Below are 47,657 nucleotides of genomic sequence, written 5' to 3'. Positions count from 1 at the left end.
CTTTGCGAAACTTGGTGGACGTAATCCCCATCCCACCCCGGTTTTGCAAACGGAACTCATGCGTGGCGACTCGTTTCCCGTAGCCGTTGCGCGTCACCACCAGGACATCCCGCGAGTCATTAGGCGTGATAATGTCCATCCCCACCAGTTGATCGCCCTCGCGCAACTCCATTGCCCGCACGCCCCGCGTCGCACGTCCCAAGGGTCGGAGCTGTTGATGGTCCACCGCAAACCGGATAGCCATCCCCCGTTGCGACCCAATCAGGATACTGTCCGTGGCTTTCGCCAGGCGCACCCACCCCAGGTGGTCTCCTTCCTCCAAACTAATGGCAATTAACCCGTTGGCGCGAATGTTACTAAAGGCCGATAACACCGTTTTCTTGATATAGCCCCTGCGCGTGAGCATGACAATATATTCATCCTCGCCGAAGGTGCTTACCGGCAGGATAGAAGTGATTTTTTCTTCCAAGGGAATCGGCAACAGTTGCACCAACGGAACGCCACGGGCTGTGCGCGAACCCAACGGAATTTGATACGCCCGCAAGTCGTACACAATCCCCCGGTCGCTGAAAAAGAGAATGTGGTCGTGCGCATGGGCCGAGCAGAACAACGCCACCGCATCATCCGGTTTCATCGTAGCGCCGGCTTTGCCCCGCGTTGCCCGGCTCTGGCGACTGAAATTATCTACCGCCATGCGCTTGATATACCCCTGTTGCGTGACCAGAATGATGCAGGGTTCGTTGGCAATCAAATCAATGTCTTCTAATTCACCAGACGAACTGGGAATGATTTCCGTCCGGCGGGGCGTCGCGTAGGTGGCTTTGAGTTCTTGCAACTCCTGAATCATGATTTCTAACCGCCGTTCTCGCCGCGCCAGAATGTCTTGTAAATCAGCAATTTTCGCGGTCAATTCCTCATGTTCCTGGTGAATTTTTTCACTTTCGAGTGCGGTCAACCGGCGGATTTGCATCTCCAAAATGGCGTTGGCCTGATTGGCGGTCAATTCGTAAACCGTCATCAATTGTTGCCGCGCCACGTCCGTATTTTCCGCTTCCCGGATGAGACTAATAATGTTATCAATGTTGCCCAAGGCCACGAGTAACCCCTGCACAATTTCATTCCGTTCTTGGGCCTTGCGCAGGTAATAACGGGTGCGGCGCTGGATGGTTTCTTCTCGAAAGGCCAAAAAGACCTGCAAGCATTGTTTCAGGCTCAACAATTGCGGCTCCCGGTCGACTAGCGCCAGGATGTTAGCCCCGAAATTCACCTGCAAGGGCGTCTGTTTGTAGAGATTGTTGAGCACCACTTGGGGCAGGGCTTCCCGCTTGAGTTCAATCACCACCCGCATCCCGTCCCGGTCGCTCTCGTCCCGGATATCACTGATGCCTTCGATCACCTTTTCGTTAACCAGTTCGGCCACCCGTTCGATAAACGCCGCCTTGTTCACCTGGAACGGCAACTGGGTGATGATGATAGCGTCTTTTTCCGCTCGCCCTGGCGCACTGACCGTCTCCACACGTGCCACCCCCCGCAAGGTCATGGACCCCCGCCCGGTTTGATACATCTCTTGGATGCCGTCGGTGCCCAAAATTTGCCCGCCGGTGGGGAAATCCGGGCCAGGAATGTAGCGCTGCAAATCCAGGTCGCTCAAGTCGGGATTTTGAATCAGCGCCACCAGACCGTCCACCAATTCACCCAGGTTGTGGGGGGGGATATTGGTCGCCATCCCTACGGCAATTCCCGCCGCCCCGTTGAGCAACAGTTGGGGCAACCGCGCCGGTAACACCGTGGGTTCCTGCTCTGAACCGTCGAAATTGGGGACAAAATCCACCGTGTCGGCTTCGATGTCGGCTAGCAGCACATCCCGTGTCAAGGCCCGCAACCGGCATTCAGTGTAGCGCATCGCCGCCGGGGGGTCGTCGTCCACGGAACCAAAATTGCCATGCCCGTCAATCAAGGGCTCCCGCATGGAAAAGTCTTGGGCCATGCGCACCAGGGCGTCGTAAACCGCCTGATCCCCGTGGGGATGGTATTTCCCGAGCACTTCCCCCACCACGCGCGCGCACTTTTTGTAGGGGGCGTTGGGCTGCAACCCCAAATCGTGCATCGCATACAAAATTCGCCGGTGAACGGGTTTGAGACCATCGCGCGCATCCGGCAACGCCCGCCCCACAATCACACTCATGGCGTACTCCAAATAGGAGCGGGACATTTCGTTGCTTAAATCCGTCTGAATAGTGCGCGCTTGGGCGGTTGTCATAGGCAGTTACGGGTACGCACAACGGTCAATTGCCTTACTTATTCTAGCTGAAATGGACCCCCTATGAAGGCGGTGACGGCGATGATTGTCCGACGCAAAAACCTTGTTTTAGAAGCCACTTTAACTAATGGAATAACGGCGCAACAATTGACTTTTTTCAGGGGGCTTTTCCCAGGACGCGATGGTGCCATTTTTAACCGTGATAGAATCGGTAGCAGTCTAATCCATCCCCGTCTCTTATGGCCAATCTCGCCCTTGTGTCCACTGGCTTACTCACTGGGCTGTTGGCAGTGGGACTGATTTTTTTTGTACGGGCGGCAGTCAAAGACCGGACGCAGACCCAAGTGATGGCCCCAGCGGAGATAACCAGTGCCATGCATCAATTGGGGTTATATTTGCAACGGCGCGGTTATTGGCCAGTGACAGGTGCAACTGGTAACGATACTCAGGTTTGGCAAGGACAGGTGCGTCCAAGTGTGTTTCTCGCGCTGCTGTTGTCACTGCTGGTGGGCCTGAGCGGTCTCTGTCTGGGGCTGGTGCTGGTCAGCTTGAAGCCCGAGTGGGGTCTAAAACCGCTGGGTCTGCTACTGCTGGCGCCGGTGGCTGGGGTGTTTTACTGGCGGGGAGCCAATCGCGTCGAAACGGTGACCGTGCGTTGCCAGGACAACCGTTTGGTCATTACCGCCCAGCGACCGGAACTGGAACGCCTGCGGCGCTACCTGTCCACACCTGCACCTGACCCGTCGCCGTCACCTGCAGCACCGACCCCGGTGGACAGGCCACCCACCGCTCATCAGTAAACAGCGGTTCCGATGCGATCACCACGCCGGGGTAATCGGGGTGACCGGTCAGGTAATACAGGCTGGGGGCAGGACTCCCGTGGGCAAGGCGCGACGCCAACAACTGCTCCCCATCGCTCAGGATAAAGTTAAAGGTCACGTCCACTTGGGGGGCTAGGTCGAGCAAGCTCTGGAAACTGTCGTACAAGGCCCGGCGCAAGTCCCCTGTTTGTTTGTAGTGGTGCAGTATCCAGGCAAACAGATGCTCGGAATCGGTCAGCCCCTGGATGGCGAGATAATCTTCGTCGGTCAATTGCTGACGCAAGGGTCGGTACAGGATTTGGCGGAAGTTGACAACGCGACCGTTATGCACCGCGCTGAGTACCCCCTGCACAAACGGCTGGCAATTGCTGTAGTCCACCGCCAAGCCCGGCGTCGCACTGCGCACATACCCCAGCACACACCCACTGATGACGTACTCGCACAGGTGGGGCAGGTTCAGGTCATTCCAGATGGGCAGGATGTTTTTGTAGGTAAAAGGCTGGGGCCGCAACCGCTGGTCATACCATCCCAACCCAAACCCGTCCCCGTTGAGCAAACCCGCCGTCATTTCCTTGGGCGCGTAGCCTTGAACCAACAGCGAGTGGGGCGGCGATAACACTAAACGGTGTAACGGAATGGGTTCTCCCAGATAGGCAATCAAACGGCACATGGTTCGGTGCAATGGACTCCCCCAAATTCCCCCCCGACGCCTGGCAACCGGACTTTTACCTTAACAAAATTTTAACCAAGCGGCTAGACGGAACTATCGGGAAATTGCTGGCTGTAGAACTGGGCATAGCGGCCTCCTTGACGGAGCAGTTCCTCATGCGTGCCCGTCTCGATGATCTGTCCCTGCTCCAGCACCACGATCCGGTCGGCGCGTCGTGCGGTGGACAACCGGTGGGCAATGATGAGCACCGTTCGGTTTTGCATCAACCGCTCCAGCGCCTCCTGCACCAGCGCTTCCGATTCTGCATCCAGGGCGGATGTCGCCTCATCCAGAATCAAAATTTTGGGGTCGAGCAACACCGCCCGGGCAATCGCAATCCGTTGCCGCTGGCCCCCCGAGAGATTCACACCCCGCTCCCCCACCCACGTGTGATAGCCCTGGGGCAGGCGGGTGATGAATTCATGGGCATTGGCCACCCGTGCCGCCCATTCCACCTGCGCCAACTCCCAGTCCGTCCGTCCCAGGGCAATGTTTTGGGCCACCGTCCCGGAAAACAACAGCGTGTCCTGGGGAACGATGCCGATTTGCCGCCGCAAGCTCGCCAGCGTCACCGTGCGAATGTCCACCCCGTCAATCAAAATCCGGCCCGCCTGGGGGTCAAAAAACCGGGGCAATAGATGCACCAGCGTGCTTTTGCCGGCGCCTGACGGTCCCACCAGCGCCACCGTCTCCCCCGGCCAAATCCGCAGCTCCACTTCCCGCAACACCGGTCGCTCCGGCGTGTAACCAAATGTTACTCGCTGATACTCCACCTTGCCGGTGATGGGCGGTAGGGGTCGCGCCGTTGGGGATTCCTGCACCTGGGGCTGCAAGCGCAACAACTCCCACACCCGTTCCACCGACGCTTGCCCTTGCTTGTATTCGTTGTAGTTGCTCGTGGTAATCGTAATCGGGTCAAACAGCAGGGCCACCGCCGCCGCAAAGGCCACAAATTCCCCCGCCGTTAACCACTGTTGCTGGATTTGCCAGCTCCCCAACCAGAACAGGAACCAGACGCTCATCGCCTCGAGAAACCCCACCACCGGAAATTGCACCGCCTTGAGCCGTTCAGCGCCCAACCGTGCCCGCCGATTCCGTTCCGCCGCTTGCACAAACCGCTGCAACTCGTAGTCTTCAGCAGCAAACGCCTGCACCACCCGCATCCCGGCAAACACCTCCGTCAACAGCGCCGCAATATCCGCCACTTTGGCCTGACTGCGCTGGGACAGCCACAACAACCGTCGCCCAAACCAGCCAATCAGCAGGGTCATCAAGGGCGCTACGACCACCGTCGCCAGGGTCAACAGCCAGTTCAGCCAGAGCATATAGGCCAGCACCGCCAGCAATTGCAACACCGACGGGAGAAATTGATGGAATAATTTATGCACCATTTCCCCCACCCGGTCCACGTCCTCCGTCAACCGGTAGCTCAAATCCCCCGTGCGGGCCTGCTCAAAAAATGTGATGTCCAGCGTTTGTAAATGCCGGTACACCTGACAGCGCAAATCCATCGTTACCCGCAGGGCCACATCCGCCATCAACGCATCCTGGCCGTACTGGCATAACCCCCGCACCAGAAAAAACACCATCACCAGCCCGCCCATACGGGTAATTGCAGGCACATCGCCGCTTCCCACCATCGGCGCCAACATCCCCGCCAAATGCGCCAGCGCCGGCATGGACAAGACAAATCCTGCTGTACACACCAGCGCCTGCACCAATCGCCATCGGTAGGGGTACAGGTAGGGGAAAATGCGCCGCAGGGAAGTCGCCACCATAGGATTTACCCTACCATCAAACATAAAAAAGCACCGCACCTTCCCAGGCCGGCACTTCCCAAAACCATTCATCCCTTATTGCGATACGCCCGGATAATCCCGTCGGTCAGGTAAGCCCCTGCGTCATTTGGCTTGACTATCTTTACGCTAAACGTTGCACTCAACTGCAAGGTCAAGCCATTTCTCGATAAAAATTTCTAATGATTTTGTAGTGCGCAAAAGTTCGGAAAAATCGTGGCCGCAAGGAATTGACAACTGTAAATTCACTAGATTTTTGCGGGCTTTTTCCCCTAGACCAACACCTGTTGCCACTCCAGACGTTCTAGGGTTTGCGAGCGTTCCCATGCCCGCGCAAAACTGCTCAAGGTTGGTTCAATCGTCAACGGTTCGCCAATGACCCCCTGCACCGCCTCTTGGGTTTTCAAGCCATTGCCTGTGATATAAACAACCGTCAGGGCATCGGGGTGAATATAACCAGCTTGGGCCAACTTTTGCAACACCGCCACCGTCGTTCCCCCTGCTGTTTCCGTGAAAATGCCTTCCGTTTCCGCCAGTAACTGGATACCGGCGACGATTTCCGCATCGCTGGCCGCCGCAATTTGTCCGCCGGTTTTGCGAGCCACCTCTAGCGCGTACACTCCATCCGCCGGATTCCCAATGGCAATCGACTTGGCAATCGTATGGGGTTTCACCGGCGCGATGAAATCCCGACCGGCGGCAAAGGCCTCGGCAATCGGGGCGCACCCCTGGGCCTGAGCACCATGGCACTGCACCGGCTTGTCTTCCACCAATCCCACTTGCACCAGTTCCCGGAACCCCTTGTAGATTTTGGTGTACAGGGACCCGCTCGCCAGGGGCACGACGATGCAATCCGGCAGTTGCCACCCCAATTGTTCGGCCACCTCAAACCCCAGCGTCTTCGAGCCTTCCGAGTAATAGGGGCGGAGATTGATATTCACAAAGCCCCAGCCCTGGCTGTTGGCCACTTCGGAGCAAAGCCGATTCACCTGGTCGTAATTTCCCTTGACCGCCATCACCGTCGGGCGATAGATGAGCGTTCCTAGGATTTTCCCCGCCTCCAGGTCCGCTGGGATGAACACACAGCAGTCCAAGCCCGCATGGGCCGCAATCGCCGCCGTGGCATTCGCCAAATTGCCCGTGCTGGCGCAGCCCACCGTTGTAAAGCCCAATTCCTTGGCGCGCGTCAAGGCCACTGACACCACCCGGTCTTTGAAGCTCAAGGTGGGCATGTTCACTGCGTCGTTTTTGATCCACAGGTTGCGCAGCCCCAACCGCCGCCCCAACCGCTGCGCCCGGATCAACGGCGTCATCCCCGTCCCTAAATCAATCGGCTCTTCGCTCTCGACGGGCAAAAACGCCCGGTAGCGCCACATCGAGTGCGGCCCCTGGGCAATGGTCTTACGGGTCACCTGCGCCCGGATGGCCTCCAGGTCATACTGCACCTCCAGCGGCCCAAAGCACAACTCGCACACGTGCATCGCCGCCAAGGGATACTGCGCCCCACACTCTTTGCACTGCAAGTGGGAAAATGTCGCCGCCGGAGTCGAAGTCGCCACCATACGCACCAGGGGAGTTAGGACATGGTGCCTATCGTAACAAAGCCCCCGACCCCTGTCAAATCATATCCGACTAAAAAAGTCTGGATTGAAATCCAGGGAGTGGCCCGCGGACGTTAAAGAATTGTTACAGTTGGTTCAGATTGCTTATATTATTGGGGAAGGGAAACGTAGGGGTCGGCTATGCGAGTTGCGATTGCAGGTGCGGGGTTGGCGGGATTGGCGTGCGGCAAGTATTTGGTGGATGCCGGGCACCAGCCAGTGATTTACGAAAGCCGGGACGTGCTAGGAGGACTCGTAGCCGCCTGGCGGGATGAAGAGGGAGACTGGTACGAGACAGGGTTACATGCGTTTTTTGGCGCCTACCCCAACATGCTGCAATTGCTGGCGGAATTGGGCATCAGCGACCGGTTGCAGTGGAAAGAACACACTTTGATTTTCAACCAGCCGGAAAAGCCAGGGGTCTTATCCCGGTTTGATGTGCCGGATATTCCTGCGCCGTTCCACGTCATTTTGGCCATCTTGCGCAACAATGACATGCTCACCTGGGAGCAAAAAATTCGCTTTGCCCTGGGACTGACGCCGGCGATGATTCGGGGACAAAAGTATGTGGAAGCGATGGATAAATATACGTTGCTTGAGTGGTTGCGGCGGCAGGGCATTGATGAGCGGGTCAACAGCGATATTTTTGTGGCGGCGTCCAAGGCGCTGACGTTTCTCAATCCTGATGAGGTGTCGGCGACCATTCCCCTAACGGCTTTAAACCGCTTTTTGCAGGAGCGCTACGGGTCGAAGATTGCCTTTTTGGACGGGTCGCCGACGGAGCGGTTGTGCCAGCCGATTGTGGACTACATCACGGCGCGGGGCGGGGAAGTCCATCTGCTGTCGCCGTTGAAAGAGTTCTTGCTCCATCCCGATGGCACGGTGGCGGGGCTGGTGATTCGCGGACTCAACGGCCGGAGCGATTACGTGGTGAAAGCGGATGCCTACGTGTCGGCGATGTCGGTGGATGCCCTGAAGGCGCTGTTGCCGCCAGCGTGGAAGTCCATCCCCTTTTTCCAGAAGTTAGAGGGTCTGGAAGGGGTGCCGGTGATTAACATTCATCTTTGGTTTGACCGGAAAATTTGTCAGGTAGACCATCTCCTGTTTTCCCGTTCGCCGGTGCTGAGCGTCTATGCCGATATGAGCAATACCTGCCGGGCCTACAGCGACCCCCATCGCTCCATGCTGGAGTTGGTGTTGGCGCCGGCGCAGGCGTGGATTGACCGTTCGGACGAAGAAATCTTGGATGTGACGATGGCGGAATTGCGCAAGCTGTTCCCGCAGCAGTTGACGGGGGACAACCCCGCGCGACTCCGTAAATATAAGATTGTCAAAACGCCCCGTTCGGTGTATAAGGCGATTCCAGGTCGGCAACAGTATCGCCCCAGTCAGGTGACGCCGATTGCCAATTTCTTTTTAGCGGGTAGTTACACCATGCAGCGGTATTTGGGGAGTATGGAAGGGGCAGTGTTGTCGGGGAAATTGGCGGCGCAGGCGGTTGCAGCTTACTTGTCCCAGACAGCGCCAACGACTCCCGTGGCAGTGGCGTGAGAACGATGACGGCGACGGCGTCTCCCCCCTTGGAACTCCAACCCAAAGCGGTGGCGCGAGCCTACGCCGAGTGTGAGCGGCTGACGGCGACCTACGCCAAGACCTTCTATCTGGGGACGTTGTTGATGGCACCCGCCAAACGCCGGGCCGTGTGGGCGGTGTATGCCTGGTGTCGGCGCACGGATGAACTGGTGGATGGCCCCCAGGGCAGCACGACGTCGCTCAGCACCTTGCAGGCATGGGAGCAACAACTCGAGCGCACCTTCGCCGGTCAACCCCAGGATATTTATGACTTGGCCCTGTATGCGGCGACGCGGGAGTTTCCCTTGGACATTCAGCCGTTTCGGGATATGATTGCGGGGCAACGGATGGATTTGTGCCAGCGCCGTTACGCCACGTTTGCCGAGCTAGAGACCTATTGCTACCGTGTGGCGGGGACGGTGGGATTGATGTCGCTGGCGATCATGGGCACGCCCCACCGGGACGAGTCGGTGCGCCAGGCCGCAATTGCCCTGGGAATTGCCAACCAGTTGACCAATATCCTGCGGGATGTGGGGGAAGATTTGCAGCGGGGTCGGATTTATTTGCCGCTGGAAGATTTGACGGCTTTTAGCTACACGGTGAAGGAACTCAAAAACGGGGTGATCAACGGGGCGTGGCGGCGGTTGATGCAGTTTCAGATTGAACGCGCGCGGGCTTATTTTCGGCAAGCAGAACCGGGGGTAAATCAACTCTGCGCGGATGCCCGTTGGCCAGTGTGGACGGCGCTGCTCAATTACCGGCGGATTTTGGACCAAATCGAGCGCAACGATTACGATGTATTTAACCGGCGGGCTTATGTCTCTTTGCCGGGGAAATTGTCAGCGTTACCGGGGGCGTTATGGCGTTCGTTTTGGGGGGGATGGTCATGACCTCTATCGTTTTTCAGGTGCCGGCAGACATTACGTTTGAACAGGCGATTGCCCAGACGCAAACGCTTATCGAAGCCCGTACGAAAGGGGAGATCGATGCTCAACAATTTGCCCAGGGAGTGCAGGCGCTGGTGCAGAGCGAAAACGGCGCGCGGGGCTTTTTCGTGACCTATTTAACGCTGGATGAACCCTGGGCAGACCAACCGGATGAACCGCTGGTGCAAGCACTCGCCACGTCACCGGCGATTGTCAGCGAACTATTGGTCAAAAACCTGGTGATGTCCACCGCGATGGGAATCACGCACCGGCGCAACGGCGACCTGGAGATGGCAAAGGGGTCCGACCGGGTGCAACGGCGAACCCAACAGTTGCTTGAGCGGTTGAAGCTACCGGAAGTACCTCCCAAAGCCCGGGAAATGGCGCGAAATGCAGCAGGGGAAACAGGAACTTACAGTGATTTTCTCCAGCGCTGGGGTTACGACGCCGAACAGCGCCAGGCCATTCAGCAGGTATTGCAGCCTTGGGTGAATTAATTTCCTAATTTCCATTTCCCCAGCGAGTGGGGACCCTTCCGGGTGACAAAAGAGCAACTAATGAAATCTTTAGAGTTTCCAATTTATAGATTTCCCCAGCGAGTGGGGACTCCGTATGGAGAATCTAACCATCGGTATCGAGTACACGTTTCCAATTTATAGATTTCCCCAGCGAGTGGGGACTTTCGCCCTCAAAGGGGGGTGTCCAGAAAGGTTCCAGTCGTTTCCAATTTATAGATTTCCCCAGCGAGTGGGGACAGTCTTTATTAAAACCCAGATGAGACGGGACTTGCAAGACCCATTTGCGAACGATTCGAGATTTGTACTGCTTTTGTACTTTGCAACACCCCTAAAAATCGCCTGAAACCCCGATGGGGAGCCACATCGAACGATTCGACGAAAATACGGCCTTTTTCGGCTCTGGCGGAATCGTTCGCATACACATTTCTTTACATTGCCCGCTCTGGCCCCAGTACAATGAAAAAAAGTTGCATCGCCGAATCCGCGACTCAAGACATGACAGGATGTCTATGACTGCGAGTGAGCTGGTCCGCCACCGGTTCAGCGTTGACCAGTACCACCGCATGATTTTTCAGCCCGATGTCCGGCTCGAATTGATTCGCGGCGACATTGTGGTCAGGTCTCCCATCAGTTACCGTCACGCGGCAGCCGTAGAACGCATCGCCTATTTGTTGATCAGTTCCCTTGGCCGCCAAGCCTAGTGCCGCACCCAAAACCCCATCACTTTGAGCGATTCTGAACCCCAGCCTGATATTGCCGTCGTCCGCTGGCGGGATGATTTCTATGGGACTGGTCATCCCACGCTGCCAGACATTTACTGGTTGGTTGAAGTTGCCGATAGCGGTATTGCCTACGACCAGCAGGTAAAAGTGCCCCTGTACCTGGACGCAGGTATCCCAGAAGTTTGGCTGGTTCATCTGGAAGCTCAACGTGTGGAAGTCTATCGCCAGGGGACTGAACCAATCATTGTCTATTGCGGGCAATTTTTGTCGTCTTTAACCTTTCCTGACCTCGTGTTCTCTGCAGATGACCTGCTTAATCCCCCAGTGCATTGATTCCTTGGAAAAAGTCCACCGCTTCCTTCACCACGGCAATAAACCGGTCAATTTCTGCAGGGGTGTTGTAGAAATACAAGCTAGCGCGGGCGCTGGCTGAGATATTCAGGTAACGATGCAGGGGTTGCGTGCAATGGTGACCCGCACGAATGGCAATTCCTGCTTCGTCTAACAGGGTGGACAGGTCGTGGGGATGCACATCCGCCAGGGTAAACGCCACTAGACCAGCCCGGTGCGGCGGTGGGGGACCAAACAGGCGAATCCCCGGAATTCCCTGCAATTGTTGCCATAGATAACTCACTAGCTCCTGTTCGTAGGCGTGGATATTTTCTAGCCCTAAATGCTGCAGATAGTCCACCGCCGCCCCTAACGCGATGGCTTCGGCAATCGCTGGCGTCCCAGCTTCAAATTTGTGGGGTAAATCGGCATAGGTGCTGTATTCGTAAAACACCTCGCTGATCATCTCCCCACCCCCCAAAAACGGTGGCATTTGCCGCAACAGGTCCGCCTTGCCGTAGAGAAAACCAGCGCCTGTTGGCCCGCACATTTTGTGCCCTGATGCCACCAGCCAGTCACAATCCAGCGCCTGCACATCCACCGGCATGTGGGGCACCGCCTGACAGGCATCTAGCAGCACCTTGGCTCCCCAATGATGCGCCAGCCGGATGATGTCCGCCACCGGATTCACGCACCCCAGCATGTTGGAAACATAGGCGCAGGCGACCAGCTTGGTGCGGTCCGATAGCAACGATTGGTAATGCTCCAGGTCAAAGGTCTCCTGCGGCGTTAGCCTCACAAAGCGCAAGGTCGCTCCCGTCCGCTGGGCTACCCATTGCCAGGGCACCAGGTTGCTGTGGTGTTCCATCACCGTCAGGACAATTTCATCCCCCGCTTGCAACTGGCTCATCCCCCAGCTATAGGCCACTAGGTTAATCGCCTCGGTCGCATTGCGAGTAAATACGATGGTCTCTGGGGCCGGCGCGTGGATCAAACGGGCGCATTTGGCGCGGGCTTCTTCGTAGGCTTGGGTGGCCCGGTTGCTCAAGGTATGCACGCCCCGGTGGACATTAGCGTTGTCGCACTCGTAGTAATGCTGCAAGCATTCCAGGACCTGGCGGGGCTTTTGGGACGTGGCCGCGTTGTCGAAGTAAATCAAAGGATGGCCGTTTACTTCTTGATGCAGGATGGGGAAATCGGCCCGCGTTGCTTGCCCTAACAAACGTCGGGTGGTCGTGGTCATAGGCGCTCCTCGGTACCAATCAATTGACGCATCAAAGCTTGACACTGTTGGCGCAGGGTAGGGAAGGGAATTTCTTGCAATAACTCCTGGGCAAAGCCATCCACTAGCAATAATCGCGCCGCTTGCCGATCCAGCCCCCGGCTTTGTAAATAAAACAAGGCGTCGGGGTCGAGATCGCTCACTGTGGCGCCGTGGGTGCATTTGACGTTATCCGCTTGGATTTCCAACTGGGGCCGCGTATCCACCCGCGCTTTGGGTGAGAGCAACAAATTCAAATTCAATTGCCCGGCATCCGTTAACTGGGCAGCAGCCGCAACCCGGATGTTCCCGTGAAACACCGCCTGTCCTTGGTGCGCCACCACACACTTGTGCAATTGCCGGCTGGTGCCCTGGGGATGGTCGTGGACAATGCGGCTGTGCATATCGCTGTGCTGGCGTCCGCCCACCAAACTCAAACCCCGCAGGACCGTCGTCGCCCCTGGCCCTTCCTGGTAAATGGACGGTTCACACCGGCTCCAAAACGCTCCGGCGCTGACGACGCGCAAGGTGTAGTGACTGTCGCGCGCTTGGTGTACCGCCATGCGCAACAGGTGAGCCGATTCCCAGGACTCCCGCTGGATCAGGTAATGGGTCAACTGGCTCCCTGGCCCCAGAAAAATCTCGCTCACCCCGTTGGTCCAAGTCGCACCAGCGCTGGCGTAATCCTCCACCCACGTCAACCGCGCGCCGGCTTCCACCATCAACACCCAACGCGGGCAAACCAACACCGGCGTCGTTTCCGCCCGACTGTAATGCAGCCCATGCACCGGTTCCGTGACCTCGCCTTTGGCTCGCACCACCAGCACTTGGGATACCGCCGCCTGATTCAACGCTGTCAACCCGTCCGCTGGCAAGCCCGCCCCCAGGCGTTCCCGTTCCGCCGCTGTCAAATCCTTCCACTCACCGAGCGTCACCCCCGCTGGCAACATGGTGTGGTCCACCACCTGGCCATTGATGCGCCACACCCGCGCCGGCAACTCCGGCAGCAACTCCAGCGTGACCGCTTCTCGGCCCACCGCCATCGCCAAGCGCCAGTCTTTATCCAATACTGGTTGCAGGTCAGTGGCCCGCCAGGCTTCCCGGTCTACGCTAGGCCAGTCAGGAGCTTGCACCTGCGCCAGTACCTGGTCCCGCCACGCCAGAAAATCAGACGCTCCCTTGTCGTCCCGCCCCGCCAGCAGCGCCAGGCCCCGACCGGTTTCAGTCCCCATCTCCAGCCTCGCGCAACCAGTCATACCCCCGCGCTTCCAACTCCTGCGCCAACTCCGGCCCACCAGTGCACACGATCCGTCCCCCCTCCATCACATGCACGTAGTGGGGGGTAATGTAGTTCAACAGGCGTTGATAGTGGGTAATCAAAATCACACTGTTGTGGGGATGAATCAACTGGTTAATGCCATTGGCGACAATCCGCAGTGCGTCAATATCCAGCCCGGAATCCGTCTCGTCCAAAATGGCCAAGTCCGGTTCTAACAGAGCCATTTGCAAAATCTCATTGCGTTTTTTCTCACCGCCGGAGAACCCCTCATTCACACTGCGCGATAGAAAAGCGCTATCCATCTGCACCACTTTCAGCTTTTCTTGGATGAAATCGTCAAAATCCAGGGGGTCCAACTCCGGCAGCCCCCGCGCTTGGCGACGCCGGTTGCAAGCTAGACGTAAAAATTCGGCGTTGGTCACGCCCGGAATTTCGATGGGGTATTGGAATCCCAAAAACAAGCCCAAATGCGCCCGTTCCTCCGGTGCTAGCTCCAGTAAATTTTGCCCGCGATACCAGACCTCTCCCCCCGTCACCGTGTAATCCGGATGACCCGCCAACACCTTGGCCAGGGTACTTTTTCCTGACCCATTTGGCCCCATAATTGCGTGAACTTCCCCCGGCTTAACCGTCAAATTCACCCCTTTGAGAATGGGCGTCCCTTCAATTTCGGCGGTTAAATCGCGAATCGTTAATAGCGCCTGCGTAGCAATTTCAGGTGTGGCAACCGTCATTTTTTCTCATCCAAACAATGGCACGAATTTCCCTAAGAGAATCGCGCATCCCTTCTCTTTTAAGCTAACACCTGCCAAGGTGGGGTGCAAGCCAACCATTAAGCACGGGGACGCATCACCACCCGGCTCATGCGCTCCGGCACCAGATAGGTTTGGGCCACCTGTTGCAGGACACTCGCCTGGAGACTGGCCACCGTACCCGGATACCCTAGCCCTAGGCTGATATCCCCCAGCACCGTCTGGTAATACCCGTACAGACCCGCCCGTTCGGCTGGCGTTTCATTGGCAAAAATGAACCGGCTTGTCACCCGCCGCCGCAACAGCGCCAATTCCTCGGGACAAATCAGTTCCGTCGCCAAGCGGGCGAGATGTTCCCGAATCACCTCAGTGACGGCGGGTATATGCTGCACCGGCGCCTGCACCCCAATCCAGAACAAGCCCTGATGCACAAAGCTCATATTCTGCACTGTAATCCCGGTCACCCAGCCCCGCTCATAGCGCAACTCCCACACCAGGCGCGATGTCCGCCCCTGACCCAACACCATCGCCAGCGCATCCAAGGCACACACCGTTTGGAAATCCCGCAACCCCGGCACCGGCCACGACAACACCAGCCGCGCCTGCTCCACGTCATCGACCATTTCCTCGTCATGCACCAGCGGGCAAACGGGCGTGGGAAACACGCACTGGGGCGCCGGGTCGTGGGTGCGCCAGGGGGTCAAACAGGGCACCACCACTTCTAGTAAGTTCTCAACCGCCAAATCCCCCACCACCACCGCCGTGAGCCGTTCCGGGCTGTACCACTGCTGATGAAACCGGCGCATGGCTTCTGGGGTTAATTGGGCCACCACCTCCGCTGGACCCAGCACGGGCCGAGCATAGGGCAAACCGGCAAACCCCAAGGACAACACTCGCTGCATCAACCGCCGTTGGGGCATATCCTGGGCGCGGCGAATTTCCTCCAGCACCACCTGGCGTTCCCGGTCGAATTCCTCGGCAGCCAACCCAGGGCGCAAGACCAAATCCACTAGCAGGGGCGCAACGTCGGGAAAATCTTGGGGTGCCGTTGTCACAAAAAAGTGGGTGTACTCTTGACTCGTAGCGGCGTTGGTCATCCCTCCGACCCGCTCCACCCGCTGCTCAAAGTGCCCTAGGGGAATCCGGTCATTGCCCTTAAACACCATGTGTTCCAAAAAGTGGGCCATGCCATTCTGGTCGTCGGTCTCGTGCTGCGACCCGCAACCAACCCATAGGGAAAAATTCACCGTTGCTCCTGGTAAGCGCTGGGCAATGACTGTGACACCGTTGGGCAAAACCTGAATCGTGGGGGGCTGGGTTAAGGCAAGGGACTCGTCGGACTGCAGCAGGAAACCAGCGGGCGCAAACATGCCAACCCTCACGTATTACCTTAACCATGATAACCTGTGGCTGGGGTGCAGGACAGGTTATTGACTTGTAGACAAGTTTTGGTGCAACCATTGTTCCAATCGCTGGCCAAACGCGGTGAGGGAAAATTCCTGTTCCGCCTGTTGCCGACACCGTCGCCGGTCAATGTGCCGCACCTGTTCTACCGCCATCGCCAAACCAGCGACATCCCCCGGCGTCACCAGCCAACCCGTTTCCCCGTGGCGCACGAGTTCCGCTGGCCCGCCACTGGCGTAGGCAATCACCGGCACGCCGCAGGCCAGGGCTTCCATCACCACATTGCCAAAGGCTTCCACCCAGTGGGGCGTGACCAGCAACGCCAGGCAGGTGCGCAACTGGGCTTGCATCTCGGTCGTTGGGAGAAACCCCTGGTAGTAATCCAGCGCTTCGGGAAACTGCTGACATACCTGGTGCCAGTAGCTCCTATCCGCGATAGCGCCCATGATCCGCAGGGGATAGCCCGTTTGCCGCGCCACCGTTAAGGCATCGGTCAACCCCTTTTCCGGCGCAATTCGTCCGACCCAGGCCAGCACCGGTTCCGGCTGTTCGCAAAAGGTGTAGGCGTTCAGGTCCAGGCCGTTGCCCACAACCGTCACCTGCTGCGCAATCGCTTCCCCAAACGTGGCCGCCTGGGCACGGGTGTGCATGGCGATACAGTGGGGGTGAGTTGCCAGCAATTCCGCCAGTATCGTGTCAATGGCCGCCAGCAGCGACCCCATGCTCACCAAATGCACCACTGGCCGGTCAAAAAACGGCGTCAGGTACAGGGGCAACCAGTCGTAGGCCAGGTTGATGGCAATGTCGCAGGGGTGGCGACGGGCTTCCCACCACATCCGCCCCAGCACATTTCCCGCTGGCATGGTGATGGCCGCCTCCCGCTGCTGGTTTTGGGCAAAGGGTTGGCACACCCCCGGCACTTCCACCAAGGGCACGCCCGGCAATACCGAACCGGCAGGCGCAATGACTTGAATCGCATGTCCCCGCTGCTGCAAAGCCGTTGCCAGATTGCGCAGCGTTAATTCGACGCCGCCGCCTAGACCCGAACCTAACGGCCCCACCGGCGTGGACACACAGAGAATGCGCATAGCTAGCGCAAAGGGACAATCGCGCGATGTTACTGCCAGAATTAATGTAGAGTAAGTGCAGTTTCGCAATGACTGGATGCCCACACCCGACTCGGAATTGATGACGCCCGAAACTGAACCGGTGCCCGTTGAACCGGCGAGTTCCTGGCTGGACCGCTGGCCGCTCTTGGTGGTGGGAACTGCGCTGGTGTCGGGATTGGTCGGGTTTGGGGCGGTGGTGCTGATGTTGCGTATCCCCAGTTTCCCCAAGTGCAACCGGTTGTTTTTACCGACCGCTTCGGTTGCGAGTCGTTTGTACTGCGCTCAGGAAGCCGCTAGGAGTAAGGATGTCGCCGGGCTAGAACGGGCTATTGCCTTGCTGGCGGATTTGCCGCCCAACCACCCCCAGCGAGCTGAAATTGACCGGTTTCTCAATACCTGGGCGATGGATTTGCTGGCGCTGGCGAACGAACAAGCCCAAGCCGGCAACCTGGAAGCCGCCCTAGAAATCACTCAAAAAATTCCCCCCGGCACTGCAGCGGCCCAACTGGCCCAAGAAGAATTACGCAAATGGCAAATGGGCTGGACGGAAGTGACCCGCATCTACGAAGAAGCGGAAGCGGCTCTGCGCAAGGGGGATTGGCGCACGGCGATGGCGCAGGCCAGCCTATTGCCCACCATCAACGAATCCTACGCCCAGACGGAGCGCTACCAGGCCCTGATTGGCAAAATTCTCCGCACCCGTCAAGAAGCCACCTTGCTGGAGCAGGCGGAACAGTTGGCTCAACGGGGACAGGTGGCCTCGCTGCTGGAAGCAATGGGCAAGACGAAGCAGATTCCCAAAGACAGTTATTTGTATGAACAGGCGCAGGCGAAATACCAACGCTGGGCGCGGGATATTTTGGACGTAGTGGCGGTGCGGCACCTGCGGGCGCGGGATTTGGCCGGTGCTTTAGCCGCAGCCCGGAGCGTCCCCGCCGATGCCAATCTCCAGGAAGAAGTCGCCGATTTTATCGTGCTGGCGGAAGCCGAAGCCCAAACCTGGAGCGATACCGTCGCCGGTTATCAAGCGGCAATTGCCAAAGCCAAAACCCTGGACGCCAGCCGCCCCTTGTACAACCAGGCGCAAATTCAGATTGAAACCTGGCAGCAGACGATTGTGGCGTTGAACCTGCTGAACCAGGCCCGCCAGATCGCTCAAGCTCGCACAGTGGCCGCCTGGAATCAGGCCATTGCGCTAGCTAGACAAATCCCCAGCAATAATCCCCTGTGGAACCGGGCGCAGGCAGACATCGCCGCCTGGACAAATCAAATCCAAATTGTGGAAGACAGTCCCATCCTGGCGCGGGCGGAAGGTTGGGCAGCCGCAGGAACCATTGCCGGTTTGAGCAGCGCCATTGCCGAAGCCCAGCAGATTCGTCCCCAGCGAGCTTTGTACGCGCGGGCGCAGGAACGGGTGCGGGAGTGGCGGGTGCGCCTGGAAACCCTGCAAGACCAGCCCTTGCTCGATGCAGCGCGACAAGCGGCAGACCGGGGCGATTGGCAGACAGCCATCAACGAAGCACGACGGATTACGGCGGGCCGTGCGCTGTACAGCCAGGCCCAGGCGCAAATCAAACAATGGCAGGGGCGCCTACAACTTCAGGATGCGGAAAAACAAGCGGCCCTCAATACACCGCAAGGCTGGCTGCGGGCGATTCAATTGGCGTTGCCGTTGCGCAATCAAGCGGACATTCGCCCCCAAGTGGAGCAATTGCTCAACCAGGCCAGCAGCAAGTTACTCGAGCAGGCGCGGCAGCAGGAGAGTCAAAACCCCGCCGAAGCCTTGAATTTAGCCCGCCAAATTCCCCCAGGCACCACCGCCCACGCCGCCGCTCAGGAATTGATCCGGAAATTGGCACCCCCAGCGCCCCAACCCAGTCCCAGCCCGACGCCTTAACTTTGGCTGTGTTCACCACGATTGTCTGTGCGCTATCGGGCGTGTTGTGGCAAGACCAACCCTTGCGGGAAACGGTCTTGCAGGAGTTGTTGCTCCGGGAAAATATCGCCCCTCGGCGTCGCCATCCCTGGTATCAGGGGGGGTCTGACCGAGACTTTCTCCGCCAGCTTTGGGACAGCTATGGGCGTTCTGTCAGCGACAGTTACTTAACCCAGTTGGTGCAACGATTTCACCAGCAGTACACCCAAGCCTTGACGCGCTTATCGGCCTTGCCCTGGCATCCCGACGCCCTGGCGTTTCTCCAGCAAGCCCAAGAACGGGGCTATCGCCTAGGATGCCAAACCGAATGCGCCGACATAGGCATCTTGGGGGACGCTGCTGGCTGGTTTCACTTTTATGTGGCCGACTATCGGGACCTGGCTGACCCAGAACACACCCTGGTCGTCGAGAGCACCCGCAACGGCCTTCTCCAGGCCAGAGCCAGCGGCGCCTGGGTTTTAGGCGTGGCTCGCCAAATGCCCTACCACTGGGTGCAACGGTATAGTCACTGGGCCATTGATACCCTGGCTGACTGGGACTGGGCTAGGATACCTCCTGCACCAAGGGCGCCGGCAGTTTCCCCAGCACCCGCGGCAACCGATGCCGAAACCCGCACAGAACCTCCCAGGTGATGGTGTTCAAGGTTCTGGCCCAATCCTCAGCCGTAATCCACTGGTCGCCATCGGCACCGATGAGCGTCACCACCTGGCCCACCTGGGCGTGCGGCACCTCCGTCACATCCAGCATCAGTTGGTCCATGGTAATCATCCCCACCTGGCGCACCCGTCGCCCAGCAATCAAGGCGGTCAATTGCTGGGACAAGGCGCGGGGCACTCCGTCGGCATAGCCAATCGCCACCGTCGCCAGGCGCATCGGTCGGTCGGCAATAAACCGTTGCCCATAGCTCACGCCGGTCCCCGGCGCAATGTCCTTGATTTGGGTAATCCGCGCCCGCACCTGCAACACCGGCTGCAATGGCAAGATGCCCGCCAAATGGGGCGCCGGCGCATAGCCGTACAGAGCTAACCCCACCCGCACCATATCATAATGCAGTTGTCTGTCGAGCAACATCCCGGCGGAATTGGCCAGATGCAATTTCGGCAAGGGCAATCCCCAGCGCCGCACCTGTTGAATCACGTGCTCAAAACGTTGCTGTTGCGTGTAAACAAACTGGGGGTCGGGGTCGTCCGCCGTTGCCAGGTGGGAGTAGAGACTGGCCAGCCGCAACCCCGGCGTTTGGTAAACTAGGCGCACCCAATCCGCCGCCTGTGACCAGGGAATCCCCAGACGCGACATGCCCGTATCCACATCCAGATGCACTGGCAGGGTTTGACCAAGGGACTGGGCCGCTTGGGCAAACAAAAACACCTGTTCCCCCATCGCCAAGGTAGGTTCCACCCGCCAGTACAGCAGGGCAGCCACTTCAGCAGCAGTGTTGACCCCGCTCAGCAACAAAATCGGCGCCTCAATCCCCGCCCGGCGGAGTTGGATGGCTTCTCCCAGGGTAGCCACGCCTAACCAGGTGGCTCCATGCGCCAGCACCACTTCCGCGACGGTGACCGCCCCATGACCATAGGCATCAGCTTTGATAACGGCAAGCAATTCCGTTTGGGCACCCAAGTACCGGCGAATGGCTTGTGTGTTCGCAGCCAGGGCTTGCGCGTCAATCTCGACCCAGGCACGGGCTTGCGGGTCAGGGTCACACGGCCCGGACACCCTTTCCATAGGAATGACATTCCTCACACCCCTCAGCGTCACCCTATCAGATTTGCCGGTTGCTGACAAGGCTGGTACAGGGTGGTGCGTTGCCAGTAGGGACGGCCAATGCGGGTGATGGCAGCTTGCAATTCCGCCACTGTCTTGGCGGTGCCGCCTTTGGCCCCCGCCATCGTAGTAATGTGTTCCTCCATCAACGTCCCACCGATGTCATCGCACCCCCACTGCAACGCCTGCACCGCCCCATCGAGACCCAACTTCACCCAACTGGGCTGATGGTGTTGCACCCACCGCCCGAGAAATAATCGCGCCACTGCCGTGAGTTTCAAGGTTGCCTGTAAATCCGGTTGGTCGCGTCCCACCCGCCGTCGCAGCGGAGCCGGCGCCTGCGCCCCCACAAACGGCAATAAGATAAATTCCGTGAATCCTCCGGTCTCTTGCTGCAGCGCCCGCAAGCGCTCCAGATGGGCCACCTGCTGAGCTGGCGTTTCGATATGCCCGCAGAGCATGGTACTGGTGGTGGGAATTCCCATACGGTGTGCTTCCCGTACGATCCCCAGCCAGGTCTCGGTGTCAATTTTTTCGGGGCAAATGACCCGCCGCACCTCATCCACCAGGATTTCCGCCGCCGTCCCTGGCATCGAATCCAGACCGGCATCCTGGAGCGCCCGCAGGACATAGGCAATACTCACCCCGTCCTGGCGACTGATGAATTGAATTTCCTGGGGGGAAAAGGCGTGGAGATGCACCTGGGGCGCCGTGGTTTTGATGAGCGCTACGAGATGTTGGTAATAGCCCAGGGTGGTTCCGTGCCGGCGCGCTTGGGGATTTAACCCGCCCTGCATGCAGATTTCGGTCGCCCCCTGTTGCACCGCCGCTTGCACTTTGGCGATGATTTGCTCTGGGGTGAGCCAGTAGCTTCCCGGTTGGCCCGCATCCCGGCGAAAGGCGCAGAACCCGCAGTGTTGTTCGCAAATATTGGTGAAGTTGATGTTGCGGTTGACCACGTAGCTCACGGGGTCTCCCACCAACGTCCGGCGCAAGTGATCCGCGGCTTGCTGTAACGCCTGCACCGGATAATCCGCAGTCAAGAGTGCATAGGCGTCGGCAGGGCTGATTGCTTCCCCCTGGCTGGCCCGTGCCAAAATCCGGCTGATCATAACGGTTGTCGCCAAATGCGCACCGAGTTATCCCGGCTCCCCGACACGAGCAATTGGCCGTCTGGGGTAAACGCCAGGCTCGTGATGGGTTTGCTATGACCCTTAAGCGTATCCCGCTGCTGGCGCAACACCATATCCCAGGTGGTAATCAAACCATCGCGGTTGCCGCTGACCAGGATATTGCCTCGAGGCGAAAACGTTAGGGCGGTCACGGCGCTTTTTTGCTCTGGGAAGCAAAAGACCTGTTCACCCCGATTGAAATCCCACAGGTGCAACAGCCGGTTTTCGTTGCCGGTGGCCAACCACTGATTATCCGCGCTCAGGGCGACGGCGTTAAACCCGTTATCCCCAAAGCGAAACGGCTCGCTCAGGGTGCGCAGGCAACGGCCACTCACCGGTTCCCAGATCACCACCGCATTATCCCAACCGCCGCTGACCAGGAAAAACCCATCGGCTGTAAATTGCAACGTGCGAACATGGCTGCTGTGGCCGGTTAAGGTCGCCAGACATTTACCGCTGCTCAGTTCCCACACCCGGATGGTTTTGTCCTCGCTGCCGCTGGCAACAAGCCGCCCATCGGGACTGACGGCTACCGCGCAAATCGGGCTGCTGTGCTTGGCAAAGAGTCCCCCTAGCGTTTGGACGATTTTCCCCTTATTCACCTCCCACACCCGCAGCGTCCGGTCTTCACCTCCCCCGACCAAGTAGCGGGCATCGGGGGTAAATTGCACCGCCAGCAGGGGGGCTGTGTAGGTATAGGACCATAGGGGCGTGGGTGTGACGGTCCCTTGGTTCCAGCCGCTCAACTGCCACACCCGCAGGATACCGTCCTTACCAGCGGCAGCCATCACGATACCGAGTCCCACGCTCTGCACCGCGCTGACCGAAGTCACCCAGTTGCTGTAGGGGCCAAGAGTGCAGACACATTCCCAGGTGGGCGCTGTCGGGATTTCCGCCGGGCGGGTCCCCTTGTCTGGACGCTGGGGCAAGGGCAAGGTGATTTTCTTAGGAGCCGGCGCCGAATTGGGCGGGGGCGTCGCCCCTTTAGGAGCCACCAAGGTGGGTGTGGTGGAACGGGGGGCAAGTAATTCTAAGTCCCGTCGCACTTCCGTCGCCGATTGGTAACGCTTGCGGGTCGCTCGCTCTAGCAGCCGGTTGAGAATCCGCGCTAGTCCTTCACTCACGGGCTGGGCCACATAATTTTGCCACACCCAGCCATCGTGGGCCATGTCGTAAAGCTCTAGGGGTGAGCGCCCGGTCATCAAGTGCACACAGGTCACCCCCAAGCTGTACAGGTCGCTGACAAATTCCGCCTTGCCCACCATTTGCTCCGGGGCGGTAAATCCAGCGCTGCTGATGATTGTGCGCAGGCTGGTCATGGAGCTGGTGGGAGCAAACTTCGCCGCGCCAAAATCTACCAGGTAGAGCTTGCCGGTGGCCGAGCTGCGGATCAGGTTTTCCGGTTTGATATCGCGGTGAATCACCTGGCGGTCGTGGATGAACTCCAGCACCGGAATTACATCTTGCAGGAGTTGCAATGCCTTCGCTTCGCTGAAGGGGCCGTAGATTTGCAATTCCTGGGCCAAGTTCAGCCCGTCAATATATTCCTGGACGATGTACTGGCGCTGGTCTTGTTCAAAGTAAGCGTAGAGCTTGGGGATTTGCTCGTGATGCCCGAGTTCATCCAAACGCACCGCCTCGCGCTGGAACAACTCCGAAGCCTTGGCGTAGGCTTGGGCGTCCATCGCCATCGGCAAAAACTGCTTGATGACACAGCGAGGCTTCGAGGGTTTGTCTTCGTCTATCGCCAGGAAGGTGCGCCCAAATCCCCCCTGGCCCAGGGGTCGCAGCGCGCGGTAACGACCTTGCAGTAGCAGTGAACTCCCACAAGCTTCACAAACAAGGGCATCCGGCGGGTTGTGGCTAGGGCGAGGACAGTCGGGGTTCAAACAGTAACTCATGGAGACGGGGATGCCCAACCGCTATTGCGTTTATTTTACTCAAGCAGGCGGTGTTCGGGATGTCAGTGACGTTCTTCTTTGCAATTGGCGGTTTACGCTATACTCATCGGGGTTAGCGTTGAGGGGAAACGCCATTGTGACCAACCGGGTACCTGCGCCAATGGAAACGTTTAATTTTGACCGCCGGCTATGGCGACGCTTTATCAAAATTGCCCAGCCCTATTTCTATCCCCTCGAGCCACGACTCAGTTTCTGGGCGTTTGCTGGCTTGCTGGGGGTGCTGCTGGTAACGGTAGTGTGCGTGGCATTTTTTGTGGTCGTAGGAGCGACGTTGGCCGGACAAGCCCTCGCGCCAGAAATGGTGAATAAATATGCCGGGGGTCTGGTTAAACAGGTGCAAAAACTGGTGGCCTCGCCGGCGTTGGCTTGGGCGATCGGGGGATTGGTCTTCAGCGGGGTGTGTTTTGGGTTGGCGCACCGGGCGGTATTGCCCCGCTGGCGACAGTGGTTGTTGCTGGGGTTACTGCTGTTTTTGTCCTTTGCCGTCAACGGGGCCAATGTGTCCCTGAGTTACATCTTTCGCTTTATTGATACGGCCTTGGGGGCGAAAGACCAACCGACATTTTGGTTGAATTTGACGCTCTACGGGGTGTTGATTATTGCAGCCATTCCTATTCTGGTGGGGTATCGGTACATCCGGTTGAAGTTGGGACTCTTCTGGCGGGAATGGCTGACGCACCATTTTCTCCAGGAATACTTGAGCCACCGGTCTTATTACGAGTTGGATTCCAATTCCTCCCACACCGAAATTGACAACCCTGACCAGCGCATTTCCGAAGATATTCGTTCCTTTACCTCGGTCACGTTGTCATTTTTGTTAGACATATTGGATACGGTGTTAACGCTGCTGTCGTTTACGGCCATTCTCTATAGCATTTCCAAACCCTTGACCTGGGGGTTGATTGTCTATGCCACCGTGGGGACGGTCATTGCGGTGCTGGCCGGGCGGCGGTTAATTAAAATTAACTACGACCAATTGCGGTACGAGGCGGACTTTCGCTATGGGCTGGTGCATGTGCGGGACAATGCCGAATCCATTGCCTTTTACCGGGGCGAACCCCAGGAGTTGCAACAGGTCACCCGCCGTTTTGCCCAAGTGGTGCGCAACTTTGATCTGTTAATTCTCTGGCAGGCGCTGATTGATTTGTTCCAGTACGGCTATAACTATTTCACGCGGCTGGTGCCCTATATCATCGTCGCTCCGTTGTACTTTGCCGGCAAGACGGACTTGGGGACGATCACCCAGGCCTATGTAGCCTTTATGCAGGTGCTGGGGGCGTTGTCCCTAGTGACCAACCAGATTCAACAGATTTCCAGTTTTGCCGCCGGTGTCAATCGTTTGGGTGCGTTTGAAGAAGTGTTAACCCAGCATCAAATGCATTGGGGGAAACCCAGTCCCAACGGTCGCATTCAAACTGAAGAAGCTAACCAATTGCGCATTCACAAAATGACGCTGTTGACTCCCAATTCAGAACAGGAGCTGGTGCGGGATTTGACAGTGCATCTAGCGCCCGATGAGCGGTTGCTGATTGTGGGGGCCAGCGGCGTGGGCAAAAGCTCGATTCTGCGGGCGGTGGCGGGTCTGTGGACCAATGGCAGCGGCGTGATTGTGCGTCCGGCAATTGACGAGATGTTGTTTTTGCCCCAGCGGCCCTACATGGTGTTGGGCACGTTGCGCGAGCAATTGCTCTACCCCAAAAACGACGAGCGCCTCACCGATGCCCAATTGCAGCGGGTCCTGGAGCAGGTGAATTTGGGGTACTTGACGGCGCGGTTTAACTGGGATGAGATTTTGGATTGGCCGACGGTTTTATCCCTGGGTGAGCAGCAGCGACTGGCGTTTGCCCGCTTGTTGCTCTATCGCCCGCGCTATGCGATTTTGGATGAAGCCACCAGCGCGCTGGATGTGGCAAACGAACGGCATTTGTATCAGCAATTGCAGGCGACCCAGGTGGTGTATTTGAGCGTGGGCCATCGCCCAACCCTGGTGGATTATCACCAGAAGGTGCTGGAACTCCTGGGCGAAGGCCGCTGGCAGATGTGGAGCGCTGACGACTATCGGGCAAAATTGATGCAGAGGGTGGGCTAAACGATGGACGTCATCCCAGCGATTGACCTGTGGCAAGGGCAGTGTGTGCGGTTGACCCAGGGGGATTTTGCCCGCTCGGAGGTGTTTAGCACCAACCCCGTGCAAATGGCCCAGGCGTGGGTGCGACACGGGGCGACGCGCTTGCATGTGGTGGACTTGGCGGGCGCGAAGACGGGGACACCCCAGCATCTCGACGTGATTCGTGACATCGTACGGGCGGTGGACATTCCAGTGCAGGTGGGGGGTGGGATTCGCCAGACGGAAACCATTGCCCAACTGCTGGCGCTGGGGGTGGACCGGGTGATTGTGGGGACGGTGGCGGTGCAGCAGCCGGAGCAGGTCGAGCGCTGGTGTGCCCAGTTCCCAGGGCGGATTTGGGTGAGTCTCGACGCGCGCCAGGGCCAGGTGGCAGTCGCCGGGTGGCAGGAGACAACAGCAACGGATGTGCAAACGCTGGCGCAGGCGTTGGCGCAACGGGGGGTGGCCGGCTTCATTTACACCGACATTGAGCGGGATGGCACGCTAGCCGGGCCGGATATAGACGGGTTGCGGGCGCTGTTGAGTGCTGTCAGTGTGCCGGTGTTGGCGTCGGGGGGCGTGGGTTCGATGACGGATTTACTGTCGCTGCTGGCTTTGGAACCGCTGGGGTTGGCTGGGGTCATTATCGGCAAGGCCCTGTACACGGGGGACGTGGACTTGAAACAGGCGTTGCGGGCGGTGGGGCCGGGTCGCTGGCAGGATGTTCCCTTTGACGAGGGACCCATCTATGCCTGAAGTCGGGCCGCCCCTGTTGCAGCAACTGTTGAACCGGGAACCCCTGACGGCAGCACAGGCGGAAGCCCTGATGCAGGCTTGGTTACAGGAAGACATGCCACCGGCCTTGGCGGCGGGGATTCTCGTGGCGTTGCAGGCCAAAGGGGTCACGGCAACGGAACTGGCGGCCATGGCCCAGGTGGTGCAACGGCAGGCGGTTGTCCCTGTCACCCAAGACTGGCCACCTTGCTTAGACACCTGCGGGACGGGGGGCGACGGGGCCGGCACCTTCAACATCTCGACAGCGGTGGCGTTTGTCGCAGCCGCAGCGGGGGTGCCGGTGGCCAAGCATGGGAACCGGTCAGCTTCCAGTCGCGTGGGGTCCGCTGATGTCCTGGAAGCGCTGGGGCTACCCTTGAACTGGCCAATCGAACAGGCAGTGGCGGCGCTGCGGGACGTGGGGATTACGTTTCTGTTTGCGCCTGGTTGCCATCCGGCCATGAAAGCCGTCGCGCCCCTGCGTCAGGCGCTCAAAATTCGCACGGTCTTTAACTTGATTGGCCCGCTAGTGAATCCCTTGCGCCCGCAGTACCAGGTGTTGGGCGTGTATCAACCGGAACTGTTGCCTGTAATGGCGCAAGCGCTGCACCAGTTGGGACGGCGACGGGCAGTGGTGCTCCATAGTCGGGAAGGGCTAGACGAAGCGGGTTTGGGCGCGCCCACCGATTACTACCACTGGACCGACGATGCACCCCTGCAAACCGATGTGCTCGACCCCCAGGCGTATGGATTAACCCCGGCGCCAGTGACCGCTTTAGCGGGGGGCCATGTCCAGGAAAACGCCGAGATTTTGCGGCAGGTTTTGCAAGGCAAGGGCACGCCAGCGCAACGAGATGTGGTGGTGCTCAACAGCGCTTTAGCCTTGTGGGTCGCTCAGCGAGTGGAAAATATAACCGCCGGTATCACGCTCGCCCGCGATGTACTCCAAAGCGGCGCACCGTGGGAGAAACTGCAAGCACTGGTACGCTTTGGGGCTGCACGCTAAACCGGCAGGAGAAAGGATTTTTCTTAAATAATCGTTGCTAATAAGCCAAGCCCATGCTGCGGGTGGTTTCAGCGCCAAGATAAACGCGAATGCTCAAAAAGTCGGTGGGGCAGGCGGTTTCGCAACGTTTGCAGCCCACGCAATCTTCGGTACGGGGCGCTGACGCAATTTGTCCAGCTTTGCACCCATCCCAGGGCACCATTTCCAACACGTCACAGGGGCACGCCCGCACACACTGGGTGCAACCGATGCAGGTGTCGTAGATTTTGACGGTATGGGACATAAGCGCGTTGCTCCGCAATCAGGTGTGTCGCACCCCAGTTTACCGTAGCCGGTGGGACCAGCTGGATATTCCGTCAGGAATCTTCAAGGAATTTAACGTACAATGGGGGGTGGCGAGTCAGGCACTAGCATGGTCCATCGGCGGCAAGTGTTGGTTGGGGGCTTGGCGTTACTGGGCTTGGGAGTCAAACCGGCTTGGGCGGATGTGCAGCGCATAGAACTCACGGCGGGGTTTACCGTTCCCCCGTTGCCCTATCCCTACGATGCGCTGGAACCTGTCATTGACGAACGCACCATGCGGTTTCACCACGACAAGCACCATACCGCCTACGTGAACGCCCTAAACGCTGCGATTGCCAAGCACCCGGAACTCATCGGCCAGAGCGTCGAACAACTGCTCCAAAACCTGGACGGGATTCCTGCGGACATTCGGACGGCCGTGCGCAATCACGGGGGCGGTCATTACAACCACAGCTTGTTCTGGGAAAGCATGCGGGCGCCCCGGCCCAACAATCAACCCACCAGTACCCTGGCGACGGTTTTGCAACAAAAATTTGGCGATTTTGCCAACTTTCAAGAGGCGTTTGAGCGAGCAGGATTGGGTGTGTTTGGCAGTGGTTGGGTGTGGCTGGTGGGACAACCTGACGGGCAAATAGGCATCATGACCACGCCCAATCAAGACAGCCCGATTAGCGTGGGTGCGACGCCGCTGCTAGGCAATGATGTCTGGGAACACGCCTACTACCTGAAGTACCAAAACCGGCGGGGCGACTATCTCAAAGCCTGGTGGCAGGTGGTGAACTGGCCGGTGGTAGAACGACGCTATGCCGCCTGGGTGCAAACAGTTTAACGCTGTTGAGCTTGCCGCGCCTGGTCAACGGTTTCTTTGGTGAAGCTAATGTGGGGTTGGCTGGCTGAATAGACCACCTGAATCCTATCGCCCACCTGGTACTTGTCGTACGCTGAACGGAAAAGGTCAGACCCGTTGCGCCGTACTCGGCCCGTTGGGTTTTGATAACTGGCGGCGGCGTTGGCTTTTGTAAACAACAATCACTGCCTCTGTTTCTACGCCATCAGACAGCACTTGCCTAGATATGTATAGCCAAGCCGACAAAGGTTGACATATGTAGCTATGTCATCCCTTCGGTCACAGGGCGTAGCCCCACCTTTGGTTTTGCTCTCAATAGCTACCAAGGCCTCCCTGCATAGAATCGCTACGATACTTGCTCGACCAACGCTTCCTAACTTAGTCCTACTGTACAAGGCTGTCAAGACGATTGGAACCAAAACCCCAAAACTTGACATAAGCTTAGCGATAGAGTCGGGAGGCAGTGTTGGATACAGGTGGCGGAAGATACAGGGTTCGATTGGTAACTGATTCGAATCCGATTGAGCAGGGATGGTCCTAGTTGAGGCAGTGGGTCCGTCAAACGTGGAGTGTAACCAAACACAAACTACGTTTTCTCATATAGCTAAGTTGCTTTAGTTTGTCAGAGAGAGGAGAGAAAACCCAAAGGCCAGGCCGTGCGCTGGGACTCAAGCGCTGACAACCATAGATGGCTTGGCTATAGTTGCCAATGATGGCCCCAATGATGAGAAGCGGAGCCAGAAAGAACAAGATGACAAGAAATTCCATAACCTTTCTCCGGTCTATCCCTGATCCCAGGAAAAAACCACATGGGGCCAAGCCTTTTATGTTTGTCACTTTGCGGATTGCTGGGTACCGCCCTGTCCTTGGTTTTTCATCTCCGTTATTGACCTTACCGTGGTCACCCCGCCTAAAGCTTAAAATCTTACTATGGAAATCAAAATCTGCGGGCTTACACAGATTTCCCAGGCCGTTGCCATTGCCCAGATGGGGGTAACTGCGATTGGCGTTATTTGCGTCCCCAGGTCGCCCCGCTATGTCCCGCCTGAGCAACAACGGGCCATCAATCAAGCGCTGGCTAATTATCCCGTGTGGCGCGTTGGCGTGTTTGCAAATGCGCCAGTTCCTCAGGTCATTGACGCGGTAGAAAGGGCCGGCTTTGATACGGTGCAGCTGCACGGCGATGAATCACCGGCGGATTGTCAATCTCTGCGGCAAGCCATGCCTCACCTGCGATTGATCAAGGCCATCCGCGTGCGCCATGCGGACAGTTTGACGCAAGCGACACGCTATCAACCTTGGGTGAACCGCCTGCTGCTGGATGCCTACCATCCTGAGCAACTTGGAGGCACGGGTCACACCTGGGATTGGAAATACCTGCGCTCGGAGGTTCTCCCGGCCATTCCCTGGTGGCTAGCGGGGGGCATAACGCCAGAAAATTGTGAGCAGGCGCTGGCACAAACCCAACCCTACGGCATTGACGTATCCAGCGGTGTGGAAATGCAACCCGGTTGGAAGGACGTGGAGCGAGTGCAACTGCTGGTGCAGCGGGTGCGTTCCCAGACGCTACGCTCGTCCACCTAGGGCTTGTACGAAATGTTCAGGAGTAGCCAATCTGGCCTGCAGGGTTGCCACTCCCTTGGACATCTCGCGCCATCAGGCACATTTAACCAAAACCCTGGAAAGTTCATTTGGGAACTGGGGGCGATACATCTGATTTTCTAACCGAAACCAGTGAAAGATTCGCTCTGGTTATTCCTTGACCCCGCACCGGTTTATCATGTAAATCGTAGGACCCACTGCTCGAGGCAATTTCTGCAATCAACTCCGGCGCTCCTTCGATGGAATCATCGTCACTAATACGGGATTGACCACCTTCCTGGTACCTCAAGAAAACATCTAGGGTAGTGCAAGTAATGATGCATTGTGGCGTTGGTCTAAGTTAACTTCATAAAGTGAGATTCGTACTCACAAGGTACATCGAAAAGTTTGATTCCTTCGCTGACTACTACCGATAGCCCAGGGGCTATTCTCAATAAGGCTCAATCAGTAGAACAAACATCTGACTTTGGTCCATTCTATCCACTACAAGAACAGGACTACCACATCCGGTTGGATTTCATTTTTAGCATCCAAACGAACCCTGCCGTCTTGCCCATCATGACATCTGGTGTGGCTAGACAGTAGGTTTTTACCCAGAAAATGAGATCGTCGTAGGGCTGAGCGTGGTGTTGAGTCTTGACCAGCGACGCCGCATAAACGACTCCCTCAATCAGTTCCGCCTTTTTGATGTGGGAGCACTGGGCATACTGACGCTCAAATGATTGCCGCTTTCTAAGGTCACGATGGCGGGTACCTTGGAAAAAAAATACAGCTAAGCCCCTTTAGTTTGTCAGGTCGATGGTAGGAAAACCCAAGGCAGAGTTATACCCTGCCGTCCTAAAGGCATGACAAGCAGAAATGGCTTAGCCATAGAACTGAACCAAAGAACAACACATGGTTCATCCAGTCATCAAAGGTCCAGTTCTGAAACCAGCGCATGACGCCTAGACGCTAAAGGATTTGCCGCATCCACAGGTCTGGGTGGCGTTGGGGTTGGTGAACTGAAACCCGCCACCAATCAACGCATCACTATAGTCCAACGCCATGCCGTAGATGTAGAGCAGGCTGCGCCGGTCACACACAATTGTCAACCCATCCTGCTCAAACACCTCGTCGTCGGGGCGAATGTTTTCGGGACGTTCAAAGTCCATCATGTAGGACATCCCAGAGCAACCGCCTTGGCGCACACCGACTCGCAGGCACAGGTCTTCTCCCTTTTGCGCTCGCAGCTGTTGCAGGTGTTGCATGGCCGCCGGTGTAATTAAAATGCCCCGCCGCGTTTCCGACATAGACCCTCCCTCCTGTTAGCCGCCAAACACACTTGGAAACGCCAATTTCAACGCCGCCGTGACCAGCAAATTCGCCAATCCCACTGGCAGCAAAAACTTCCACCCCAAATCCAACAACTGATCAATCCGCACCCGCGGCACCGTCCAGCGCAACAGGATGGCCAAAAACAGCATGAAGTAGGCCTTGATCAGGACCATCGTAATCCCAATCATCCCTGCGATGACCTGCACCAAGGGATTTTCCAGGCTCAAGTTGAGCCAGGCGGCCAAGGCTTCAATCGAAATAGGTGACTCCCAGCCACCTAGATATAGCACCGCCACCAGCAGGCACGACAGCACCAGATTCAGGTACGAAGCCGCATAAAACAGCATGAAATTAACCGCCGAGTATTCCGTCTGATAACCAGCTACCAGTTCCTCTTCTGCCTCCGGCAGGTCGAAGGGCAATCGTTCGCATTCTGCCAGCGCTGCAATCCAGAAAATCACAAACCCCACCGGTTGCCGCCACACGTTCCAGCCCAAGATCCCATAACCCGTCTGCTGCTCGACGATGTCCACAGTACTCAGGCTGTTAGACATCATCGCCACCGCCAGCACTGCCAGCGCCAGGGGCACCTCATAGCTAATAGACTGGGCCGCCGCCCGCAAGCCCCCCAGCAGCGAATACTTGTTGTTCGAGCCGTACCCCGCCATCAACAGGCCAATGGGAGCAATGCTGGAAATGGCAATCCACAGGAAAATACCAACCCCCAAATCGGTGATTACCAGGTTCTGACCAAAGGGCACGATGATGTAGGCCAGCAGCACCGACATTACTACCACGACCGGCCCCAACGTGAACAACCAAGGGTCCGCCTTCCCCGGTCGCACATTTTCTTTGACCAGCAACTTCACTACGTCCGCCAGCGGGATCAACATCCCCAGCGGCCCGGCGTACTCTGGACCAATCCGCTGCTGCACCGCCGCCGAGATTTTCCGCTCCAACCACGTGGCCACCAGCGCCCAGAGCGTGGCAAAAGTCAGCACTGAAATCATAGGCAGGGGCATCCATAGCGCCTTGGCAACTCCCGGCGTCAGACCCACCCCTTCCCAAAACTGCACAAACGACTGCTGCAAATCAATTCCTGTCGCCATTAGCGGTCTACCTCACCCATGATGATGTCCACGCTCCCTAGGATGGCCATGATGTCCGCTACTTTCATCCCCCGCACCAACTGGGGCAACACCTGCAGGTTGACAAATCCTGGTGGCCGAATCTTCCAGCGCCAGGGAAATGGGCTGTCGTCGCCGATGATATAGACACCTAGCTCCCCTTTGGGCGCTTCCACCCGCACGTAGTGTTCCCCCTTGGGAATCTTGAACGTGGGCGACGGCTTTTTACTCACAAATTGGTAGTCAAACCCATTCCACTCCGATTTTGGCCCCTCCGCCATCCGTTTGGCCTCGAGGTTTTCGTAGGGACCGCCCGGCAGCCCCTTCAGCGCCTGCAGGATAATCTTGGCCGATTCCCGCATTTCCCCGATGCGCACCATGTAGCGGGCAAAGCAATCCCCATCCGTGGCCCACTGCACTTCCCAATCAAAATCGTCGTAGCACTCGTAGTGGTCCACCTTCCGCAGGTCCCACTTCACGCCGGACGCCCGCAGCATGGGACCTGACATCCCCCAGTTGATGGCATCTTCCCGCGAGAGCACCCCCACGCCCTGCACCCGCTTGCGAAAGATGGGGTTATCCGTGATCAATCGCTCGTACTCGTCCACCTTGGGCAGGAAATACCGGCAGAAGTCTTCACACTTGTCCACCCAGCCGTAGGGGAGATCCGCAGCGACGCCCCCGACCCGGAAATAGTTGTGCATCATGCGCATGCCGGTGGCCGCCTCAAACAGGTCGTAGATCATCTCCCGCTCGCGGAAGATGTAGAAAAATGGCGTCTGCGCCCCAATGTCAGCCAAAAACGGCCCTAGCCACAGCAGGTGGGAAGCGATCCGGCTCAGTTCCAGCATGATGACCCGGATATAGCTAGCCCGCTTCGGTACCGGAATATCCGCCAGCTTTTCCGGCGCGTTCACCGTAATCGCCTCGGTAAACATCGTCGCCAGGTAGTCCCAGCGGGTGACATAGGGCAAGTACTGCACAATCGTCCGGTTTTCGGCAATTTTCTCCATCGAGCGGTGCAGGTACCCCAACACCGGCTCGCAGTCAATCACATTCTCCCCGTCCAAGGTGACCATCAACCGCAAAACCCCATGCATGGAAGGGTGATGCGGCCCGAAATTGACCACCATCGGTTCAGTACGGGTTTCAATCATGGACATGGGCAGGACCTCCCAGCGACTCAATTCCCAGTATAGATAGGTTGTGGGCCAATTCCCAGGATTCTGTCCCTGGGTCGTAGAGTGTAGCTGAGCCATCTAGCAGGGCAAAGCTGCGTCCCTGGTTTTCCTGTCCTCTCCCTGGCAAGCTCAACCAGCTTGGCTACATCAGCCAAATTCCTGCTCGGTGATGCGCCAGCGAACGGAGGTGACACCCGGCTCCAAACTTAAACGACTCACGAGCTGTTCCAGGAACCCATCGTTGCGCTCCTGGGTCACCAGTTCCGCTTCGACGCTTACCCGGTCGGGTTTGTCCTCTAGGTCTTCGCTCGCCAGAGACCGCAACCGCAGTTTGCCCTCCGCCGCCATCGCCTGGAGCAACAGAGCGCGAACGTGGGCTTCACTCTCGGCGCGGCAAGTCACTTCGCAGCGATAGACCAACTCTACCTCGGTACCCTTGAGCGGCTGTTGGTTGATGCGATGGCCCAGGGGTCGCAGGACGAGATTGGCAATCAGCACAGCAATCGCCCCAACGGTTGCCTGGGACAGCAGTCCCGCACCGGCTAGGGACCCCACCGCTGCGGCGCACCAGAGAGTGGCTGCCGTGTTTAACCCCCGCACGGTCAAGCCTTCGCGCAGGATCACGCCCCCGCCCAAGAACCCGATGCCCGAGACCACCTGAGCGGCAATTCGCGTAGGACTGGCATCGCCAGGGATCAACGCCGAAAGCATCACAAACAGGGCCGCTCCTGTCGCCACCAGGGTATTGGTGCGCAAGCCCGCCATGCGTTGCCGCCATTGTCGCTCCAACCCTAGAGCCGACCCCAGCAAAAAGGCCACCGCCAAGCGTATGGTGAACTCGGTCAACGTCATACTTGGATACCCAACAGCCAACTCACCAGCAAGAAGTAGAGCAGTAACCCCGTGAAGTCCTTGATGGTAGTGACGAAGGGGTCGGAGGCCGGGCCATGGTCAAAGCCAAGCTTCAATAACAACCAAGGCAAGAACGCTCCTATCACTGCTGCCAGCGTGAGCACGATAAACATGGTCAAGCCTACCGCCAGGCCCAGTTGCGGCACGCCGTTAGGTATCCCTTGCCATAACCAGGCAATCAAACCTGCGGCTACCCCAAGAATTGCGCCCATCGCCGCCCCGATGCGCAACTCCCGCAGCAGGTAACTCCCGTAGCGACGAATATCAATGTGCCCCCACGCCAGCCCTCGCGCGAAGATGGTGGTGGACTGGGTGCCCACATTGCCCCCCATGTCCATGACCACTGGGATAAACACCGCCACAGCTACAACCGCCTCCAAGACCTCCTCAAAGGTTTGGACGACAGCGCCGACCAGCATCCCCCCGATCAGGGTGATGACTAGGCAAACAATGCGCAATTGAATGGCGTAGCGGATGGGTCCCTGCACCAGCCGTTCACTCCAGCCCTGGTCACGCTCGAGCAGATTCCCAACCCCTGCCTTGGTCAGCATCGCGCCGGTGGCTTCTGCTTCGATCAAATCCAGCACATCATCGAAGCACAAATCCCCTACCAAACGGCCCTCGCTATCCACGACCGGAATCGCAGGCAAGTCAAGTTCCTTGAGGCGTTTCGCTGCGAGCAACTCCGGCATTGTCACCGTGATGGCGATATCCCGCCCCTGGGCAAGGGTACCAACTAGGGTTTGCGGGTCGGCCTTCATCAACTGCGTCGGGCGAAGGAAACCTTGGTAAAAGCGCTCGGCATCGATCACGAACAGGATATTGAGTTCTTCATCCGGTAAACCGGAATCGCGAATCGCCTGAATGGCCTGTTCTACTGTGAAATGATCTCGTAGGGCCAAATAACGTAGATTCATCCGCCGCCCCACGCTATTTTCGGGATAACCCAAGAGCAAATTCACGGCCCGGCGCGATTCTTCGCTCAATTGCTGGAGCAATCGCTTCGTCACCTTGGCGGGCAATTCTTCAAATAACCGCACCCGTTGATCGGGTTCCAGGGCTTCCAGAAATGCCGCAATTTCCGGGTCGGTCATCCGATGGACCAATTCCGCCTGTTCCTCTGGTGTCAATGCCTCAAACACGGCAATTGCCCGGTCTTTTTCCAGCATCCGAAAGGCCAATATTTGCTTTCGTGGTGGCAATTCCCGCAGCAAACGCAATAGTTCCACCGTATCCAACTGATTGGCTGTGCGCTTTGCCGCGCCAAAGGCTTTGGGATACGCCAGTAAATCATCCAAGGGATACCGCGCCATGATGACTACTTCCTTCCAAGCCAGGTGGGACACTGCCGATGACAAGTGCTTCGTCGCCATCAGCCATTTGCAAAAGAAAGCTGCTCCCTGCGACCCACTCAGTCGGGTGAGCCTGATAATGAGGGAACGACCATTACAGTTTGGGCATGGCTTACCTCCATCAACCGCTTGCGTCTAGCCTGCCCTGCTCAGCGGTGATGGCGGATAAACCTAGGGGCACTAAGAACCTAGTCCCAGCGGCAAATCCATCAATTCACAAACTGAACACGGCAGGAGTAGAGACCACTACAGTTTTACCCAGCAAGACCGCTCTACCAGGTAACTACTGCCGTCAGCCCCATCCATAAGTTCTCCTGAAAAACTAGGTGTACCGGCAGCCGGAACTGCCACTCTTTCAAAGTAGTCCAACCTTCTGGAGGTGTCAACCAACCACCACAACCATGCGTATAAACTGTTAGTAGCGCAGTGCAAGGGAGGCGACACCATGGGACGGCAGACGCTTTTGGCGTTGGGGTTGGTCCTGGCTCTGGGTACACCTGCTGGCGCCCAAGTCAGTCAATGGTTGGCACCCCGGCGGCAAAACGAGTACCAAGGCCCGGCGGCGGAACCCACCTCCCCCCTGATGAACATGATGGAATTCATCAACCATGCCGCTTTCCGCGCCAGCACCCGCAGCCTGTCGGAGTTTATGGAAGACGCGCAAGGGGATCTGTCACGGGCGGTAGAGGCCTTTCGGGCCAAGCAACGGCAACTGCTGAATCCGCCGGCCACGTCTGTGGAGGTGCAACCTAAACCCGCCCCCTAGTGATGCAACCTACCTATAGCCCGCAGGAGGTCCAAGGAATTCTGCAGTGGGCGATTGCTCGCCAAGCCCGGAAGGGGGAAGCTGCTGACACCCTGACCCAAGCCCAGTTGCAAGAAATTGCGCAGGAACTGGGAATCACGCCTGAGGAGTTGGCCCAGGCGGAACAGGAGTGGCGACAGGCGCAATTGTTGGCGCAGCAACGCCAGGACTTTCACCGCTGGCGGTGGCAACAGTGGCAAGCGCAAGTCCGGCAGGCGGGGGTGACACTAGTGTGGGTAACGCTGCCGTTTCTATTTCTGGATTGGGTTTGGGACGGGCGCGTGGTGGTCTGGACGGCCCAGGGACTGGCCTGGCCCTACTATCTGCCGGCACTGGTGGCCTTTTCGTCCCTGGTTTCCCTGGGGTGGCGTCTGCACCAAGTCCTGCAAAAAGAAGGCGAGACCTACGAGCGGGAATGGCAAGCCTGGCAACGCCAGCAGCGGTTCCAGCAGCTTAAACAAAAGGCGGTGCGCAAATTGGCCAGCTTCCTAGACCGGCTGGAGCGCTGGCTGGGGGATTGAGGGCCACACCCGCGCTAGACTAAAGCCATGACCGATTGCCTGTGGGAATTAGGGACAGAGGAATTGCCGGCGGATTTTGTCGGCGAGGCGCTGGCGCAATGGCAGACGTTGATTCCAGCCAGTTTAGAAGCGGTGCAGCTAAAGCCCCAAGCTATCCATTACTACGGCACGCCCCGCCGCCTGGCGGTGTACTTGCGCAACGTCCCGGAGCGCCAACCAGACCAGCAGGTGGAAATCAAAGGCCCGTCCGTCCAGGCAGCTTACCACAATGGAGAGCCGACCCCAGCGCTTCTGGGGTTCTTGCGCGCACGGCAGGCCCACCTAACCGATGTGCAGGTGCGGGACACCCCCAAAGGCCCTTTTGTCTATCTCGTGCAGACGCGCCCTGGACGTTCGGCGCCCGACCTGCTGACGGAATTGATTCCCCAGTGGTGGCAACAGCTGACGGGGGCGCGGTTTATGCGGTGGGGAGATGGTCCAGTGAAATTCTCCCGTCCAATCCGCTGGCTGGTAGCGCTCTGGGGTGACCAGGTGTTGCCCGTGACCCTTGCAAATGGGTCCGAGACGCTGCATGCCGACCGTGTCAGCCGTGGGCATCGGGTGCTGCATCCGGAACCGGTTGTGATTCCCCGCGCCGAGAGCTACCTGGATTGCCTGCGCCAGGCGGGCGTAGAACCGGATGTGGGTGCTCGTCAAGCCCGGATTCGCCAAGAAATTGAGCGGGTGTTGCCGCCTGGCGGTCACGCCCAGATGCCCCCAGCATTGCTAGCCGAAGTTACCCACCTTACGGAGTGGCCCACGGGTCTGCTAGGCACCTTTGACCCAACCTTTTTGCAACTGCCTGCCGCCGTGATCACCACCGTCATGACCCATCACCAGCGCTACTTTCCGGTGGTGAACGCCCAAGGGGAGTTGTTGCCCTACTTCATCGCCCTCAGCAACGGCCACCCCAACTGCGCCGAGACGATCCGCCAGGGGAATGAGCGGGTGTTGCGGGCGCGGCTAGCGGATGCGCGTTTCTTTTACGACGCTGATTTGCGCCAACCGTTGGCTGCTTATGTCCCGCAGCTAGCCAGCGTCACCTTCCAGGAGCAATTGGGGTCGGTCTTGCGCAAGGTCCAGCGCCTCGAACAGCTGCTGCAAACCGTGTTACCGGCGACCAATTACCCCGACCAGACCCGCCAGGACATCCTGCGCGCCGCATACTTGTGCAAAGCTGACCTGGTTACCCAGATGGTGGGGGAGTTTAGCGAGTTACAGGGAGTGATGGGGGGTCACTACGCGGCGCAGACGGGCGAGAATGCTGCGGTGGCCCAAGCCATCGCCGAACATTACCAGGAGTTGCCCAGCACCCTCGTCGGCCAGTGGGTCGCGCTGGCGGACCGTCTGGACACGGTTGTGGGCATCCTGGCGGTGGGGCTGGTGCCGACAGGCTCGTCTGACCCGTTTGCACTCCGGCGAGCGGCCCGCAGTATCCTGCTCATCGCCGCAGCTATTTACCCAACCTATCCCCTGGATTTGCAGGACCTGTTCCACACCATGACGACCATCCTGGCAAGCGACTACCCCCACTTCAACCTGGTGGAGCTGGAGAAACAGTGGCGGTTGCTGCTGGGGCAACGCTTGCACACCCTGTTGCAGGAAAAGGGGTTGGATTACGACTTGATCAACGCCCTGCTTGACCCCGACCAACCCAGCCGTATGCACCGGACGTTGACCAATATCGCCGACTTTTTCCGGCGGGCTGACTGGTTGAAAGAACTGCGGCAAAATGGCACGCTGCAGGCGATTTATACGACGGTGAATCGTGCCAGCCGCCTGGCCAGTCAGGGGGATTTGCCCACCGATGTCCTAGACGCCGACGCGGTGATTGACCCGCAGCTATTCCGACAGCCCATTGAACAGGAACTCTACCAGCAGATTTGCCACCTGCTTACTCAAGCTCGGCAGACCTTGGCCACCGGCCACTACGACCAACTGGTGCAGGGATTGCAGGCGATAGCCCCCGTGTTGGCCCGCTTTTTTGACGGCCCCGAGAGTGTGCTGGTGATGGATGAGGACCCCCGCATCCGGCAAAACCGCCTGCGCTTGCTGGGTTTGATTCGCAACAGCGCCCTGGTGCTGGCGGACTTTTCGCAGATTGTGAAGACGTGAAGAGACGGGCACTGGTTTTGGGGTTAGGCAAATCGGGCGCCGCTGCTGCTCGACTCTTGCAGCGCCAGGGGTGGGACGTTCACGTGCAGGACAACGCCACTTCCGCTGCTTTAGTAGCGCAGCAGACCGCTTTAAACGAACTAGGAATTGCCGTTCAACTTGGCCAGCCGTTTGCCATTCCCCAACCGCTTCCTGACCTGGTGGTGGTCAGCCCTGGCGTGCCCTGGGACGAACCCATTTTGGTGCAACTGCGGGCCCAAGGCGTGGATGTGGTCGGGGAAATGGGGTTAGCCTGGCGCCATTTACGCACGTACCCCTGGGTCGGCATCACCGGTACCAACGGCAAAACCACCACTACCTGTCTGGTGAGCGCGCTGCTGACAGCGGCGGGATATCGCGCGCCGGCCTGCGGCAATGTCGGGATACCGGCCTGCGACCTGGTGGGGCAAGACTGGGACTGGGTCGTGGCGGAAATCAGCAGTTTTCAGATCGAGTCATCGCCAGAGGTGGCGCCCCAAATTGGGATTTGGACCACCTTCAGCCCAGACCATCTCGACCGTCACTACACCCTGGAAAACTACTGCCGGATTAAAACCCACTTGCTGGCCCAATCCCAAATCCGAATCTTCAACGCTGATGACCCTTTCCTACGAGCCAACTTTGTGGGGCGCTGGCCCGACATTCTTTGGACGAGTACCCAGGGACGCACCCACTTGCCCCCTTCGGAACGCCCCGGCATCTACCTGGAAAACCAGCAGGTGATGCACAACGGTCAAGTGCTGCTGGAAATCCGGGATTTTCGGATGCCCGGTCTCCACAACCAGCAGAACCTTTTGCTAGCTGTCGCTGCTGCGCAGGTGATTGGGGTGCCGCCGGACGTGATGACCCAGGCCATACGCCGCTTCCCTGGCGTTCCTCACCGGTTAGAGGTCTTGGGAGTTCACCAGGGCATTACGTATATCAACGACAGCAAGGCGACCAATTACGAGGCGGCGCAGGTGGGCCTCGCCAGCATGACCGAGCCAACGATCCTACTTGCAGGGGGCAAGGCCAAAGCGGGTGACGACCGCGCGTGGCTGCAAACGATTCAGGAAAAAGCAGCCGGTGTCGTGTTATTTGGGGCGGCGGCCAGGGCATTCGCCCACCGTCTAGACCAGATCAACTACAGGCCCTACGTAGTGGTGAACAACCTGGCCGAAGCGGTACAGGCGGCACGGGAACTGGCTCAGCAAACGGGCGCTCGGACCATCCTGCTGTCCCCAGCCTGTGCCAGTTTTGACCAATACCCTAACTTTGAAGCGCGGGGCGACCATTTCCGAGAACTCTTCCAGCGCTTGAGCACTGAAGAGACCCCCGAACTGCAGGTGTCTTCCTGAGCCAAAAACGCTGTGGGACTGGCGCTTTCAGAGCCTAGCAGTCCAAGGTATACGCCCGCTCCCACGGCGTGATCTGGCTGTGGAACTCCTGCCACTCCCGGTACTTGAGCTTGAGATAGGACTCCACAAAGTTCTCTCCAAGGAGAGTGGTCAGGGTGGTGTTGCGTTCCAAAGCCCGCAGCGCGTCTAACAGATTGCCCGGTAGGGACGGGTATTGCTCGGGGGGTAGGGGGTCCGTGTAGTTGTTGTTGTCGCACCGAGGGCCGGGGTCGCGTTGTTCCTTAATGCCATCCAACCCAGCGGCAACGACGGCGGCCACAAAGAGATAGGGATTGGCGGCCCCATCCGCGAGGCGCAATTCAAACCGCCCTGGGTCGGGAATACGAATCATGTGGGTGCGATTGTTGCCGCTGTAACTGATGGTGGTGGGGGACCAAGTGGCGCCAGAGCGGGTCACAGGCGCGTGGAGACGCTTGTAGGAGTTCACAGTGGGGTTCGTAAAAGCGCACAGGGCCGGCGCATGGTGCAAGACTCCCCCGATGAAGTGATAGGCCAGGCGTGACAAACCCATCTCGTCTTGGGGGTCATGGAACAAATTCACCGCTCCCGCCGCATCCCACACAGACAAGTGCAAGTGACAGCCATTGCCGGTGAGATGGGCAAAAGGTTTGGGCATGAAGGTGGCCCGCAGCCCGTGTTTTTCCGCAATTGACTTCACCATGTACTTGAAAAACGCGTGCCGGTCGGCGGTCACCAGGGCATCGTCGTAGAGCCAGTTCATTTCAAATTGACCGTTGGCGTCTTCGTGGTCGTTTTGGTAAGCGCCCCACCCGAGCGCCTGCATGGCATCGCAAATTTCACTGATCACCGCAAACCGCCGCATCAAGGCCTGCTGGTCATAACAAGGTTTGCTCTGCCGGTCGAGCCCATCCGCCAGCGATTCCCCATCCGGCGACACCAGAAAATACTCACACTCGACACCCGTTTTCACCCGGTAACCGAGCGCCTGCGCCTGCTCCAGCACCCGTTTCAAAACCAGCCGGGGTGTTTGGGGCAAAGGGTCGCCTTTGACGGTGGCCAAGTCCGCCGGCATCCAGGCCACGTCCGGTTGCCAGGGCAAGGGCATCAACGCTGCTGCATCGGCCCGTGCAAACACATCCGCATCCGCCGGCGTCATGTCCAACCAAGCGGCAAATCCCGCAAAGCCAGCGGCCGTTTGCATCGTGTCAATCACCGCTGCCGGCACCAGCTTCGCCCGCTGAATGCCAAACAAATCAGTAAACGAAATCAAAAAGTAACGAATGCCGCGCGCTTGCGCCAGCGCCGATAGGGTCTGGGTCATGGGAAAAACCGTTGCTCTCGAATTAACGGCTATTAAACCGGGGAAAGCGCCCGCCAAAGTGTCGTCAAAAACACCAAATGCTTCAGGTAGCCAACCACTCCTGCACCACCTGGCGAATAAAAGCGGCATCGGGGGGATGTTGCCAGGGATTCCCCGCTCGGTGGCCCCAGATGGAATCAATCAACCGAAACGTGGCGTTGGGGATCAAGGCAGCTTCGGCGGCGCAGTCGTCTGGGGGAAAGTACAAATCCGTCGTGCAGGTCATCACCAGGGTTTTGGCCCGAATGGAACGCAGTGCCCGCTCGTAATCTCCCTGGTAAACGGGATTGTTGCCCACGTCACAGTGCAACCAGGTGTCAATCATCGCCAGCAAATCCCTGGGGTCCCGTCGCCGGTAGTTCGCTTCCCATCCCCGCACCAAGTAGTCCTCCAAATCCCGGTAGCCCAGTTGTTTGTAGATTTCGGCGCGATAAAACGCCTGGGAAGCCGCCCAACTGGCGTAAATACAGGCAAAGGCCCGGTAGCCCCGCTCGGGTACGCCCTGGAACGTTTGCCCATCCCACGCCGGGTCTGCCGTCAGCGCTGCCCGTAAACTTAGCAGAAACACCCGGTTGTGGGGCGTGGTGCGGGCTGTGCCACACAGGGCAACTATGCGTTCGACGCGGTCAGGATATAAAGCTCCCCAATGGTAGGCCTGTTGCGCTCCCATGGACCAGCCGTACACCAGCGCCAGCCGTTCAATGCCCCAGACCTCCCGCAGCAACCGCTCCTGCAACGTCACATTGTCCCAGTGGGTCACCACACACCCCTGTTCCGCCAAGCCCGGTAACCCGCCGTTGCTGGGCGAACTGGACAACCCGTTGCCCAACATATTGGGAATCACAATAAACCAGCGGCTCGGGTCGAGAATCCCATCCGGGCTAATCAACCATTCGATGTCCGTGTGCTGCGCGCCGTAGGACGTGGGGTAGAGCACCACGTTATCCCGCCGGGGCGAAAGCTCCCCGTAGGTCTGATAGACGACCTGCACCTGCGGCAACTGGATTCCACATTGCAGCGTCACATCTTGGGCTGTCCAAACCCCGGTCATCCCGGAAACTGGGCGACGATTTCCCGGTTGGCGGCGATGTAGCCAGGCGCTAGATGCACCCACTTGTCCCGCAACTTTTGATGCGCCTGGGGCAAGGCATGAAAGGGAATTGCCGGACAGAAATGGTGCTCGGCATGAAACGGCATGTTCCACATCAACAACCGCACCGGCCACCCGGTCAACGTCGTGCGCGTGTTGGTCAGGGGGTTGCTGTCGTAGCTACACCCCGTGTGTTCTGCCAGCAAGATAAAGCGCAAAAACGGTTGTCCCACCGCTAGCGGCACGACCCAGTCCATGAGAAACCACGGCTGGCCCGCCCAGACCGATAGGGCTATTGCCAGGGCATAAACCGCTAACTGCGCTGCCGTCGAACGCCGCACCGTCGCCTGGGCTTCGGGAGCAATGTAGGGACATCCCTGAAAATTCCCCAGCAGCACCCGCAGGTGACCCCGTACTTTTCCCCACCACCAGGGAATCCCGCTCAACTGCCACAGATACATCCGCCAGTTCGTGGGTACGGGGTCTTCCAGTTCGGGGTCTTTACCAGGAATCTGCGTATAGCGGTGATGCCACTGGTGATAACGGCGATAGAACGCACTGTTGTAAAACGACAATACGCCAGCGACCCAGGCCACCGCATCGTTCAACCAGGGAGTGGCAAACGCCGTGCGATGGACACACTCATGGACAGCGGCAAACATAGTCGCCAGGCTAAAGCCATACAGGGGCAACGCCAGCCAACCCCAGAGCATCCCCTGCGTCCAGGCCCCGTGCCACAGTAGTCCGCTTCCAACTAAAATGCTCAAGTGGGCCAACAATTGCCGCCATCCTTTGACATCCGAGCGCCGGTTCAAAGCTGCCAGCTCCTCGGGGGAAAAGACATCACTTAGCTTGATCGCCGCTGGAGTTGTCGACTGCCCTGCCATCCTAAAGTAATCGCCCTATCCTACAACTCCCACAAGATAACAGTGAGCCTTGCCCAACGTTGGTAACGCCCACTACAACAGGGAATGTACCCGCTGGACAATCTGTTCGGCGCTCAACCCGTTGTAGGCCAGCAATTGGTCAGGAGACGCCGCTGTTTCTCCTCGCCGCCAGCCGATGGCATCCCGCCGGGGCATCTGCGCGCGTAACAGGACGGGTTCTAGTGTTGTCACCGGCCCCCCGCTAATGCCCAACAGCGCATCACCCGTAAATAGTTGGGCAAAGGTGGCATCGTCCATAAATTCCCCATCCGGTTCGGCGCAGGTGGACCAAGCTACATCACTGGGGCGACACAACCGCCGCAGGTTCACCAGGCTGACAATGCGCGTGCCAATGCCTTGGGCTTGCAACTGGGCCGCCGCCGCAAATACTGGTATCAAGACCAAATCGCCCACCACCGCCAGCACCACCAGCCGTTCTCCCGGCGTCTCTTGCAAGACAACAGCTCCCTGGGCGACCGCCTGTTGCGCCTGCTCCCAGGTCGTGCGCACCGGCAACGGCGTTTTACTGGCAAAAATGGCGATGCCTTTGTTGAACGTGGTCACCGCCCACAGGTAGGCCGCTTGGGCGCAATTCGCATCAGGGGGAAACACCGGATACACATTCCCGTTGCGCATCAGGGCCATGTAGTAGGCTTCGATTTCCGGGCGTTGGTGCGTCCAGCCATTGCGCCCCTGCTCTAGCGCCCCCGCTGTAAACAAGGCAATCGTCGAAGGCGTGGGTCGCCGCAATTCCGCCATCGCCTGAGTTACTGTTTGCCAGATGGGTAGCCCGTTAATGGCAAAGGATTCATAGGAGCACCACAGCGACCGTCCCCCCAACAGGCACACCGCCGCCGCCAAGCCCGCACAGGCATCTTCGCTCAAGGGTTCATAGACCTGGCCCTGGGGCGACTGGTTATACAGCGGGTCTGCCGTTGGGTGAATCACCTTCAGCCCCTGATTGATATTGGCAATCCCTGACGCTTCATTGCCGTCAGCGTTGGTCACCAAAAATTTCGGGTCGCTTTGCCCCAGTTGCACGACTAACTTCCCCACGGCTGTCGTCGCCACCTGTTTTTCGCCGATGGGAAATTCCTGGTGGGTGAATAGGGGCAAGGGCGGCAAGGGGCGCACCGATTCCGTTACCGCAACCTGAGCTGCCGGACCACCGCCTGCCCGCCGAAAGTTCTCCCGCACCAAATCCCAGGCTTCTACCGGCAAAGCCCGCTGCTGCAATGCCCGTACAATGTCTGGATTCTCTAGGGTATGCTGAGCATACAGGTTGTGGGCTTTGGCGCCCCGCGCATGTACCCCGGCCCCTTTCAGTTGCTTCAGGATGAAGACCGTTAATTTTCCCCCGAGGGCGCTCTGGGCTGCCTGGTCCAACCCGCTGAGGACCGCTTCCGTAAACCGCAACCGTTGCGCAAAGCCAAACAAAGTGCTGTCGACGTAATCTCCCGGTTGCCCCTGGTCATCGAAATCCTTGGCATCTACCAAAACCACCGCGTCAAACCCGTGGGCGCGCCAGTAGCGTTCCATGGCGGCGTTGTCCGCTGTTGCATTCATGCTGTGGTGTTCCTGGCTATAGCCGTTCCAGACCAGGATGGGCAAGAAATTCGTCACTTGGGGAAACGCGGTGTGGAAATGCAAAAAGCTGCTCATGACGTAGGGTTCCCCTAGCCCCCCATCCCCAATCGTCACCGGAAACAGCACATCGGGGTAGAGATACGCCCCCGCCATCGCAAAATGTTGCCCTTGGCCCAAGGGACCTGCTGGCCCAATGACTCCCGGAATCGCGCCCGACAAGTGCCCCAGCAACCCGTGCATTTCCCGGAAGCGCTCTCGCAGTTGGGCTACCGTGTGAATCCCCATCGCTTCCAGTGAGCCATCCAAGAACAACGCCGCATAAAACCCCGGCGCATGGTGGCCCACTTCCGTTGGGATGTTCTTGTGGCCCAGCATGAACAGGGCGGCAATCGCTTCCGCGCAACTGGCAAAACCCCCAGGGTGGCCCGAGGCTTTGGTTGCCGTCATTTGCAGTACCAAGTAGCGCAGGGCATCCGCAGCCAGCAGCGTCTGGTAAACCGCCTGCGGGTCGTGGGGGTCGCGAATGCTGCCTGTCGTCGCGTCCACTGCTGGTTGTTGCCCATAATGCGACCAATCGGGCCACGTTGTCCCAAAGTAATCAATGCCCTGCCAGCAGTCCGTTGCGACGGTCATCATCCACCCCACCCGCGTAAGTTATTGAGCATTGTAGTATGGTTGAGCGTTGCGGGCCACCCGCTTTTTGATAGCCTGGTAAGTGGGCTGTGTTGGGAGCAGAAAACCATGACGATAGTGTTTCAGGCGCTGGTTTTGCTGTTGGTGCTGCTGACATTTGTGCTAGTGGTGGCTGTGCCGGTGGTGCTAGCGACCCCTGGCGAATGGCAACGTTACCAGCGACTGGTCTATCTGGGGGCTGGCGTTTGGGTGTTACTGATATTTACCATCGGGTTGATGGACGTGTTTCTGGTCTAATGGCGGTTTTTGAAGGCACATTTACCGATGTCGAGGGCCTGCGGCTCGCCATTGTCATCGGGCGGTTTAACGATCTCATCACCGGCAAGCTACTAGAGGGCTGTCGGGACGCGCTGCAACGGCACGGCGTGAACCTGGAAACCCAGGTAGATTACTTTTGGGTGCCGGGGAGTTTCGAGATACCGGTTGTGGCCCATCAACTAGCCCAATCCCAGCGCTACGATGCGGTGATTTGCTTGGGAGCGGTGATTCGCGGCGATACCCCCCATTTCGAGTACGTGGCTGCTGAGGTGGCCAAGGGCATTGCCGCCGCCAGTTTCCAAACGGGGGTACCAGTGATTTTTGGAGTGCTCACCACGGATAACTTGCAGCAGGCCATCGAACGCGCCGGCGTCAAGAGCAACAAAGGCTGGGAGTACGCGATGAATGCCCTGGAAATGGCCAGTCTGATGCGGCAGGTGCGAGCCTT

At 58.3% G+C, this 47,657-nt stretch carries 37 protein-coding genes, 2 pseudogenes and 1 CRISPR repeat array; of the genes and pseudogenes, 17 read left to right on the top strand and 22 right to left on the bottom strand.

Annotation, left to right across the window (positions count from 1 at the left end):
- A partial coding sequence (gyrA, locus tag NZ705_08115) for a DNA gyrase subunit A (GenBank protein MCS7292919.1) occupies positions 1 to 2,260 on the bottom strand: 2,260 nt, incomplete at its 3' end.
- A 239-nt stretch (positions 2,261 to 2,499) separates the two neighbouring features.
- On the opposite strand from gyrA, the pseudogene NZ705_08110 reads away from it, so the two are divergent.
- A pseudogene (locus NZ705_08110) lies at positions 2,500 to 2,925 on the top strand (cofactor assembly of complex C subunit B).
- 13 nt (positions 2,926 to 2,938) lie between these two features.
- Here the strand turns inward: NZ705_08110 and egtC are convergent.
- From egtC to thrC, 3 genes are all read right to left on the bottom strand, one after another.
- Entirely contained in the window at positions 2,939 to 3,763 is an 825-nt protein-coding gene (egtC, locus tag NZ705_08105) for an ergothioneine biosynthesis protein EgtC (protein ID MCS7292918.1), read from the bottom strand.
- A gap of 71 nt (positions 3,764 to 3,834) precedes the next feature.
- A complete protein-coding gene (locus tag NZ705_08100) occupies positions 3,835 to 5,568 on the bottom strand; it encodes an ABC transporter ATP-binding protein/permease (GenBank protein MCS7292917.1) in 1,734 nt (577 codons plus the stop codon).
- Between the two features lie 290 nt (positions 5,569 to 5,858).
- Entirely contained in the window at positions 5,859 to 7,148 is a 1,290-nt protein-coding gene (thrC, locus tag NZ705_08095) for a threonine synthase (protein MCS7292916.1), read from the bottom strand.
- 180 nt (positions 7,149 to 7,328) lie between these two features.
- On the opposite strand from thrC, the gene pds reads away from it, so the two are divergent.
- The 3 genes and pseudogenes from pds to NZ705_08080 all read left to right on the top strand — a co-directional run bounded on the left by pds (position 7,329) and on the right by NZ705_08080 (position 11,258).
- Positions 7,329 to 8,738, top strand: a complete 1,410-nt coding sequence (gene pds, locus NZ705_08090) for a 15-cis-phytoene desaturase (protein ID MCS7292915.1) — start codon at positions 7,329 to 7,331, stop codon at positions 8,736 to 8,738.
- Positions 8,739 to 8,743: 5 nt separating this feature from the next.
- Positions 8,744 to 9,649, top strand: a complete 906-nt coding sequence (locus tag NZ705_08085) for a phytoene synthase (GenBank protein MCS7292914.1) — start codon at positions 8,744 to 8,746, stop codon at positions 9,647 to 9,649.
- 531 nt (positions 9,650 to 10,180) lie between these two features.
- Positions 10,181 to 10,440: direct repeats of the CRISPR family, unit length 36 nt; unit sequence GTTTCCAATTTATAGATTTCCCCAGCGAGTGGGGAC.
- Between the two features lie 272 nt (positions 10,441 to 10,712).
- Positions 10,713 to 11,258 (top strand): annotated as a pseudogene (locus tag NZ705_08080) (Uma2 family endonuclease).
- Here NZ705_08080 and NZ705_08075 read toward each other — a convergent pair.
- The 5 genes from NZ705_08075 to NZ705_08055 form a co-directional block, all read right to left on the bottom strand.
- Entirely contained in the window at positions 11,239 to 12,498 is a 1,260-nt protein-coding gene (locus NZ705_08075; protein MCS7292913.1) for a SufS family cysteine desulfurase, read from the bottom strand. The pseudogene NZ705_08080 and the gene NZ705_08075 sit on opposite strands and share 20 nt — an antisense overlap.
- Complete coding sequence (sufD, locus tag NZ705_08070) at positions 12,495 to 13,748, bottom strand: Fe-S cluster assembly protein SufD (protein MCS7292912.1); 1,254 nt, start codon at positions 13,746 to 13,748, stop codon at positions 12,495 to 12,497. Before sufD ends, NZ705_08075 begins: the two co-directional genes overlap by 4 nt.
- A complete protein-coding gene (gene sufC / locus NZ705_08065; protein MCS7292911.1) occupies positions 13,738 to 14,529 on the bottom strand; it encodes a Fe-S cluster assembly ATPase SufC in 792 nt (263 codons plus the stop codon). The genes sufD and sufC overlap by 11 nt, the downstream gene beginning before the upstream one ends.
- Before the next feature lie 98 nt (positions 14,530 to 14,627).
- On the bottom strand, positions 14,628 to 15,917 hold the full coding sequence (locus NZ705_08060; GenBank protein ID MCS7292910.1) for an insulinase family protein: 1,290 nt from the start codon (positions 15,915 to 15,917) through the stop codon (positions 14,628 to 14,630).
- Positions 15,918 to 15,974: 57 nt separating this feature from the next.
- A complete protein-coding gene (locus tag NZ705_08055) occupies positions 15,975 to 17,039 on the bottom strand; it encodes a glycosyltransferase family 4 protein (GenBank protein ID MCS7292909.1) in 1,065 nt (354 codons plus the stop codon).
- Between the two features lie 76 nt (positions 17,040 to 17,115).
- Here NZ705_08055 and NZ705_08050 point away from each other — a divergent pair, with 76 nt between their 5' ends.
- Both NZ705_08050 and NZ705_08045 read left to right on the top strand, forming a co-directional pair.
- Entirely contained in the window at positions 17,116 to 18,957 is a 1,842-nt protein-coding gene (locus NZ705_08050; GenBank protein MCS7292908.1) for a hypothetical protein, read from the top strand.
- An 8-nt stretch (positions 18,958 to 18,965) separates the two neighbouring features.
- Positions 18,966 to 19,628: a hypothetical protein gene (locus NZ705_08045; protein ID MCS7292907.1), complete on the top strand. Its 663-nt coding sequence runs from the start codon at positions 18,966 to 18,968 to the stop codon at positions 19,626 to 19,628.
- On the opposite strand, the gene alr is transcribed toward NZ705_08045, so the two are convergent.
- The 3 genes from alr to NZ705_08030 are packed head-to-tail and all read right to left on the bottom strand — an operon-like array spanning position 19,540 to position 23,833.
- On the bottom strand, positions 19,540 to 20,721 hold the full coding sequence (gene alr / locus NZ705_08040; GenBank protein MCS7292906.1) for an alanine racemase: 1,182 nt from the start codon (positions 20,719 to 20,721) through the stop codon (positions 19,540 to 19,542). The genes NZ705_08045 and alr overlap by 89 nt on opposite strands.
- Before the next feature lie 29 nt (positions 20,722 to 20,750).
- Entirely contained in the window at positions 20,751 to 21,887 is a 1,137-nt protein-coding gene (gene cofH / locus NZ705_08035) for a 7,8-didemethyl-8-hydroxy-5-deazariboflavin synthase subunit CofH (protein MCS7292905.1), read from the bottom strand.
- Positions 21,869 to 23,833, bottom strand: a complete 1,965-nt coding sequence (locus tag NZ705_08030) for a serine/threonine protein kinase (protein MCS7292904.1) — start codon at positions 23,831 to 23,833, stop codon at positions 21,869 to 21,871. The genes cofH and NZ705_08030 overlap by 19 nt, the downstream gene beginning before the upstream one ends.
- A 136-nt stretch (positions 23,834 to 23,969) precedes the next feature.
- Here NZ705_08030 and NZ705_08025 point away from each other — a divergent pair, with 136 nt between their 5' ends.
- From NZ705_08025 to trpD, 3 genes are read left to right on the top strand one after another with little or no spacing between them, the layout of a single operon-like run.
- A complete protein-coding gene (locus NZ705_08025; GenBank protein ID MCS7292903.1) occupies positions 23,970 to 25,982 on the top strand; it encodes an ABC transporter ATP-binding protein/permease in 2,013 nt (670 codons plus the stop codon).
- Positions 25,983 to 25,985: 3 nt separating this feature from the next.
- Entirely contained in the window at positions 25,986 to 26,756 is a 771-nt protein-coding gene (hisA, locus tag NZ705_08020; protein ID MCS7292902.1) for a 1-(5-phosphoribosyl)-5-[(5-phosphoribosylamino)methylideneamino]imidazole-4-carboxamide isomerase, read from the top strand.
- Complete coding sequence (gene trpD, locus NZ705_08015) at positions 26,749 to 27,780, top strand: anthranilate phosphoribosyltransferase (GenBank protein MCS7292901.1); 1,032 nt, start codon at positions 26,749 to 26,751, stop codon at positions 27,778 to 27,780. The genes hisA and trpD overlap by 8 nt, the downstream gene beginning before the upstream one ends.
- A gap of 37 nt (positions 27,781 to 27,817) precedes the next feature.
- On the opposite strand, the gene psaC is transcribed toward trpD, so the two are convergent.
- Positions 27,818 to 28,063 carry a photosystem I iron-sulfur center protein PsaC gene (psaC, locus tag NZ705_08010; GenBank protein MCS7292900.1) on the bottom strand — a complete coding sequence of 82 codons (246 nt, stop codon included), beginning with the start codon at positions 28,061 to 28,063 and terminating at the stop codon, positions 27,818 to 27,820.
- Positions 28,064 to 28,192: 129 nt separating this feature from the next.
- Between psaC and NZ705_08005 the strand changes: the two genes are divergently transcribed.
- Both NZ705_08005 and NZ705_08000 read left to right on the top strand, forming a co-directional pair.
- Positions 28,193 to 28,912: a superoxide dismutase gene (locus NZ705_08005; protein MCS7292899.1), complete on the top strand. Its 720-nt coding sequence runs from the start codon at positions 28,193 to 28,195 to the stop codon at positions 28,910 to 28,912.
- A 948-nt stretch (positions 28,913 to 29,860) separates the two neighbouring features.
- Positions 29,861 to 30,514 carry a phosphoribosylanthranilate isomerase gene (locus NZ705_08000; protein ID MCS7292898.1) on the top strand — a complete coding sequence of 218 codons (654 nt, stop codon included), beginning with the start codon at positions 29,861 to 29,863 and terminating at the stop codon, positions 30,512 to 30,514.
- A gap of 962 nt (positions 30,515 to 31,476) precedes the next feature.
- Here NZ705_08000 and NZ705_07995 read toward each other — a convergent pair.
- The 5 genes from NZ705_07995 to mgtE all read right to left on the bottom strand — a co-directional run bounded on the left by NZ705_07995 (position 31,477) and on the right by mgtE (position 36,439).
- The gene (locus NZ705_07995) at positions 31,477 to 31,821 is read right to left on the bottom strand and encodes an iron-sulfur cluster assembly accessory protein (protein ID MCS7292897.1); all 345 of its coding nucleotides are present in this window, start codon (positions 31,819 to 31,821) and stop codon (positions 31,477 to 31,479) included.
- A gap of 15 nt (positions 31,822 to 31,836) precedes the next feature.
- Entirely contained in the window at positions 31,837 to 32,955 is a 1,119-nt protein-coding gene (gene nuoH, locus NZ705_07990) for an NADH-quinone oxidoreductase subunit NuoH (protein MCS7292896.1), read from the bottom strand.
- Positions 32,955 to 34,136 carry an NAD(P)H-quinone oxidoreductase subunit H gene (locus tag NZ705_07985; protein MCS7292895.1) on the bottom strand — a complete coding sequence of 394 codons (1,182 nt, stop codon included), beginning with the start codon at positions 34,134 to 34,136 and terminating at the stop codon, positions 32,955 to 32,957. The genes nuoH and NZ705_07985 overlap by 1 nt, the downstream gene beginning before the upstream one ends.
- Positions 34,137 to 34,301: 165 nt before the next feature.
- Positions 34,302 to 35,006, bottom strand: coding sequence for an MgtC/SapB family protein (locus NZ705_07980; GenBank protein MCS7292894.1), 705 nt, complete (start codon positions 35,004 to 35,006; stop codon positions 34,302 to 34,304).
- Positions 35,003 to 36,439 carry a magnesium transporter gene (gene mgtE, locus NZ705_07975; protein ID MCS7292893.1) on the bottom strand — a complete coding sequence of 479 codons (1,437 nt, stop codon included), beginning with the start codon at positions 36,437 to 36,439 and terminating at the stop codon, positions 35,003 to 35,005. Before mgtE ends, NZ705_07980 begins: the two co-directional genes overlap by 4 nt.
- Positions 36,440 to 36,863: 424 nt before the next feature.
- On the opposite strand from mgtE, the gene NZ705_07970 reads away from it, so the two are divergent.
- Genes NZ705_07970 through murD form a run of 4 tightly spaced genes read left to right on the top strand, consistent with a single transcriptional unit; the run spans position 36,864 to position 41,274 of the window.
- Positions 36,864 to 37,184, top strand: coding sequence for a hypothetical protein (locus NZ705_07970; protein ID MCS7292892.1), 321 nt, complete (start codon positions 36,864 to 36,866; stop codon positions 37,182 to 37,184).
- A gap of 2 nt (positions 37,185 to 37,186) precedes the next feature.
- Positions 37,187 to 37,744 carry a hypothetical protein gene (locus NZ705_07965; protein ID MCS7292891.1) on the top strand — a complete coding sequence of 186 codons (558 nt, stop codon included), beginning with the start codon at positions 37,187 to 37,189 and terminating at the stop codon, positions 37,742 to 37,744.
- A gap of 27 nt (positions 37,745 to 37,771) precedes the next feature.
- Positions 37,772 to 39,898, top strand: a complete 2,127-nt coding sequence (glyS, locus tag NZ705_07960; protein ID MCS7292890.1) for a glycine--tRNA ligase subunit beta — start codon at positions 37,772 to 37,774, stop codon at positions 39,896 to 39,898.
- Positions 39,895 to 41,274, top strand: a complete 1,380-nt coding sequence (gene murD / locus NZ705_07955; GenBank protein MCS7292889.1) for a UDP-N-acetylmuramoyl-L-alanine--D-glutamate ligase — start codon at positions 39,895 to 39,897, stop codon at positions 41,272 to 41,274. The genes glyS and murD overlap by 4 nt, the downstream gene beginning before the upstream one ends.
- Positions 41,275 to 41,308: 34 nt before the next feature.
- Here murD and glnT read toward each other — a convergent pair whose 3' ends face one another.
- The 4 genes from glnT to NZ705_07935 form a co-directional block, all read right to left on the bottom strand.
- Positions 41,309 to 42,616 carry a type III glutamate--ammonia ligase gene (glnT, locus tag NZ705_07950; protein MCS7292888.1) on the bottom strand — a complete coding sequence of 436 codons (1,308 nt, stop codon included), beginning with the start codon at positions 42,614 to 42,616 and terminating at the stop codon, positions 41,309 to 41,311.
- An 82-nt stretch (positions 42,617 to 42,698) separates the two neighbouring features.
- On the bottom strand, positions 42,699 to 43,706 hold the full coding sequence (locus NZ705_07945) for an alpha/beta fold hydrolase (protein ID MCS7292887.1): 1,008 nt from the start codon (positions 43,704 to 43,706) through the stop codon (positions 42,699 to 42,701).
- Complete coding sequence (locus NZ705_07940; GenBank protein ID MCS7292886.1) at positions 43,703 to 44,632, bottom strand: fatty acid desaturase family protein; 930 nt, start codon at positions 44,630 to 44,632, stop codon at positions 43,703 to 43,705. Before NZ705_07940 ends, NZ705_07945 begins: the two co-directional genes overlap by 4 nt.
- 72 nt (positions 44,633 to 44,704) lie before the next feature.
- Complete coding sequence (locus NZ705_07935; GenBank protein ID MCS7292885.1) at positions 44,705 to 46,894, bottom strand: hypothetical protein; 2,190 nt, start codon at positions 46,892 to 46,894, stop codon at positions 44,705 to 44,707.
- Positions 46,895 to 46,999: 105 nt separating this feature from the next.
- Between NZ705_07935 and psbZ the strand changes: the two genes are divergently transcribed.
- Together psbZ and ribH are read left to right on the top strand one after the other, a co-directional pair.
- The gene (gene psbZ, locus NZ705_07930; protein ID MCS7292884.1) at positions 47,000 to 47,188 is read left to right on the top strand and encodes a photosystem II reaction center protein PsbZ; all 189 of its coding nucleotides are present in this window, start codon (positions 47,000 to 47,002) and stop codon (positions 47,186 to 47,188) included.
- A partial coding sequence (gene ribH, locus NZ705_07925; GenBank protein MCS7292883.1) for a 6,7-dimethyl-8-ribityllumazine synthase occupies positions 47,188 to 47,657 on the top strand: 470 nt, incomplete at its 3' end. The genes psbZ and ribH, both read left to right, overlap by 1 nt.

This window comes from Gloeomargarita sp. SKYB120 (assembly GCA_025062155.1).
In the GTDB taxonomy this organism is placed as follows: Bacteria; Cyanobacteriota; Cyanobacteriia; order Gloeomargaritales; family Gloeomargaritaceae; genus Gloeomargarita.
The sequence above is the reverse complement of the archived record's forward strand: the minus strand, read 5'-3'. Positions and strand labels throughout refer to the sequence as shown.

Bases quoted from the DNA above. Each gene is read 5' to 3' on its own strand.
- NZ705_08085 (MCS7292914.1), top strand. From the start codon at position 8,744: ATGACGGCGACGGCGTCTCCCCCCTTGGAACTCCAACCCAAAGCGGTG.
- NZ705_08000 (MCS7292898.1), top strand. From the start codon at position 29,861: ATGGAAATCAAAATCTGCGGGCTTACACAGATTTCCCAGGCCGTTGCC.
- NZ705_07995 (MCS7292897.1), bottom strand. From the start codon at position 31,821: ATGTCGGAAACGCGGCGGGGCATTTTAATTACACCGGCGGCCATGCAA.
- alr (MCS7292906.1), bottom strand. From the start codon at position 20,721: ATGGAAAGGGTGTCCGGGCCGTGTGACCCTGACCCGCAAGCCCGTGCC.
- NZ705_08005 (MCS7292899.1), top strand. From the start codon at position 28,193: ATGGTCCATCGGCGGCAAGTGTTGGTTGGGGGCTTGGCGTTACTGGGC.
- NZ705_07970 (MCS7292892.1), top strand. From the start codon at position 36,864: ATGGGACGGCAGACGCTTTTGGCGTTGGGGTTGGTCCTGGCTCTGGGT.
- NZ705_08075 (MCS7292913.1), bottom strand. From the start codon at position 12,498: ATGACCACGACCACCCGACGTTTGTTAGGGCAAGCAACGCGGGCCGAT.
- NZ705_08050 (MCS7292908.1), top strand. From the start codon at position 17,116: ATGCCCACACCCGACTCGGAATTGATGACGCCCGAAACTGAACCGGTG.
- NZ705_08055 (MCS7292909.1), bottom strand. From the start codon at position 17,039: ATGCGCATTCTCTGTGTGTCCACGCCGGTGGGGCCGTTAGGTTCGGGT.
- NZ705_07985 (MCS7292895.1), bottom strand. From the start codon at position 34,136: ATGTCCATGATTGAAACCCGTACTGAACCGATGGTGGTCAATTTCGGG.
- NZ705_07965 (MCS7292891.1), top strand. From the start codon at position 37,187: ATGCAACCTACCTATAGCCCGCAGGAGGTCCAAGGAATTCTGCAGTGG.
- sufC (MCS7292911.1), bottom strand. From the start codon at position 14,529: ATGACGGTTGCCACACCTGAAATTGCTACGCAGGCGCTATTAACGATT.
- sufD (MCS7292912.1), bottom strand. From the start codon at position 13,748: ATGGGGACTGAAACCGGTCGGGGCCTGGCGCTGCTGGCGGGGCGGGAC.
- glnT (MCS7292888.1), bottom strand. From the start codon at position 42,616: ATGACCCAGACCCTATCGGCGCTGGCGCAAGCGCGCGGCATTCGTTAC.
- hisA (MCS7292902.1), top strand. From the start codon at position 25,986: ATGGACGTCATCCCAGCGATTGACCTGTGGCAAGGGCAGTGTGTGCGG.
- NZ705_08030 (MCS7292904.1), bottom strand. From the start codon at position 23,833: ATGAGTTACTGTTTGAACCCCGACTGTCCTCGCCCTAGCCACAACCCG.
- NZ705_07940 (MCS7292886.1), bottom strand. From the start codon at position 44,632: ATGGCAGGGCAGTCGACAACTCCAGCGGCGATCAAGCTAAGTGATGTC.
- pds (MCS7292915.1), top strand. From the start codon at position 7,329: ATGCGAGTTGCGATTGCAGGTGCGGGGTTGGCGGGATTGGCGTGCGGC.
- nuoH (MCS7292896.1), bottom strand. From the start codon at position 32,955: ATGGCGACAGGAATTGATTTGCAGCAGTCGTTTGTGCAGTTTTGGGAA.
- psbZ (MCS7292884.1), top strand. From the start codon at position 47,000: ATGACGATAGTGTTTCAGGCGCTGGTTTTGCTGTTGGTGCTGCTGACA.
- NZ705_08060 (MCS7292910.1), bottom strand. From the start codon at position 15,917: ATGTTTGCGCCCGCTGGTTTCCTGCTGCAGTCCGACGAGTCCCTTGCC.
- psaC (MCS7292900.1), bottom strand. From the start codon at position 28,063: ATGTCCCATACCGTCAAAATCTACGACACCTGCATCGGTTGCACCCAG.
- glyS (MCS7292890.1), top strand. From the start codon at position 37,772: ATGACCGATTGCCTGTGGGAATTAGGGACAGAGGAATTGCCGGCGGAT.
- NZ705_07935 (MCS7292885.1), bottom strand. From the start codon at position 46,894: ATGATGACCGTCGCAACGGACTGCTGGCAGGGCATTGATTACTTTGGG.
- mgtE (MCS7292893.1), bottom strand. From the start codon at position 36,439: ATGGCGACGAAGCACTTGTCATCGGCAGTGTCCCACCTGGCTTGGAAG.
- trpD (MCS7292901.1), top strand. From the start codon at position 26,749: ATGCCTGAAGTCGGGCCGCCCCTGTTGCAGCAACTGTTGAACCGGGAA.
- NZ705_07945 (MCS7292887.1), bottom strand. From the start codon at position 43,706: ATGACCGGGGTTTGGACAGCCCAAGATGTGACGCTGCAATGTGGAATC.
- thrC (MCS7292916.1), bottom strand. From the start codon at position 7,148: ATGGTGGCGACTTCGACTCCGGCGGCGACATTTTCCCACTTGCAGTGC.
- NZ705_08100 (MCS7292917.1), bottom strand. From the start codon at position 5,568: ATGGTGGCGACTTCCCTGCGGCGCATTTTCCCCTACCTGTACCCCTAC.
- NZ705_07980 (MCS7292894.1), bottom strand. From the start codon at position 35,006: ATGACGTTGACCGAGTTCACCATACGCTTGGCGGTGGCCTTTTTGCTG.